General features: G+C 66.8%; 52 protein-coding genes, 1 tRNA gene and 1 riboswitch (1 of these 54 cut by a window edge). Of the genes, 29 read left to right on the plus strand and 24 right to left on the minus strand.

What is annotated here, in order from left to right:
• Window positions 1–8: 8 nt before the first annotated feature.
• Window positions 9–197 carry a hypothetical protein gene (locus tag DQ353_RS04695; protein ID WP_113761639.1) on the plus strand — a complete coding sequence of 63 codons (189 nt, stop codon included), beginning with the start codon at window positions 9–11 and terminating at the stop codon, window positions 195–197.
• Between the two features lie 67 nt (window positions 198–264).
• Here the strand turns inward: DQ353_RS04695 and DQ353_RS04700 are convergent, their stop codons facing one another.
• Window positions 265–912, minus strand: a complete 648-nt coding sequence (locus DQ353_RS04700; protein ID WP_113761640.1) for a DnaJ family domain-containing protein — start codon at window positions 910–912, stop codon at window positions 265–267.
• Window positions 913–1,064: 152 nt separating this feature from the next.
• Between DQ353_RS04700 and DQ353_RS04705 the strand changes: the two genes are divergently transcribed.
• The 11 genes from DQ353_RS04705 (at window position 1,065) to DQ353_RS04755 (ending at window position 13,520) form a co-directional block, all read left to right on the plus strand.
• Window positions 1,065–2,324, plus strand: a complete 1,260-nt coding sequence (locus tag DQ353_RS04705) for an SDR family NAD(P)-dependent oxidoreductase (protein WP_181578246.1) — start codon at window positions 1,065–1,067, stop codon at window positions 2,322–2,324.
• Between the two features lie 322 nt (window positions 2,325–2,646).
• Window positions 2,647–2,931 carry an HU family DNA-binding protein gene (locus DQ353_RS04710; RefSeq protein ID WP_071212675.1) on the plus strand — a complete coding sequence of 95 codons (285 nt, stop codon included), beginning with the start codon at window positions 2,647–2,649 and terminating at the stop codon, window positions 2,929–2,931.
• Between the two features lie 187 nt (window positions 2,932–3,118).
• Window positions 3,119–3,754, plus strand: a complete 636-nt coding sequence (locus tag DQ353_RS04715) for a hypothetical protein (protein WP_146755201.1) — start codon at window positions 3,119–3,121, stop codon at window positions 3,752–3,754.
• Window positions 3,755–3,812: 58 nt separating this feature from the next.
• On the plus strand, window positions 3,813–4,424 hold the full coding sequence (locus tag DQ353_RS04720; RefSeq protein WP_113761643.1) for a copper resistance CopC family protein: 612 nt from the start codon (window positions 3,813–3,815) through the stop codon (window positions 4,422–4,424).
• A gap of 214 nt (window positions 4,425–4,638) precedes the next feature.
• On the plus strand, window positions 4,639–5,217 hold the full coding sequence (locus DQ353_RS04725; RefSeq protein WP_113761644.1) for a copper chaperone PCu(A)C: 579 nt from the start codon (window positions 4,639–4,641) through the stop codon (window positions 5,215–5,217).
• Complete coding sequence (locus tag DQ353_RS04730; RefSeq protein ID WP_113761645.1) at window positions 5,204–6,436, plus strand: Dyp-type peroxidase; 1,233 nt, start codon at window positions 5,204–5,206, stop codon at window positions 6,434–6,436. The genes DQ353_RS04725 and DQ353_RS04730 overlap by 14 nt, the downstream gene beginning before the upstream one ends.
• Window positions 6,437–6,545: 109 nt before the next feature.
• Window positions 6,546–8,675, plus strand: coding sequence for a bifunctional copper resistance protein CopD/cytochrome c oxidase assembly protein (locus DQ353_RS04735; RefSeq protein WP_286166608.1), 2,130 nt, complete (start codon window positions 6,546–6,548; stop codon window positions 8,673–8,675).
• Window positions 8,665–9,435 (plus strand): hypothetical protein, encoded by a 771-nt coding sequence (locus DQ353_RS04740; RefSeq protein ID WP_113761646.1) that lies wholly within the window; start codon window positions 8,665–8,667, stop codon window positions 9,433–9,435. The genes DQ353_RS04735 and DQ353_RS04740 overlap by 11 nt, the downstream gene beginning before the upstream one ends.
• Window positions 9,436–9,541: 106 nt before the next feature.
• Window positions 9,542–11,497, plus strand: coding sequence for an NHL domain-containing thioredoxin family protein (locus DQ353_RS04745; protein ID WP_113761647.1), 1,956 nt, complete (start codon window positions 9,542–9,544; stop codon window positions 11,495–11,497).
• A gap of 248 nt (window positions 11,498–11,745) precedes the next feature.
• On the plus strand, window positions 11,746–12,225 hold the full coding sequence (locus tag DQ353_RS04750) for a MarR family winged helix-turn-helix transcriptional regulator (protein ID WP_286166609.1): 480 nt from the start codon (window positions 11,746–11,748) through the stop codon (window positions 12,223–12,225).
• Entirely contained in the window at window positions 12,222–13,520 is a 1,299-nt protein-coding gene (locus DQ353_RS04755; RefSeq protein WP_502696375.1) for an MFS transporter, read from the plus strand. The genes DQ353_RS04750 and DQ353_RS04755 overlap by 4 nt, the downstream gene beginning before the upstream one ends.
• 26 nt (window positions 13,521–13,546) lie before the next feature.
• Here the strand turns inward: DQ353_RS04755 and DQ353_RS04760 are convergent, their stop codons facing one another.
• The 10 genes from DQ353_RS04760 to DQ353_RS04805 form a co-directional block, all read right to left on the minus strand.
• The gene (locus tag DQ353_RS04760) at window positions 13,547–14,542 is read right to left on the minus strand and encodes a hypothetical protein (protein ID WP_146755202.1); all 996 of its coding nucleotides are present in this window, start codon (window positions 14,540–14,542) and stop codon (window positions 13,547–13,549) included.
• Window positions 14,543–14,589: 47 nt separating this feature from the next.
• Entirely contained in the window at window positions 14,590–16,293 is a 1,704-nt protein-coding gene (locus tag DQ353_RS04765; RefSeq protein ID WP_113761650.1) for a helicase HerA-like domain-containing protein, read from the minus strand.
• A gap of 74 nt (window positions 16,294–16,367) precedes the next feature.
• The gene (locus DQ353_RS04770; RefSeq protein WP_113761651.1) at window positions 16,368–17,147 is read right to left on the minus strand and encodes an amino acid ABC transporter ATP-binding protein; all 780 of its coding nucleotides are present in this window, start codon (window positions 17,145–17,147) and stop codon (window positions 16,368–16,370) included.
• The gene (locus DQ353_RS04775; RefSeq protein WP_113761652.1) at window positions 17,134–17,799 is read right to left on the minus strand and encodes an amino acid ABC transporter permease; all 666 of its coding nucleotides are present in this window, start codon (window positions 17,797–17,799) and stop codon (window positions 17,134–17,136) included. Before DQ353_RS04775 ends, DQ353_RS04770 begins: the two co-directional genes overlap by 14 nt.
• 66 nt (window positions 17,800–17,865) lie before the next feature.
• Entirely contained in the window at window positions 17,866–18,687 is an 822-nt protein-coding gene (locus DQ353_RS04780) for an amino acid ABC transporter substrate-binding protein (protein WP_113761653.1), read from the minus strand.
• Window positions 18,688–18,892: 205 nt separating this feature from the next.
• Window positions 18,893–19,819, minus strand: coding sequence for an AEC family transporter (locus DQ353_RS04785; protein WP_113761654.1), 927 nt, complete (start codon window positions 19,817–19,819; stop codon window positions 18,893–18,895).
• A 100-nt stretch (window positions 19,820–19,919) separates the two neighbouring features.
• Window positions 19,920–19,990, minus strand: a tRNA-Gly gene (locus DQ353_RS04790).
• Window positions 19,991–20,079: 89 nt separating this feature from the next.
• Entirely contained in the window at window positions 20,080–21,267 is a 1,188-nt protein-coding gene (locus DQ353_RS04795) for a cation:proton antiporter (protein ID WP_113761655.1), read from the minus strand.
• Window positions 21,268–21,285: 18 nt separating this feature from the next.
• On the minus strand, window positions 21,286–21,768 hold the full coding sequence (locus tag DQ353_RS04800) for a cation:proton antiporter regulatory subunit (protein WP_113761656.1): 483 nt from the start codon (window positions 21,766–21,768) through the stop codon (window positions 21,286–21,288).
• Window positions 21,769–21,842: 74 nt separating this feature from the next.
• Entirely contained in the window at window positions 21,843–22,334 is a 492-nt protein-coding gene (locus DQ353_RS04805; RefSeq protein ID WP_181578247.1) for an SseB family protein, read from the minus strand.
• Between the two features lie 109 nt (window positions 22,335–22,443).
• On the opposite strand from DQ353_RS04805, the gene DQ353_RS04810 reads away from it, so the two are divergent.
• A complete protein-coding gene (locus DQ353_RS04810) occupies window positions 22,444–24,150 on the plus strand; it encodes a fumarate hydratase (RefSeq protein ID WP_113761658.1) in 1,707 nt (568 codons plus the stop codon).
• 107 nt (window positions 24,151–24,257) lie between these two features.
• Here DQ353_RS04810 and DQ353_RS04815 read toward each other — a convergent pair whose 3' ends face one another.
• Both DQ353_RS04815 and DQ353_RS04820 read right to left on the minus strand, forming a co-directional pair.
• Complete coding sequence (locus DQ353_RS04815) at window positions 24,258–25,535, minus strand: Nramp family divalent metal transporter (RefSeq protein ID WP_113761659.1); 1,278 nt, start codon at window positions 25,533–25,535, stop codon at window positions 24,258–24,260.
• Between the two features lie 135 nt (window positions 25,536–25,670).
• Complete coding sequence (locus DQ353_RS04820) at window positions 25,671–26,504, minus strand: M15 family metallopeptidase (protein WP_146755203.1); 834 nt, start codon at window positions 26,502–26,504, stop codon at window positions 25,671–25,673.
• A gap of 179 nt (window positions 26,505–26,683) precedes the next feature.
• Here DQ353_RS04820 and dcd point away from each other — a divergent pair, with 179 nt between their 5' ends.
• Window positions 26,684–27,265: a dCTP deaminase gene (gene dcd / locus DQ353_RS04825; RefSeq protein ID WP_113761661.1), complete on the plus strand. Its 582-nt coding sequence runs from the start codon at window positions 26,684–26,686 to the stop codon at window positions 27,263–27,265.
• A gap of 90 nt (window positions 27,266–27,355) precedes the next feature.
• Here the strand turns inward: dcd and DQ353_RS04830 are convergent, their stop codons facing one another.
• From DQ353_RS04830 to DQ353_RS04840, 3 genes are read right to left on the minus strand one after another with little or no spacing between them, the layout of a single operon-like run.
• Window positions 27,356–27,841, minus strand: coding sequence for a GNAT family N-acetyltransferase (locus DQ353_RS04830; RefSeq protein ID WP_113761662.1), 486 nt, complete (start codon window positions 27,839–27,841; stop codon window positions 27,356–27,358).
• Complete coding sequence (locus DQ353_RS04835) at window positions 27,838–28,899, minus strand: malate dehydrogenase (RefSeq protein WP_113761663.1); 1,062 nt, start codon at window positions 28,897–28,899, stop codon at window positions 27,838–27,840. Before DQ353_RS04835 ends, DQ353_RS04830 begins: the two co-directional genes overlap by 4 nt.
• 51 nt (window positions 28,900–28,950) lie before the next feature.
• On the minus strand, window positions 28,951–30,273 hold the full coding sequence (locus tag DQ353_RS04840; RefSeq protein WP_113761664.1) for an MFS transporter: 1,323 nt from the start codon (window positions 30,271–30,273) through the stop codon (window positions 28,951–28,953).
• Between the two features lie 245 nt (window positions 30,274–30,518).
• Here DQ353_RS04840 and DQ353_RS04845 point away from each other — a divergent pair, with 245 nt between their 5' ends.
• Genes DQ353_RS04845 through mnhG form a run of 6 tightly spaced genes read left to right on the plus strand, consistent with a single transcriptional unit; the run spans window position 30,519 to window position 36,871 of the window.
• Entirely contained in the window at window positions 30,519–33,506 is a 2,988-nt protein-coding gene (locus DQ353_RS04845) for a Na+/H+ antiporter subunit A (protein WP_113761665.1), read from the plus strand.
• Window positions 33,503–33,967 carry a Na(+)/H(+) antiporter subunit C gene (locus DQ353_RS04850; RefSeq protein ID WP_113761666.1) on the plus strand — a complete coding sequence of 155 codons (465 nt, stop codon included), beginning with the start codon at window positions 33,503–33,505 and terminating at the stop codon, window positions 33,965–33,967. Before DQ353_RS04845 ends, DQ353_RS04850 begins: the two co-directional genes overlap by 4 nt.
• A complete protein-coding gene (locus tag DQ353_RS04855) occupies window positions 33,964–35,589 on the plus strand; it encodes a Na+/H+ antiporter subunit D (RefSeq protein WP_113761667.1) in 1,626 nt (541 codons plus the stop codon). Before DQ353_RS04850 ends, DQ353_RS04855 begins: the two co-directional genes overlap by 4 nt.
• Window positions 35,590–36,204: a Na+/H+ antiporter subunit E gene (locus DQ353_RS04860; RefSeq protein WP_113761668.1), complete on the plus strand. Its 615-nt coding sequence runs from the start codon at window positions 35,590–35,592 to the stop codon at window positions 36,202–36,204.
• Window positions 36,201–36,464, plus strand: coding sequence for an MrpF/PhaF family protein (locus DQ353_RS04865; protein ID WP_113761669.1), 264 nt, complete (start codon window positions 36,201–36,203; stop codon window positions 36,462–36,464). Before DQ353_RS04860 ends, DQ353_RS04865 begins: the two co-directional genes overlap by 4 nt.
• Entirely contained in the window at window positions 36,464–36,871 is a 408-nt protein-coding gene (mnhG, locus tag DQ353_RS04870) for a monovalent cation/H(+) antiporter subunit G (RefSeq protein ID WP_113761670.1), read from the plus strand. Before DQ353_RS04865 ends, mnhG begins: the two co-directional genes overlap by 1 nt.
• Before the next feature lie 113 nt (window positions 36,872–36,984).
• Here the strand turns inward: mnhG and DQ353_RS04875 are convergent, their stop codons facing one another.
• Window positions 36,985–37,245: a DUF4235 domain-containing protein gene (locus tag DQ353_RS04875; RefSeq protein ID WP_113761671.1), complete on the minus strand. Its 261-nt coding sequence runs from the start codon at window positions 37,243–37,245 to the stop codon at window positions 36,985–36,987.
• A 69-nt stretch (window positions 37,246–37,314) separates the two neighbouring features.
• A riboswitch (TPP riboswitch) is annotated at window positions 37,315–37,436 on the plus strand.
• 57 nt (window positions 37,437–37,493) lie between these two features.
• On the opposite strand from DQ353_RS04875, the gene DQ353_RS04880 reads away from it, so the two are divergent.
• The gene (locus DQ353_RS04880) at window positions 37,494–38,120 is read left to right on the plus strand and encodes an ECF transporter S component (RefSeq protein WP_113761672.1); all 627 of its coding nucleotides are present in this window, start codon (window positions 37,494–37,496) and stop codon (window positions 38,118–38,120) included.
• A gap of 32 nt (window positions 38,121–38,152) precedes the next feature.
• Window positions 38,153–40,507 carry an ATP-binding cassette domain-containing protein gene (locus tag DQ353_RS22530; protein ID WP_181578264.1) on the plus strand — a complete coding sequence of 785 codons (2,355 nt, stop codon included), beginning with the start codon at window positions 38,153–38,155 and terminating at the stop codon, window positions 40,505–40,507.
• 84 nt (window positions 40,508–40,591) lie between these two features.
• Here DQ353_RS22530 and DQ353_RS04890 read toward each other — a convergent pair whose 3' ends face one another.
• A complete protein-coding gene (locus DQ353_RS04890; protein WP_113761673.1) occupies window positions 40,592–41,053 on the minus strand; it encodes an NUDIX domain-containing protein in 462 nt (153 codons plus the stop codon).
• Window positions 41,054–41,111: 58 nt separating this feature from the next.
• Entirely contained in the window at window positions 41,112–41,987 is an 876-nt protein-coding gene (locus DQ353_RS04895) for an aminodeoxychorismate lyase (protein ID WP_113761674.1), read from the minus strand.
• 101 nt (window positions 41,988–42,088) lie between these two features.
• Between DQ353_RS04895 and cls the strand changes: the two genes are divergently transcribed.
• Window positions 42,089–43,579, plus strand: coding sequence for a cardiolipin synthase (cls, locus tag DQ353_RS04900; RefSeq protein ID WP_181578248.1), 1,491 nt, complete (start codon window positions 42,089–42,091; stop codon window positions 43,577–43,579).
• Window positions 43,580–43,876: 297 nt separating this feature from the next.
• Window positions 43,877–44,293 (plus strand): hypothetical protein, encoded by a 417-nt coding sequence (locus DQ353_RS04905; protein WP_113761675.1) that lies wholly within the window; start codon window positions 43,877–43,879, stop codon window positions 44,291–44,293.
• 56 nt (window positions 44,294–44,349) lie between these two features.
• Here the strand turns inward: DQ353_RS04905 and DQ353_RS04910 are convergent, their stop codons facing one another.
• From DQ353_RS04910 to DQ353_RS04930, 5 genes are all read right to left on the minus strand, one after another.
• Entirely contained in the window at window positions 44,350–46,446 is a 2,097-nt protein-coding gene (locus DQ353_RS04910; protein WP_113761676.1) for a chorismate-binding protein, read from the minus strand.
• A complete protein-coding gene (locus DQ353_RS04915) occupies window positions 46,382–46,891 on the minus strand; it encodes a low molecular weight protein-tyrosine-phosphatase (protein WP_113761677.1) in 510 nt (169 codons plus the stop codon). Before DQ353_RS04915 ends, DQ353_RS04910 begins: the two co-directional genes overlap by 65 nt.
• 115 nt (window positions 46,892–47,006) lie before the next feature.
• Window positions 47,007–47,627: a LysE family transporter gene (locus tag DQ353_RS04920; protein WP_113761678.1), complete on the minus strand. Its 621-nt coding sequence runs from the start codon at window positions 47,625–47,627 to the stop codon at window positions 47,007–47,009.
• 80 nt (window positions 47,628–47,707) lie between these two features.
• On the minus strand, window positions 47,708–49,198 hold the full coding sequence (locus DQ353_RS04925; protein ID WP_113761679.1) for a glycoside hydrolase family 1 protein: 1,491 nt from the start codon (window positions 49,196–49,198) through the stop codon (window positions 47,708–47,710).
• 103 nt (window positions 49,199–49,301) lie between these two features.
• Window positions 49,302–49,766, minus strand: a complete 465-nt coding sequence (locus DQ353_RS04930; protein ID WP_113761825.1) for a MarR family winged helix-turn-helix transcriptional regulator — start codon at window positions 49,764–49,766, stop codon at window positions 49,302–49,304.
• 134 nt (window positions 49,767–49,900) lie between these two features.
• Here DQ353_RS04930 and DQ353_RS04935 point away from each other — a divergent pair, with 134 nt between their 5' ends.
• The 5 genes from DQ353_RS04935 to DQ353_RS04955 all read left to right on the plus strand — a co-directional run.
• Window positions 49,901–52,021 (plus strand): MMPL family transporter, encoded by a 2,121-nt coding sequence (locus DQ353_RS04935; RefSeq protein WP_286166626.1) that lies wholly within the window; start codon window positions 49,901–49,903, stop codon window positions 52,019–52,021.
• A 256-nt stretch (window positions 52,022–52,277) separates the two neighbouring features.
• Window positions 52,278–54,065 carry a DEAD/DEAH box helicase gene (locus tag DQ353_RS04940; protein WP_113761681.1) on the plus strand — a complete coding sequence of 596 codons (1,788 nt, stop codon included), beginning with the start codon at window positions 52,278–52,280 and terminating at the stop codon, window positions 54,063–54,065.
• 298 nt (window positions 54,066–54,363) lie between these two features.
• Window positions 54,364–54,837, plus strand: a complete 474-nt coding sequence (locus DQ353_RS04945; protein WP_113761682.1) for a hypothetical protein — start codon at window positions 54,364–54,366, stop codon at window positions 54,835–54,837.
• Between the two features lie 235 nt (window positions 54,838–55,072).
• The gene (locus DQ353_RS04950) at window positions 55,073–55,696 is read left to right on the plus strand and encodes a restriction endonuclease subunit S (protein WP_113761683.1); all 624 of its coding nucleotides are present in this window, start codon (window positions 55,073–55,075) and stop codon (window positions 55,694–55,696) included.
• Window positions 55,693–56,812 carry the 5' portion of a type I restriction-modification system subunit M gene (locus tag DQ353_RS04955; RefSeq protein ID WP_113761684.1) on the plus strand. The gene runs 398 nt beyond the window's last position, so 1,120 of the gene's 1,518 nt are visible here — the first part of the coding sequence; it begins with the start codon at window positions 55,693–55,695; its stop codon lies beyond the right edge, outside the window. Before DQ353_RS04950 ends, DQ353_RS04955 begins: the two co-directional genes overlap by 4 nt.

The following is a 56,812-nucleotide window of genomic DNA, read 5'->3' on the forward strand; positions in this document are numbered from 1 at the left end:
CTCGCAGCATGGACATGCTTTCTATCGTGATCGTCGCGGGGATTCTCGTGCTGTGTCTGTTGTCAGTCGGAATCGGAATGCGCAGGACCCTGGACAAGCGAGCAGTCGACATTCAGCGGACTGATCCCGAGACCGCTCGCGCCCTGCGCGAAGCGCGACGCAACATCGATCAGGGCCGGGGCCTCTACCGCCGCTGATTGCCTCCGTCGCCCGCACCGGGCAGGGCGGGTGGCGCCGCCGACGGCCTGAACGGCCCACTGGCGGTTACCGCTTTCGTGCCGAGTCGAACAAGCGCCCGAACCACCCGGGACGATGCTCCTGCCGTGCCTGCTCTGCGGGTGCAGCGGCCACCGCGCGGGCGGTGCGACGTTCCCGCCAGGCGGCGACCTCGTCCTCGACCTCACGCAGCGCGGTGATCACCGGTGGGCCGCCCAACAGCTGGCGTCGGGCCTCGACGATCCGGGCGTTGAAATCTTCCAGCAATGCCCGCACCGCGGCGGGATCCACCATCCGGTCCAAGGTCTCTTCCAGTTCTTCGTCTTCCTTGCGCAGCAGCAGCGCCGGGGGACCGACACCGCTGATGTGTTCGCGCTGCATCAGCCCCTTGATCCACCAATCGGGATCCGCGGTGGATCCAAGGCCGGGTATCGGCTTGCCCGCATAGGCGAGGTTGTCGAAGTCGCCCCTGGCGAACGCGGCGTCCAGGGCGCTGTTGGCGACTTCCCAGACCTCGTCGTCGGCCTGGAAGCTGCGGACCTCGGCTGCCGGCTCCGACCCGTCGCCCAGCCTCCGCCCGGTCCTTTCGGCGTACTCATCGACGGGGAGCTGTTCTCCGTCGACATCGCGGGCCAAGCGGTAGCGGGCCGAGCGCAGTGCGGCCTCACGGTTCTCATCGAGGTTGCGTCGGGACATGTGCTGGGACCACCCTTCCGGGATGTTTCCTTAACCTTAACAACGCGCTGGTCCAGCATCAACAGGCGGGCACTGGCGGTTCCCGGGCGATGGGCCTCCAACGTCTCGCCCGATCTAAGCCCTGCTCTTGCTCGTTCGGTGGGCTGGGTCCCATGAAGGCACTTCGTGGCACCTCAACCGTTCTGTTCCTGATTACTGCCGCCATCGCCCTGAGCATCGACCCGCTCGAGGGATTGCCGGCGGCCGCCGCCGCGCTGCCATCGGGCATTGGCTATCTTCTATGCCGCAACCCAGCCAAGGACAGCAAGCTGGAGCGCGCAGGCAACGGCTGGCCGGGACGCGAGCCAACGAAAGCCGGGGGAGCACTGGCAGGCCAACCGCACGCATCGGGCACTGAGGTCGGGAAGACTGTAGCTTTGGACATCATGGACCAGTTCAAGACCACAGGCATCAACAAGACCCGAAGCTCCAGACAGGAAGACGAGTTGGTGGCACGTCGTCGAAATGGCGACGCCAGCGGCTTGCGCATCATGGTCACCGGAGCAAATGCAGGAATCGGATTCTGGACCAGTCTCCAATTGGCCCGACGCGGGGCCGAAGTCATCATGGCGTGCCGCGACAGCCGCAAGGCGGAAACCGCAGCCACGGCAATCCGTGCACGGGTCCCCGGGGCCCGGCTTCGCCTCACGACCCTCGATGTTGCCAGTCTCGGATCCGTCGCCGCAGCCGTTGCCGAACTTGAGCGGCTCGAGCACCTGGATGTGCTGATCGCCAACGCAGGCATGGTCCATGCCCCGTCCGCGCGGCAACGGAGCGTGGACGGGTTGGAACTGGTGGCAGCGACCAACTTCTTCGGGCACTTCGCGCTGGTCGCCGGGCTGCTGCCGGTCCTGGAACGGGCGCCGGCCGCCCGCCTGGTGACCCTGGGCTCGTTGTCCACCCTGTTGGTCCGCCCGCACCTGGACGATCCGCAATTGGAAGGCAACTATTCCTCTTGGCAGGCCTACGCCCAATCCAAGATCATGCTCCAATCCTTCGCTTTTGAACTCGACCGGCGGCTGCAGCGAACCACCTTCACGACCCGGGCGCTGAGCACCCATCCCGGCTATTCGCTCTCCGGGCGCACACCAAGGATCGCCGGCGTCAACGAGCCTGGTACGTTCAAACGTGTCGTGGATACGCTCCAAGCCCCCTTTACCCAGGGCAAGGACCACGGAGCCTGGCCGATAGTTCGGGCGGCCGTGGACCCCGACGCCTTCAGTGCTCCGGGACCGGTCTTTTACGGTCCTCGGGGGGTGGTCAAGGGCGGCCCGCGCAAGGCCACACCCGCGTCAATCACCACCGATCCGGAGGTCGCCGCAACCATTTGGAAGGCAGCCGAATCCGCCACCGGAATTTCCTTTTTGGGCTAGGAACCTGACCGCTTGCCGGAGAGCGGATGTCTGTGTCTGGGGTGCCTGAAACCGTTGGCCAGGAAGCCCCAAATGAACCTGGGAGCCGGTCTGCCGGATTGTGGCGACTTCGACCCCCAAGAGTGCTGTTCGTCTCTCTTTCGGAGTAAAACGGGCCGCTGAACGCGAAAAAACCTCCAAACTTCAAAAAATTCCCGGGAATTCGGCCCGTATCGGGCGTTTCGCGCAGGAACATTTGGTAAGTTCTCACACAGAAGTCCCCGCGAACGCGAGGCGACCCGGGCCGATTGCGTCCGGGAAGAGAAGTCCAGGAGGACATACTTTGGCTATGAACCGTAGTGAACTTGTTGCAGCTGTCGCCGAGAAGACCGGCAACTCCCAGGTAGCCGTCAACGGTGTTTTGGATGCAGTGTTCGACGTATTCGTTTCCCAGATTTCCAAGGGCGAGAAGGTCTCGATCCCGGGCTGGCTCGCAGTCGAGCGCACCGACCGTGCAGCACGCACCGGACGCAACCCGCAGACCGGCGAAGCCATCCAGATTCCGGCTGGCCACTCGGTCAAGCTGACCGCTGGCTCCAAGCTGAAGGCTGCCGTTACCGGCAAGTAGTCTGCGCCGCGCGCAACAGCTTTCAAGCCGCCCCCCGCTTGGTCCCCAGGACCGGATGCAGGGGGCGGCTTTGGCGTTAATGGGTACCATGGGCGTAATCAGAATTCTACGAGCCGTAGAATCGCGTAGAATGACTTGCTGGAACCATTAGGCACTACCTCTCAATCCCTTGGTGGAGGAAAACGGCATGAAGGATCACGGCCTGCGCATCTTGCGTGGCTGGATTGGTGCATTGATTTGCACCTGCCTTGCCGCTGCCTCCCACACCGCCGTGGACGGGGTCATGCCGCCGCCGGCCATCCTCGGGCTCCTGCTATGCATCAGCGCCGTCATTTGCACGGCCTTGGCTTCGGGCAAGAGCTCACTGATGCGCACCGGCCTGGCCGTGTTGCTGAGCCAGGGCGCCTACCATGGCGCATTTGTCCTGTTCGGCCACCAGCACCAGGGGGCCGGGCTCATCGGTGAAGCCGGGACCCATGCCGTGCACGCAGGACACGGCCTGGAACTGGGCCTTGATCCAACCGTGGCTGCCGCAACCGCCGCCGACTCGCCCGCGGGCTGGCTGATGACTGCCGCACACGTGGTTTCCGCAATCGTGACCATCGTGGCCATGCGCCGGGGTGAGATCGCAGCCCGCACATTTGCCGAGGCCATCTCCCTGTACGTACCGCGCCTGGTCCTCTTCGTGCGCGGGCTGCAGGCAAGTCGGGGCAAACAGCCATTGCTCGGGGTTGCCTATCGCATGCTGGTCCTGCGTGACGTGCTGCGTCCGGCCCTGCACCGCCGTGGTCCTCCGCGGGGACCTGCTTTCGCATACCCGTAAAGCAGCCCCCAACTTTCTGCGAGCCAACATCGCCGCGGAGAAAAGGACCACGTACACCATGAATGAAGCAATCCGAGCCCCACACGCCGCCACTCGAATCGGCGTACTCGTCGCCGCCGTGCTGTTGTGCCTGATGACCGTCTTCGGCGTATCAAGCGCCCAGGCACACGACGAACTTGTTTCCTCCACACCGGCCAGCGGAGAGGTGCTAAAGACGGCGCCCAAATCCCTGGTGCTGACCTTCAGCGGAGACATCAAGAAGATCGGCACGATCCTTGAACTCTCGGATGGCAAGGGAAACAGCGTCGATACCACCTTTGCGATCGACCGCCGGGAAGTCACCGTCACCCCGTCCACCACCTTGGCCAACGGAGACTACACCCTCATTGCCCGGGTGGTGTCCTCGGACGGGCACCCGATAGACAAGAAGATCGCCTTCGAGGTCAACGACCCGGCGGCCGTGGCCAGCAGCGCACCGGCAACCGCGAGCGCTCCGGCAGCGTCCGCTGCGCCGAGCGCCACGCAGTCGACACAGCCGAGCGCCGAGGCCAGCGACACCACCACACCGGTTGCCGGCATGCCCGCGGGCCTGGTCTGGGCCATCATCGGCGTTGCCGGGATCGGCATCATCGCCCTGGTGCTGCTGAAGGTCCGCCGCCAGACCAAGTAGCCGCCCGGCCACACCCCGCCAAGCCCGCCACAAGGGCACCGATGCCCGGGCACCAGCGCGTGCCGGGGCAACGGGAGACGCTTCGCGGCACGGTGGCGACACGACCTTCCCCCTGAACCGGCGTCGGCTTCCACCATCGGAAGCCGATGCCTTGCGGGCAACGCCCACGCTCAGTCTTGGCGTGCCCACAGCCCAGAATTTTGGAGAGTTTCCCATGAACTTCAATATCCTCACCCACCGCTTCACCGCACCCCTCGCTGCCGCATCCATGGCCGGCCTGCTGCTGAGCGGATGCGCAGTTTCCGGCGCATCCGATGCGGCCACCCGGAATGGAAACGCCACCGAAGCCGACTCGCTGCAGATTTCCGAATCCTGGATCAAGGCAGCCAGTGACGGGATGACCAGCGGATTTGCCGTGCTGGAAAACCCCACGGACCGTCCGGCAGCGCTCGTCAAGGTCGACTCGACCCTAGCCGGCAGCACCGAGCTGCACGACATGGAAGGCTCAGGCACCGCCATGAGCATGAAGGAGCTTGACGGTCCGCTGGAGATCCCCGCTCATTCAACCATCGAGCTTGCCCCGGGCGGCAAGCATGTGATGCTGATGGATCTGAAGCAGGAGCTCGAGGTCGGTCAAAGCCCGGCCCTGAGATTCACCTTCGGCGACGGCAGCACCCGCGAGGTCCCCTTCGAGATCAAGAGCTTCACCGGGGCCAAGGATTCCTATGCACCGGAGGCCGACGAATCGGGCCACGCAGGTCCCACGGAAGGGGACGAGCATGCCGGTCACTGACACGGCCCATGGGAAGGGCACCCGCGTCCCCTCGCGCCGCGGCCTGCTGCTCGGCTCGGCGGCAGCCGCTGTGGGTGCCGCGGCGGGATTCTCCGCCGCGGGCCTTCCACTCGGCGCGGCTGCCGCCGAGCCGGACAAGGCGCTGCACGGCTCGGACACCATTGCGTTTCACGGGCAGCACCAACCGGGAATCACCACCCCTGCCCCGGCATTTGCCACATTCCTGGCCCTGGACCTGATCCCGGAACCGGGGGCCCATGAGGCAGCAACGCGTGACGCGCTGGCCCGGACCTTGAAGATCATCAGTGACGACGCATCCCGCCTCATGGCCGGCCGTGGCATCCTTGCCGACACCGAACCGGAAATGGCGGCAAACCCGGCCAGACTCACCCTCACGGTGGGGCTGGGGCAGCACGCCGTGGCCATCCTGAACCCGGACCTGGTGCCCGGGTGGCTGAAGGACCTTCCCCGCTTCTCCGTTGACCGGCTGGAGAAGGCCTGGGGCCAAAGCGACGTGCTGGTGCAAGTCTGCGGGGACGACCAAATCTCGCTGCTGCACGCCCGCCGGGCCATCCAAAAGGACCTGCGCACCCTGGCCAAAACACGGTGGGTGCAGGACGGATTCCGACATTCGCGCGGCACCATGCCCGAGGGGGCCACCATGCGCAACCTGTTCGGGCAGAAGGACGGCACCGGGAACCCCGTCGATGCCATGCTTGAGCGAGCAGTGTTCGGCGACGAGGGGCTCGAGCCCTGGGTGGAGGGTGGAACCTCGCTGGTGCTGCGGCGCATCGAGATGGACCTGGAAGCCTGGGACGAGGTGGACCGCCCGGCCCGGGACTTCTCCCTGGGGCGCCGCCAGTCCGACGGCTCACCGCTGACCGGGGAGCACGAGTTCGACACCCCCGACCTGCGGGTGCGCGACGCCGCGGGGTTCCCGGTGATTTCGGCCGATTCGCATGTGGCCCGATCGCAGGCCCGCGAGGCGGACGAAAAAATCCTGCGCCGCGGCTACAACTACCTCGACGGCACCAAGGCGGGATTGCTCTTTGCCTCCTACCAATGCGACGTCGATCGCCAGTTCGTCCCCATCCAGCAACGCTTGGATGCGGCCGACCTGCTCAACGAGTGGACCACACCGATAGGGTCCGCGGTCTACGCGATCCTTCCGGGGTGCCGCGAAGGATCTTTCCTGGGCAAGGAACTGCTCGCCACCTGATCCCCGGGTGCCGGTCCCGAGGTGCCGGCAGGTGGCGTGAGCCACCTTGGCGCCTCGGGACCTGGCAATCGGTGGGAGAATGGATCGGCGAGGAAGCTGAGAGGACATTGTGAACAAGTCACGGAACACGCAGGCCACGGCCACCAAGGTCGAGGCATCGATGCCAGGCAAGAGGCTCTGGCTCCTGCTGACCCTTCCCGCACTCGTTGTCGGGGTGCTGGTGATCATTGCGGCCAGCTATTTTGCCGGTACCGCCCAGACCAGTGAGCTGGGGGACCCCGGGCCCTTCGTGCGTTGGGCGCTGCCCGCCGCCAAGGCGCTTCACCACTCCTCGATGGCCATCACGATCGCCGCCCTGGTTTTCGCCGCAACCATCCTGCCGCGTTCCACCCGGCCCAAGCGCCCGGAACCGGGCACGCACGACACCGACGGCGGCCAAACCCACCCCGTCTTTGCCCGCACCATGAACCTGGCCGCCGCTTCCGGAATGGTCTGGACTGTGTCTGCGGCCGCGGTGCTGGTCTTCACCTTCTGGGACCTGGTCGGCAAGCCGATGAGCGCCGACCCCAGCTACACCTCCGCCATGCTCGACTACGTCCTGAACATCTCCGTGGGCCGGGCCTGGGCCTGGATGATCGTGATTGCCGCGATCACCTCCTCCCTGGCCTTCGGCGTGCGCTCCCCGGCCTGGGTCGGGGCCACGACCGCCTTCTCCTTCGCCGGGATCCTGCCGATGTCGCTGATCGGCCACGCCGCCGGCGGAGACGACCACTGGGGTGCGGTCAACTCGATCATGTTGCACCTGGCCGGGGTGTGCCTGTGGTTCGGCGGCATCGTGGTGCTGGCCGCGCTGGCACCGCTGCTGGCAACCAAGGCCCCGGGACGCTTTACCGGCACCCGGCCGATCCTGGCCGGCACCGTGCTGCACCGATTCTCCGCGCTGGCCACCATCTCCATCATCCTGGTTGCCGGCTCCGGCGTCGTGAACGCGACCATCCGCATCACCGACTGGGACCAGTGGATGACCCCCTACGGATGGCTGGTGATCGCCAAGACCCTGGCCACCATCGCCCTGGGCGCGCTGGGCCTGGCCCACCGCCGCCGGGTCATCCCCGCGCTGGAAGCCGGAAAGCTTGCGGCAACCCGCGCGGCCTGGCTGGTCGTGGGAGCCGAAACCATCATCATGGCCACGGTCATGGCCCTGGCCACCGTGCTGGCCCGCACCGCGCCGCCCACCCCCGACACCGCCCCGGTGCTGCCCACCCCGGCACGACTGCTCACCGGGTACGAACTGCCCCCGGAGCTGACCAACTCCAGCTGGATGGAGGTCTGGCGCTTTGACTGGCTGTGGATCGCCATCGTGCTTTTCCTGGCGATCGCCTACCTGTGGGCCGTGGTGACGGTGCGCCGGCGCGGAGACAAATGGTCGATCCTGCTGACCATCTCCTGGCTCCTCGGACTGACGGCCCTGTTCTACTTCACCTCGGGCGCGCTGGCCGTCTACGGCAAGATCCTGTTCTCCGTGCACATGGTGGACCACATGGCCCTGACCATGGTGGCCCCGCTGCTCCTGGTGGTCGGATCGCCCGTCACCCTGGCGTTGAAGGCACTGGGCTCGCGCACCGACGGAACCCGTGGGCCCCGTGAATGGATCCTGGTGCTGGTGCACTCGAAGTTCTCTGCCGTCGTCACCAACCCGCTCTTTGCCGCGGCCAACTTCGCCGGTTCCATCATCATCTTCTACGAATCCTCGGCCTTCGGCTTCGCGCTGCGCAACCACATGGGCCACGAGCTGATGAACCTGCACTTCCTCATCACCGGGTACCTCTTTGCACTGTCCATGATCGGCACCGACCCCGTCCCGAAGCGGGCACCGTATCCGCTGCGCCTGGTGATCCTGCTGGCCACCATGGCCTTCCACGCCTTCTACGGCGTCTCCATCATGAGCTCCACCTCGCTCTACCAGGCCGACTGGTTCGGCAACATGGGCAGGACCTGGGGCGAGGGCGCGCTGGCCGACCAGCGGCTGGGTGCCGGGGCCATGTGGGGGATCGGGGAGATCCCGACGCTGCTGCTGGCGCTGGGCGTGATGGTGTCCTGGAACCGGGACGACACCAAGGAATCCAAGCGGAAGGACCGGCAGGCGGACCGCGACAACGACGCGGAACTGCACGCCTACAACGAGATGTTTGCCCAATTGAAGAAGCAGGACGAGGAGATTGTGCGCCGTGGCCGCTAGGACCAAGACGGGTGCCTTGCGCACCCTTGCCCTGACCCTTGCCCTGGGGCTGGCACTTGCCGGCTGCGCCGGGGCCCCGCAAGCCGTGGAACTGCCCGAGGGGCACGCGCCGCTGCCCGCTGACGCCTCCGCCGCAACGCCCAGTGCTGGGGCCGCGGAACTGAACGTCTCCGAACTCTCGGTGGCCTCGGGCATCTCCATGGCCGCACGGCTGGGATTCGACAAGGCCCGGGTGATATCCGGGACCGAACTCACCGACCTGAAGAAGGCCCCCGAGGACACCCTGGGCGGGGTTGCGGTGCTGCCCACCCAATGCGCGGATGTCATCGAGTCGCTGAACTGGTCCCCGGTGCAAATGGGTGCCGAGGGCGCGCGGACCGACTTCCTGACCGAGAAGATCCCAGCCACCGGATCGGTCGAGGTCGCGAAGATCACCGACAAATCGGCGCTGGAGGCCCACTACGCCACGGTCCTGGCGATGCTCACCGAATGCAAGAAAGTGACCCTGCACCAGGAAACCGAGACCGTTCCCTTCACCACCGAGAAGCCGGTGCTGAAGGACGGGGACGCGGATTCGGCAATCCTGTGGACCCGCGGCAGGCAGGGCCAGGGAATGCGCCAGCAGGCCCTGGTGTTGATCAAGGCCAAGGGGGATTACGTGGGAATGGTTTCGTTCATTGCCGCCGACGGCCTGAATGCACCGGAGTTCAGCCAAATGGCGGCCCAGGTGCTCGACGCCGCCCTGACCCAGGCCCGCTAGCCAAGCGTCCGGATCGTCGCATCATGTCATGATGTCTGCTCCGGTTGGCAAAAACGGGATAATTGAATACAGCACAACGTCAGCCGACAAGCCCAGGAGCAGATCCATGACAGCAACCCCCAGCACCGGAACCGAATCCGTACGCACCTCCTACAAGGTCCGTGCCTCAGAACTGGTTGGCCGCAACTGGCTGAACACCGGGGGGAAGCAGCTGGCCCTGGAAGACTTCCGCGGGAAGATCCTGATCCTGGATTTCTGGACTTTCTGCTGCATCAATTGCCTGCACGTGCTGGACGAGCTGCGCCCGCTCGAGGCCAAGTACTCCGATGTCCTGGTGACCGTGGGTGTGCACTCCCCGAAGTTCGAGTACGAGGCCGACCCGGTCGCGCTGGCCGCCGCCGTGGAACGCTACGAAATCGAGCACCCGGTGCTGGACGACCCGGAGCTGGTCACTTGGCAGGCCTACGCCGCCCGCGCCTGGCCCACCCTGGTGGTCGTGGACCCCGAGGGCTACATCGTGGCCCACCTCTCCGGCGAGGGCCACGCCGCCGGCCTGGAATCCCTGGTCGAGGAACTCATCGCCGAGCACGAGGCCAAGGGCACGCTGCACCGCGGCACCGGCCCCTACGTGGCGCCGCCCGCCCGTGAGGGCGACCTGCGCTTCCCGGGCAAGGCCGTGGCGCTTCAAAACGGGAACTTCCTCGTCGGGGACTCGGGCCACCACCGCATCGTGGAACTGGGCAACGACCTGTCCACCGTGGTGCGCACCTTCGGCTCCGGCGTGAAGGGCTTCGCCGACGGGGACGCGGAAACCGCGCAATTCAACGAGCCACAGGGCCTGGCGCTGCTCCCGGCCGAGCTCGCCGCCACGCTGGGCTACCACGCGGTCATCGCCGACACCGTGAACCACCGCCTGCGCGGGCTGAACCTGCAGACCGGGAACGTGACCACGCTGGCCGGCAACGGCATCCAGCGGCTGCTCGACGCCGACCAGGCCCGCGCCGCTGTCGACGAGAACAACGAGGAGGCCTGGATCAGCGAGTTGGGCAGCGACCCGCTGGGCACCTCGCTGTCCTCCCCGTGGGACGTGCTGTGGAGCCCCAAGACCGGCGCCGTGGTCATCGCGATGGCCGGAACCCACCAGATCTTTGCCTTCAATCCCGTGACCTTCGCCCTGTCGGTCTTCGCCGGCACCGGCCTGGAGGGCCTGGCCGACGGCGGCCCGGAGGCCAGCTGGTTCGCCCAGCCCTCGGGCCTGGCCCTGGACAAGGAAGGGAACATCTGGGTCGCCGACTCGGAGACCTCCGCGCTGCGCCGCCTGGTGCTGGCCGATGACGGTTCGGTTGCGACCGTGGAATCGGCCATCGGCGCCGGACTCTTCGACTTCGGCTTCCGCGACGGCGCCGCCGCCGAGGCACGCCTGCAGCACCCGCTGGGCGTCGCTGCGCTGCCGGACGGCTCGATCGCCGTCGCAGACACCTACAACGGCGCGGTGCGCCGCTACGACCCGGCCACCGCCACCGTCAGCACGCTGGCCCGCGGCCTGAACGAGCCCGCGGACGTGCAGCTGGATTCCTCGGTGGACGGCGAACCGGTGCTGCTGGTCGTGGAGACCAACAACCACCAGCTGGTGCGCCTGCCGCTTCCCGCCGAGGCACTTCTCGTCGACGAGGGTGCCTCCCAGACCCAGCGCCCCAAGACCAAGGTCGCGGCCGGGGAGCACGCACTGACCGTGCGCTTCTCCGCGCCCACCGGGCAGAAGCTCGATGACCGCTGGGGGGATCCGACCCAGCTGAAGATCTCATCGTCCCCGGAGGAACTGCTGCTCTCCGGCGGCGGAACCTCCACCGGGCTGACCCGGACCCTGGAACTGAACCCGGACATCGCCGAGGGCGTCCTGCACATCACCGCGCGTGCGGCCGCCTGCGACGGCGAGCCCGGCGGGGAGATCCCCATGCACGCCGCCTGCCACCTCTACCAGCAGGATTGGGGCATCCCGGTGCTGGTGGATGCCGAGGGCGAGACCGAGCTGGTCCTGGACCTGCGCGGCATGGACAACTAGGCGACACGACCACGCGCCGATGCGAGGCCCGTCCCCCGAATCCAGGGGACGGGCCTCGCTCGTGTTTGAACGCCGGGACCCGGCGTTAGGCATCTCACCCGTCGCCGAGGCACCCAAGGTGACTCCCGTCATGGCGGGAATATTTCGGTCCACGTATTGTTAGCAATGCTAAGTAACTAATGAGGTCGAAACCCAAGACGCCGGATAAGCGGCGCGATGAAGGAGGATCCGTGGCCAGCCCGGATCAAGTGAACGAAACCGATAACGCCCCGAACCCCGTAAGAATGGCCCCCACCCGGGTCAGCAATGCCACCAACACCGGCGACCTTGCCGCGGAACTGCGCGTGGCCGTGATGAAGACATCCCGCCGCCTGCGCCTTGAATCAAGCTCCGATACGCTGACCCCCGCCCAGTACTCCGTGCTCGCGGGCCTGCGGACCGAAGAACACACCATTGGGGAGCTGGCCGGCCGCGAACAGGTCGCCGCCCCGTCCATGACCCGAATCGTCAAGGGCCTGCTGGAAGCTGGCCTGGTCACCCGCACCAGCAGCGAGCACGATGGGCGCCTGGTGATGGTGGCACTGAGCCCGGAGGGGCGCCGGGCCTTCCACGCGGCCCGCAACCAGCGCACCGCCTGGCTGGCCGTGCGCCTGGAATCGCTCGATGCCAAGGACCGGGCAACCCTGGCGCGGGCCGCGGCCCTGCTGCAGGAAATGAGCGCCAAATGAGCAAGATGTTCAGTGCCCTGAAGATCCCGAACTACCGGCTCTGGACCGCCGGCGCCCTGGTCTCCAACATCGGCACCTGGATGCAGCGTGTCGCCCAGGACTGGCTGGTGCTCACCATCCTGACCAACCACGACGGAACCGCCACCGGCATCACCACCGGTCTGCAGTTCCTGCCCATCCTGTTCCTGGGCCCGTTCGCCGGAGTGCTCGCGGATCGCATGAACAAGCGCAAGCTGCTGCTGATCACCCAGTCGTCCATGGGCGTCTTCGCCACCATCCTGGGCGTGCTGGTGGCCACCGGCACCGCCGAGCTCTGGCACGTGTACCTGCTGGCCTTCGGCCTGGGCGTGGCTAGCGCCTTTGACGCCCCGGCACGCCAGGCCTTCGTCTCCGAGCTCGTCCCGGCACGCGAACTGCCCAACGCGGTTGCCCTGAACAGCGCCTCGTTCAACCTGGCCCGCCTGGCCGGCCCCGGCGTCGCCGGGCTGCTGATCGCCGCCTTCGGCACCGGACCGGCATTCCTCATCAACGCCGCAAGCTTCGGGGCAGTGATCTTCTCGCTGGCCAAGATGCGCAGCGAACAGTTCCAGCCCACCATGCTGGTGGCCCGCCAGAAGGGCCAGATCCGCGACGGGCTGGCCTATGTGCGCAAGCGCCCGGACCTGCTGCTGATCTTCGCGCTGGCCTTTGTCGTGGCCACCTTCGGGCTGAACTTCCAGCTCACCAACGCCATGATGGCCACCGACATCTTCCACGTGGGGGCAGGGGCCTTCGGCCTGCTGGGAACCATCATGGCCGTCGGCACGCTCGCCGGAGCCCTGTTGGCCGCGCGCCGCGGCAAGCCGCGGATGCGCTACCTGCTGGGCGGGGCCGTCGGATTCGGTGCCATGGCCCTGATCGCCAGCTTCATGCCCACCTTCTTCTGGTACGCGGTGATGATGGTTCCGGTGGGACTGGCCTCGCTGACGTTCCTGAACAGCGCCAACACCATGATCCAGCTCTCGGTCGACCCCGCCTACCGCGGGCGCGTTTTGGGCCTCTACATCATGGTGGTCCAGGGCGGAACTCCGCTGGGCGCCCCCCTGGTGGGCTGGCTCGGCACCGAGTTCGGTGCCCGCTGGTCGGTCGGCAGCGGCGCGGTGCTCTCCCTGGCGGCCGGTCTCATCGCCGTGGTCGTGGTGTTGCGCCGGGCGCGCCGCACCCCGAAGCCGGGCACCGGGACCCCGGCCCGGCACAAGGCCGCGACAAGATCCCGGTCCAAGGTCCGCGCCCTGGTTCCCTTGCTGGGCAGATAGGGGCATCGGGCCCGGGGCCGGGAATGCTACTCGCTGGAGACCGGGGTGACCCGGACCTTGGTGGTGCTGGCCTTGAGCACTGCGGTGAACCCGAAGCTGTCATCCACGGTCTGCTCGGTGTACCGCCCGGTGCGCAGGTCCTGTTCGGTGACGTCCAAACGTGCCTTCACCGTCAGGGGGCGCAGGGCCCAGGAACCGTCGTAGGCAACGATCTCGGGAGAAGGGTAGTCAACGATGCTCCAGTGGATGGAATCCGAACGCACCCTCGCCGACGTGGAATAACTCATCGGGCAGCCCGCCGGCATGAGGACCTGCTGCTGCGCACAGTCATCCAGGTACGCGGTGATCTGCTTGTTGACCTCGTCGAGCAGCTTCTTGGTGGGCTGCGTGCGGAGCTTCACCTCGGTGGCCTTCTTCGAGAACTCGGTGACCGCCAGGCCGCGGGAATCGGCGCGGAAATTCGGGGTGGCGAAGCTGGTGTCGATGACGGCCGGAACAAACACCGGGACCGTCGTCTTGCCCTTGACCAGCGGGGCGGGACGCGAATTCACGACCACCTCGTTGGTGGTGTTCGCGGAGATCGCCACGGTGGGCAGCGTCGTGGGGACAAAAGACCAGTTCTCGAAAAACAGCCAGCTGCGGCCCGCGCGTTCCAGCTGGTAGGTCGATTGCTGCTGCACCCCGTGGATGGAGTAGGTCGCCGTGACGGTTGCAAGGTCATCGGCGCCGGTGACCCGTTCGGGCTTGCCCACCGTGAAGTCCTTGATATCGGCGCTGGCGGCCTTCAGGCCCTCGCCGTCAAGCAGCAGGGCATTGCCCTTGGGAACCGTGGCCTGGAGCAGCCCCAGCGCCGCGGCGCCTTCGCCGCGGGTGAGATGCGCGTGCAGTTCCTTGACCTTCTGGGCGGGCCCGAAGGTGTTGTGGTTGACCAGGGCGATGGCAGCAAAGGCCAGGACGGCCAGCACCACAAGGGCCGCCGCCCATGTGGCGGCGACCCTTGTGGGAGATAAACGTTCGCTCATTGTGTTCAAGGCTACCGGGAATCCGGCGTGGTTCGCGCCGACCCTCCCTAGCGGCGGCGGCGCCGCTTGGTGCCGAACATGCCGCGAAACAGCTCTCTGCCGATCATGTTTGCGGCCTGCAAGGCCATGTCAAGCACGGGATTGTCGGGTTTCGGCGCGGGAACCGGGGTGCCTGGACCGCGCTTGGGCGGATTTTTTGTTGCCACTGGTGGGTCGGGCATGGCGTAATCCGTGGCACCGGGTTCCGGTGCGGAACGCGGGATCGAGGAGGGGCGGCCCAGGATCGATTCCTCGATTTCTCGGGCCGCGGCGTCGATGTCCGCCTGGCTTTGCCCCGGCCCCGGAACCCGCGCGGCGACCGATCCGCCCGTGGGGACCCGGGCAGCAGCCGGCGTCCGGGCACCCGCGGTGAGTTTCTCATACGCGGATTCGCGGTCCACGGCGGTGCCGTAGACCTGCATCAGGGCGGAGGTGCCAATGATCCCGGAAACGACCTCGGCGGAGGAAGGGCCCATGGTTGATTCCGGGCTCCACATCCGGGTCCAGGCCACAGGGGTCGGGGCGCCCTTCTCGTTCATCACGGTGACCACCGCTTCACCGGTACCGGCCTGCGTCAGCGCCGCGTCCAGGTCGTAGTCGCTGGTGGGGAACGTGGAGATGGTCGCCTTCAGCGCCTTGGCGTCATCCGGGGTGAAGGCGCGCAGCGCGTGTTGGACGCGGTTGGCGAGCTGCCCGAGCACGTCCGCGGGGACGTCCTTGGGTGTCTGGGTCACGAAGAACACCCCGACGCCCTTGGAGCGGATCAGCCGGACCGTGGCGGTGATCGAGGTCAGGAACGCCTTGGAAGCCCCGTTGAAGAGCAGGTGGGCCTCGTCGAGGAAGAACACCAGCTTCGGCTTTTCCGGGTTTCCGACCTCGGGCAGCTCCGAGAAGAGGTCGGCCAGCAGCCAGATCATGAAGGTGGAGAAGAGCACCGGCTTTTCCATCAGCGTGGGCAGTTCCAGGACACTGATGACCCCGCGGCCATCAGGTGCCTGCCGCAGCAACTCGGCGGTGTCGAACTCCGGTTCGCCGAAGAAGGACTCCATGCCCTGGGCCTGCAGGGTGACCAGCTCGCGCAGGATCACCCCGGCGGTGGCCTTGGAGACCCCGCCAAGTCCCTCCAGTTCGGTCTTGCCCTCGTCGCTGGTCAAATGAGTGATGACCGCGCGGAGATCCTTCAGGTCGTGGAGCTCGAGGTCCTTGGTGTCCGCGTAGTGGAAGATCAGCTGCAGGCAGGATTCCTGGGTCTCGTTCAAGTCCATGATCCGCGAGAGCAGCAGCGGGCCGAAGGAGGAGATCGTGGCCCGGATCGGGATCCCCTGCCCGTCCCCGCCCAAGGAGTAGTACTCCACGGGGAAGGACTTGGCTTCCCACGCCATGCCGACCGAGGCGGTTCGGGCGGCGAGTTTCTCGGTGGGTGTCCCGGGAGTGGACAACCCGGTGAGGTCCCCCTTGATGTCCGCCAGGAACACCGGGACCCCGTGGGAGGAGAGCTGCTCGGCCATCAATTGCAGGGTGATGGTCTTGCCCGTGCCGGTCGCGCCGGCCACCAGGCCGTGCCGGTTCATCATGCGCAGCGGCAAGCGGACCTGCGCCTCGGGGAAGAGCTGGTCATCGACCAGTGCAGCCCCCAGGATCACGGCCGGGCCCTCGAAGGCGTAACCGGCGGTTATGGTTTCCACGTGCTGGGATGTCGTCATCTTGGCCATGTCCATAGCCTACGGTCTGTAACGCGTCAGTGGTGGTGGGAGCTCCAATTCTTTTCCCGTAGCGGCGGCGGTCCCTAGAACGGGTTGAGCAGGCGGTGCACGAACTGCTTGGTGCGCTCGTTCCGCGGGTTGCGCAACACCACCTCGGGATGTCCGCGCTCGACGACCACGCCCTGGTCCATGAACACGACCTCGTCGGCGACCTCCCGGGCGAAGGCCAGCTCGTGGGTCACCAGCACCATGGTCCAGTCCTCGTCGGCGAGTTCCTTGATCACTTTCAGCACGTCTCCCACCAACTCCGGGTCCAGGGCCGAGGTCGGCTCGTCGAAGAGCAGCAGCGACGGCTTCAGCGCCAGCGCACGGACAATGCCCACGCGCTGCTGCTGGCCGCCGGAGAGCTGGTGTGGATACGCATCGCGTTTCTCGGCCAGCCCTACCCGCGCAAGCAGCGACTCGGCCTCGGCGATCGCCTCGGCGCGCTTGCGGCGCTGGACCTGGACGGGCCCCTCGATGACGTTTTCCAGCACCGTCATGTGCGGGAAGAGGTTGTAGTTCTGGAACACCATGGCGCTGCGGGTGCGCAGCACCTGCGCCTGCTTCTGCGTGGTGCCCGGGGCGAAGGCCACCGCCGGCCCGCCGTCGAAGGCCACCTCGCCGCCGTCGGGGATTTCCAGGCCGTTGAGGCAGCGCAGCACCGTGGTCTTGCCGGACCCGGACGGTCCGATCAGCGCCAGCACCTGCCCCTTGCCGATCAACAGGTCAATGGACTTGAGCACCTGGTGCTCGCCGAAGCTCTTTTGCAGGTCGGTGGCCCTCAGCAGGGGCCGGGCGTTGCCGTGGTCAGTGTGCGACATAGCGGTCAAACCTTCTTTCCAGTCGGGTCTGGCCGGCCGAAAGCACCAGGCAGAGCACCCAGTAGACCATTGCCGCCTCGATGTAGATGAGCATGAATTCCTGGCTGAAGGCCGCGATTTCCTGGGCCCTGCGGAACAGCTCGGTCACCAGGATCAACGAGGCCAGCGAGGTGTCCTTGACCAGCGAGATGAAGGTGTTGGACAACGGCGGCACCGAGACCCGTGCCGCCTGCGGCAGGATGACCCGGCGCAGCGTGGTGGTCCGTGACATGCCGATGGTGTAGCCGGCCTCCCACTGCCCCTTGGGGACCGAAAGGATCGCGGCACGGATGACTTCGGCCGCGTATCCGCCGACGTTCAGCGAAAAGGCGATGATTGCGCTGGGCCACGGGTTCAGCGTCAGCCCGATGGAGGGCAACCCGTAGAAGATCACGAACAGCTGGACCAACAGCGGGGTTCCGCGGATCACGGAGATGTAGGCCCGGGCCAGGAAGGAAACCACCGGGTTGCGGCTCAGCCGCATCAACGCCATCACCAGGGCGATGGCCAGCCCAATGGCAAAGCTTGCCAGGGACAGGGGAATGGTGCTGCTCAGCCCGCCCAAAACGATGGGCCAGAGTGAATCACCGAAGAGTTGCCAATCGATTTGCATGTGCCGGACTCCTTGGAAAGACGGGGTCGTGGACCGCTTGGCAGCGGCCCGCGGCCCCGCCGGGAACTACTTGGTGACGTCGGCCCCGAAATACTTCTCGGAGATCGTGGACAGGGTCCCGTCGCTCGAGAGCTCATCGAGCGCCTTGTCCACGGCCTTGACCAGGTCCTCGCTGCCCTGGCGGAAGGCCATGGCGCTGAGCGACTTCTCGGCGGTCTCGGCGGCGATCTTGATTCCGTCGTCCGGTTTGGTCTGCTGCGCGTCCAGGTAAGTGAGCTTGTCGTTGATGGTGGCATCCACGCGGCCCTGCTTCAGCAACGTGATCGCCTGCGCCCAGCCCTCGACTGCCTCGACGTTCGCCCCGGAGTCCTTGGCCAGCTGTTGCCAATTGCTGGTCAGGGACTGGGCGGTGGTCTTGCCCTTCAAATCCGCGAAGGAGGAAATGTCGGTATTGCCGGATTTGGTCACGATCACCCCGGTGCTCACGGTGTAGGGCTTGGAGAACTCGTACTTGGCCTCGCGCGCCGGGGTGATGGAGACCTGGTTGGCGATCACGTCGAAGCGCCCGGCTTCCAGCCCGGCAAAGATCGCGTCCCACTGGGTCTCCTCGAACTGCGGCTTCACACCCAGCTTCTGGGCCACGGCGGTGACAACCTCCACGTCGAAGCCGGTCAGCGCCCCGGTGCCTCCCTCGTGGAAGGAGAACGGCTTGTAGGTTCCCTCGGTGCCGATCTTCAGCACCCCGGCATCCTGGACCTGCTTGAGCGTCACGCCGGTCGCGGTGCCGCTGGCGGCAGGGGAACCCGATGGTTCGGTGGAGCCGCTGCAACCGCTGACCGACACGGCGAGCAATGCGGCGGTTGCCAGGGCGATGATGTGGCGCTTCATGGGAAACGGTCCTTTCGGTCACGGTCGTTCACCCGCCGACCGGCACCTGCCGTCTTGAAGGTAGCAAGGCGGGTATCTGATGCCGAACAAGTGAACCTTGCTCAGACGCTAACACGGAGGCCGGAATCGCATAAGCCTTTTGTTCCGAAGTGCGTCGCGACTTCGCCTCCTGGCCCGCAATCCGGGGTGGATCAGGGAGAACAGGTCAGGAAAGGAGCAGCGGAACGAGCATCATGGCAGGGACCGCCACGATGGTGGTGAGCAGGACGGTGTCCTTGGCCAGGACGATGCCGCGCTCGTAGCGCGAGGCGGTGACGAAGATGTTCTGGGCCGTGGGCAGCGCGGCCATGATGACCGAGACAAACACCGCGTAGCTGTCCAGACGGAACACCCACACGGCCAGCGCCCAGGCGACCACGGGCTGGAACACCAGCTTCATGCCGGTGGCCACCAGCGTGTCGGCCCTCCGGCCGCCGGCGGCCTCCAGGGGCTTGGAGCCCACCAGCGAAATGCCGAAGGCAATGAGCATGGCCGGGATCGAGGCCCCGGCGATCAGCTCGATGGGGTCGGCCAGCGGCTGGGGGAGCTTGATCTCGAACAACGCACACACCAGTCCGGCCAGCGAACCGACGATCATCGGGTTTTTCAGGGTCTGGACCATCATCGAAAACACCGTGGTGCGGTGCCGTGAGGTGCTGGCATCCAGGATGGCCAGGCAGACGGGGGAGTACAGGGCCAGCTGCCACAGGATCACCGGCGCCGCGTGCGCCATGTCGCCCAGCACGTACAAGGCAATGGGCAACCCGAGGTTGGCCGAGTTCACGGTGGAGGCACTCATGGCGCCGATGGTCGACTCGGTCAAGTCCCGCCGCAGCCACCAGCGGGTCACCAGCACGAAGGCGATGGCGGTGGCCAGCGAGGAAAGTGCTGCAACACCCAGGAACGGGCCAAGCACCGAGGCGGGGTCGGAGTCGGCCAGGGTGGTGAACAGCAGGGCGGGGCTGGCGACGAAGAAGGTCAGGCGGTTGAGCACATAGCGCGCGTCGTCCCCCAGCACACCGGTTCTCCCGACCAGGTACCCCACGGCAATGACGGTCCAGACCACGGCAAAACCAGAGAGTACTCCGCTCATGAGCTTTCAGGGCCCGCTTCCCGCTGTTGGTGGCCACGCACTGCGCGAATGCCTTAACGACGTGGGACCCGGCCACCGGCCGGGTCCCACGTCGTTTGCGAGCGGGCGACGGGAATCGAACCCGCGTGTCCAGCTTGGGAAGCTGGCGCTCTACCATTGAGCTACGCCCGCAGTGCTCCGGGGAGTCTATTGACCGCCCGGGCAAAAAACAGCATATCCCAAGGTGGGGTGCGAAAACCTAATCGGCGATCCCGGGCGCGTCAAAAAGCGGTGTCCGGGGCGGGGGCCGTCTTGGGCAGGAACGGACGGGACAGGGGCTCGGCCAGGCGGGCCGCCACGGGACCGAGGACCGCCAGCAGCAGAACGTAGGCGGTTGAGAGCGCGGCAAGCTCCCCGGTGATCGCCCCGGAGGCGACGGCCAGGCCTGCAATGACAATGGAGAATTCGCCGCGCGCAATCAACGCGAGACCGGCGCGGATGCGCCCGGGGACCCCGATTCCGACGCGCTTGGCGGCCCAGACGCCGGTGGCGACCTTGGTCAGCGAGGTGACCACGGCCAGCAGGATCGCCATGGGAAGCACCGCGGGAATCGTGGTGGGGTCGGTGTTCAACCCGAAGACCACGAAAAACGTGGCGGCGAACAGATCGCGCAGCGGCTCGAGGACCTTGGTCGCCGAGTGGGCGGTGGACCCGGAAATCGCGATGCCGAGCATGAATGCGCCCACCGCCGCGGAGACCTGCAGGGCCGAGGCGAGCCCCGACACCAGCAGGGCCGCACCGATGAGCTTGAGCAGGAAGTTTTCGCGGTCCGAGGAGTGGATAAGTCGGGAGATCTGCGGACCGAAGCGCAACGCCGCCAACAAGACCAGGGTGATGGTGCCCAACGCGATTCCCACGGCCCGCAACCCGCCCAGGAAGCTGAGCCCCGCCAGAGTCGCGGTGAGCACCGGCAGGTAGATGGCCATGGCCAGGTCCTCGAGCACCAGGATGGAGAGCACCACCGGTGTTTCCCTGTTGCCCAGCCGGCCCAGGTCCGAGAGGACCTTGGCAATGATGCCGGAGGAGGAGACATAGGTGACCCCGCCCAGGACCAGCGCCCCGGGAAAGCCCCAGCCCATGAGCAGGGCCAGTCCGGCGCCAGGGGTGAAATTCAGGACCAGGTCCACGACCCCGGCGAGCCAGGACCCCTTCAATCCGGTGACAAGTTCGCGGGCGGTGTATTCCAGCCCCAACATCAGCAGGAGCAGGATCACCCCGATCTCGCTGGCGATCTCCCCGAACTCGGTGATGCCCGCCAGATTGACCACCCCGCCGCTGCCAAAGAGCAACCCGCCGAGCAGGTACAACGGAACGGGGGACATGCCGACCCTGGCGGCCAGCCTCCCCAACAACCCAAGCCCCAAGAAAACGGCGCCAAGCTCAACCAATATCAGCGCAGTGCCGTCCATGCCCCGTGCACCTTTCCCTTATCCGTCGTTGATCAGGTGCGCTGCGTTTTCCAAACCTGCAGAGGTTCCGACAATGACCAGTACGTCCCCGGCGTTGAGCTCGAAGCCGGGGCTGGGGGAGGGGAAGACGCTGCCGCTGCGTGAGATCGCGACGACGGAGGCGCCCGTGCGGGTGCGCAGGTGCGTGTCACCGAGAGTCTGGTTCACGTACGGGCTTTCGTGGCTGAGCACGAATTGCTGCGTGTTGACCCCGGGCAGATCCCGGTGCTGGTCCGACAGCTGGGTGACCAGCTGCGGGGCACCGAGCATGGCGCCGATGGCCCCGGCCTCTTCGGTGCTCAACGGTATTGCCGCCGCACAGGCGTCCGGGTCCTCGCGCTGGGAAATGATCAGCTGCATGGTTCCGTCACGCAGGATCACCACGCCCACCCGGCGGCCGGACGCGAGGGTGATTTCGCGACGGACGCCGAGGCCGGGCAGCGACGTATCTTCAAAATTCATGCTCCCACTCTAGTCCGCGCTTCAGCCAAAATGCAGGAGCGCGGATCCGCGGGCGGGCGGGATGAACCCTGGGCCTACTTCGAGGGCTTCTTGAGGCTGCCGTCGAGGTTGAATTCCTGGCGGATGGTCTTGACCCCGGCGGCGTCGATCTCCAGGCAGAGCTCGTGGCCCGGGTTGATGACCAGCCCGGTGTCTTGCAGCGAGCGGATGATGGTGCCGCCCAGCAGCTGCACTCCGTAGGGCGCGACATCGATGTAGGCGCCCGGGATTCGGGCCAGGTGGGTGAACAGGGCGATGACAGGTTCGCCGGCGGCGTTCTGCAGCAGCATCGGCTGCGCGTTGGTGGTTTCGCCGGAGACCGCCTCGCGGCTGAGGAAATACACTTCCGAGTTCATGAAGCTGGCGATGACCTGTCCGTTCAGCGCCGGATCATTCTGAGCGGCACGGATCATCATCTCCAGGTGGGTGGCCGGCTCGTTGCCGACGGTCGTCGGTTCGATGCCCAAGGCCGCCTGGATGTCCTCGGCGTTGGTGCTGGTCTTGGCTTGCTCGTTCTCTTCGCTCATGTCCCCAAGCATGTCGACTAAGCGACCGGCGGCGCAACCCGATGTCTGGTTGGAGGGCCAACCGTTCTAGAGTGGAGGGACAAAATTGTTTCTGTTGCAAGGAAGCCTGATGCCCGAATTCCAGTACGAAGACCTCTTGCCCATCGGGGCGGACGAGACCACCTACCGCCAGATTTCCACCGAAGGCGTACGCACCATCGAGGGTCCGGGCGGCCGGACGTACCTCGAGGTCGACCCCGAGGCGCTCGAACTGCTGGCCTCCACCGCACTGCACGACATCTCGCACTACCTGCGTCCGGCGCACCTGCAGCAGCTTCGCAACATCCTCGATGACGAGGAAGCCAGCCCGAACGACAAGTTCGTCGCCCTGGACCTCTTGAAGAACGCGAACATCGCCGCCGGCGGCATCCTGCCCATGTGCCAGGACACCGGAACGGCAATCGTCATGGGCAAGCGCGGCCAGCAGGTGCTGACCCAGGGCCCGGATGAGAAGGACCTTTCCAAGGGCATCTACAACGCCTACACCACGCTGAACCTGCGCTACTCGCAGCTGGCCCCGCTGACCACCTGGGAAGAAAAGTCCACGGGCAACAACCTGCCGGCGCAGATCGAGCTGTACGCTGACACCACCCCGGGGCATGAGAACCAGTACAAGTTCCTCTTCATGGCCAAGGGCGGCGGCTCGGCGAACAAGTCCTTCCTGTACCAGGAGACCAAGGCCATCCTGAACCCGAACGCGATGCTGCGCTTCCTTGATGAGAAGCTGCGCTCGCTGGGCACCGCCGCGTGCCCCCCGTACCACCTGTCCATCGTCATCGGCGGAACCTCCGCAGAATTCGCGCTGAAGACCGCCAAGTACGGTTCGGCCAAGTACCTGGACAACCTGCCGACCACCGGTGCGATCACGGGCCGCGGTTTCCGCGACACCGAGCTGGAGGAGCAGGTCCTGGAGCTGACCCGCAACTTCGGCATCGGCGCCCAATTCGGCGGCAAGTACTTCTGCCACGACGTGCGCGTGGTGCGCCTGCCCCGCCACGGCGCCTCGCTGCCGGTCGCCATTGCCGTCTCGTGCTCGGCCGACCGCCAGATGCTGGCCAAGATCACCCCCGAGGGCGTGTTCGTGGAGCAGCTGGAAACCGATCCGGCCCGCTTCATGCCCGACGAGGACCACCCGGCCATCGCCGCGCACGACAACGAGACCGACGGGGTCACCGGCACCGGCGGCTCCTCGGTGGTGAAGATCGATCTGAACCAGCCCATGGAGCAGATCCTGGCCGAGCTGACCAAGCACCCGGTCAAGACCCGCCTGTCGCTGTCCGGACCGCTGGTGGTGGCCCGCGACATCGCGCACGCCAAGATCAAGGAACGCCTGGACGCCGGCGAAGACATGCCGCAGTATCTCAAGGACCACCCGGTCTACTACGCGGGCCCGGCCAAGACCCCCGAAGGCATGGCCTCGGGTTCCTTCGGCCCGACCACCGCCGGACGCATGGACTCCTACGTCGACCAGTTCCAGGCAGCCGGCGGCTCCATGGTGATGCTGGCCAAGGGCAACCGCTCCAAGGCGGTCACCGATGCCTGCAACACCCACGGCGGTTTCTACCTGGGCTCCATCGGCGGCCCGGCCGCCCGCCTGGCCCTGGATTGCATCAAGAAGGTCGAGGTCCTCGAGTACGAGGAGCTCGGCATGGAGGCAATCTGGAAGATCGAGGTCGAGGACTTCCCGGCCTTCATCGTCGTCGATGACAAGGGCAACGACTTCTTCTCCGAATCCTCCAAGCCGACGTTCACGGGCCTGCCGATCCGCAGCAAGTAGGCATCACGCATCGAACCCTCCGGGGTTCCACGGCACCTAGGCGGGGGTGCGGGCATCGCTGCCCGCACCCCCGCCGACGTCTTAAGGCCTTGCCTGTCCTTCGGATATCAGCCCCGGACGGTGAGCACGATCAGCAGCACGTTCAGCGACACCAGGAGCACGGAGATCAGGATCCCGGCCCCGGTCGTGAACCAGCGGTTGGCGTGCTCGCCCATGACGGCCTTGCGGGCAGTGAGGTTCACCAGCGGGATCAGCGCGAAGGGGATGCCGAAGGACAGGGCGACCTGGCTGATGATCAGCGCGAAGGTCGGCTCCACGCCGGAGGCCAGCAGGGCCAGGGCCGGGGCGAGGGTGATCAGGCGCCGGGCCAACAGGGAAATGCGCCGGTGCAGCAGCCCCGCCATGATCTCGGCACCGGCGTAGGCGCCCACCGCGGTGGAGGCCAGGCCGGAGGCCAGCAGGCCCACGGCGAAGAGCGTGGCGACCACGGGCCCCAGGGCAACCTCGAGCGCGGCGTGCGCCCCCTGAAGTGATTCGGTGCCCTCGACCCCGGCCAGGTTCACCGCCGCCAGCAGCAGCATTGCGACGTTGACCGACCCGGCGATGAGCATGGCGATCGAGACGTCCCAGCGCGTGGCCTTCAACAGCCGGGGGATGGAGCGGAGCAGCGGCTTGGAGCCGAAGCGGTCCCGCGCCAACGAGGAGTGGGCGTAGATCGCGTGCGGCATGATCGTGGCACCGAGGATGGACACGGCCAGCAGCACCGAGTTGGTGTCGGCGAAGCGGGGGACCAGCCCGCCGGCCAACCCGGCCGCCTCGGGCGGTGCGATGAACACCCCGGCGCAGAACCCCACGGCAATGACCAGCAGCAGGCCGATCACGATGCGTTCGAAGACCCAGGGGCCGCGGCGGGACTGGACCAGCAGAAGCCCCATGGAGACGACCCCGGTGATCAGGCCCCCGGCCAGCAGCGGCAAATCGAAGAGCAGGTAGAGGGCCACGGCCCCGCCGATGACCTCGGCGACATCGGTGGCCATGGCCACGGCCTCGGCCTGGAGCCAGTAGGCGATCCGGCCCGCCCGGCTGCCGAAGCGTTCGCGCAGCACCTCGGGCAGCGACTTTCCGGTCACCACTCCGAGTTTCGCCGAAAGGTACTGCACCAGCCATGCCATGATGTTGCCGCTGAGCACCACCCACACCAGCAGGTACCCGTATTGCGCCCCGGCGCTCATGTTGGCCGCGACGTTGCCCGGGTCCAGGTAGGCAACCCCGGCCACCAGGGCCGGGCCCAGCAGCCAGAGCAGGCGGCGGGTCGCCGGCAGGTGCGTGCCGGGGGTCGTGGATTGCCCCGTTGTTGCCGGGGCCTCGGGGGTGTCTTTCGCCATGGCTAAAGAATAGCTCGTTTTAGGCATGGCTAAAATACCTGGGTGGTTGGTGCGTGCCCGGCCTTGGCCGCCGCGGCAGGGACGGTTCACCCGGCGAAGCCTCGCCGGAAGGGAACGGGAAAGCCCCGTGGCGTGCTAGCGGGCGAAGTCGTAGCCGATCGACCAGTCGCGGTACGGCGGCAGGAACCGCAGCACCAGCAGGGACTCGCGCTGCTTCTTGATCTCGGCGGCCGTCCGCGGCTTGACCTTGGACGCCTTGACCAGGGACGCGTGGAATGCCTCGAAGGTGCCGGCCTTGGACTTTGCCATGGCCTTGGCCTGATCCACGCCGATGTAGCGCAGGTGCCACGGCTCGTACTTGTATCCGGTCACCTTTTCTCCGTCGGCCGGGTAGCGGACGATGAAGCCGAAGTCCGCGGCGTTGGCGGCCAGCCACTTCCCGCCGGCGGTGTCGCCAAAGCATGCCTTGAGGTTGCAATATCCGCTGGACAGGCCGATGTCCGCGGCCAGCCCGATCTGGTGTTCGCTGGTTCCGGCCGGTGCCGACAACCGCGTGGCGTAGTCGGTCCCGTAGCGGGCCTTGTACCCGTTGAACAAGGACAGCTGGCGGTCATAGGAGCGGTAGGCGCTGAGCACGGCCAGCGACTGGGAATCCTTGCGCGCCGCCTTGAGCATCGTCTCCAGTGCGGTGGCGGCATCCTTGCGCAATTCGTGCCCGCTGCCGGCCACGCCGCGCAGGTCCTTGGGCTTGTAGTTCACCGGATCCAGGGGGTGGTCCCGGCTCACCAGCGCGAGGTAGGACCCCTGGTCCTTGGTCAGCTCCTTGGTCGTCGGTGGTTTCGGCTGCTTTTCGACATGCACCTGCGCCGCAGCGGGTGCCGCGGGTGCGGCCTGTGCGGCGAGGGGGACTGCCAGCACCAGGCTGGCACCCAGCAACAGGGCGGGAATGCCGGCACGAAACAAAGACACGATGTCCCTTCGGGGAATGAAGCAAGATGGATCCCCTTCAGGATAGCCGCTGGGTTGGTGGTTCGCCCATGCCGGAGGGTGCACAGCACCCGGCCCACGACCCGATGCGGCACGGGTCGGCCGGCCCGGTGAGGTCACCAATGCCCGGTCCGCGTGCCCAATGGGATATTTTGGGTAGCGTGCTGATTTCTGATGGTGATATTCGACGCGAGCTGGCCTCCGAACGTATTAAGTTGGACCCCTACGACCCGGAGATGATCCAGCCGGCGAGCGTGGATGTGAGGCTTGATAGGTTCTTCCGGCTTTTCGACAACCACAAGTACGCCCACATCGACCCGGCCGCGGACCAGCCCGAGCTGACGCGCCTGGTGGAAGTCGCTCCCGACGAGGCCTTCATCCTGCACCCGGGAGAATTCGTGCTGGGCTCGACGTACGAAACCGTTACGCTGCCCACCGACATCGCCGCCCGGCTGGAGGGCAAGAGCTCACTGGGTCGCCTGGGCCTGTTGACCCACTCGACCGCCGGATTCATCGACCCGGGTTTCTCCGGGCACGTGACCCTGGAACTGTCGAACATGGCGACCCTGCCCATCAAGCTGTGGCCGGGATCGAAGATCGGGCAGCTGTGCTTCTTCAAGCTGTCCTCGCCGGCCGAGCACCCCTACGGGTCCGGTGCCTACGGGAACCGCTACCAGGGCCAGCGCGGACCCACCGCATCGCGCAGCCACCTGAACTTCCACCGCACGACGCTGGAAAACTAGCCACAACCATCTTGTGTTCGTGTGCGTGCGCAGGTCCGGGGGAACCGGGCCTGCGCACATGCTTAAGCGCCAGACCGGGACCGAACGTCCCTACAGCTGCAACTTCATGCCCTCGTGGCTCGCCTTGAATCCGAGCTCCGCGTAGAAGCGGTGCGCCTCGGCCCGGCTCTTGTCTGTCGTCAACTGCACCAACGAGCACCCCTGGGACCGCGCGTACCCGATGCACCACTGGAGGAATTTCTTCCCCAGTCCGCGCCCGCGGTAGTCCGCATGGGTGCGCACCGCCTCGAGCTGCACGCGCCGGGCCCCGCGGCGGGACAAACCAGGGATCAGCGAGAGCTGCAGCATGGCGATGACCTGCCCGGCAGCCCCGCACACCAGCAATCGGTGTGCCGGGTCCCGCTCGATGGCCTCGAAGGCCGCCAGGTACGGCGCCCAATCTTCTGTGGGTGCGTCCCGTGTTGCGCCACGTTGGTCATCGGCCAGCAGCTCCAGGAGCGTGGGCAGGTCGGCCCGCGCCGCGTCGCGAACTTCGATCTCCAACCCGGGGAGCTCCAAATAGGCCAGGTGCCTCATCGGCCGGTCCTTCCATGACCGCGTTCGATCAGCCCCATCGAGGCGACCATCTCGCGTTCCTCCGCCAGCTCGCTGACCGAGGCCGAGATCCGGGCACGCACCTCGGCTCCCGGCTCCAGCCCCTGCTGGATCTGCCAGGCACCGTCGCGCGAGTGCACGGGGAAGGAACTGACCAAGCCCCGGGGCACCCCGTAGGATCCGTCCGAGACCACCCCCGCCGACGTCCACGAATCGGTGGTTCCCGAGACCCAGTCGTGGACGTGGTCGATGGCGGCGGCCGCGGCCGAGGCCGAGGCCGCCGAGGAGGAGCCGCGCACGGCAATGATCTCCGCCCCGCGCTTGGCAACCCGGGGAATGAAGGTCTCCGCCAACCAGGACTCGAGACTGCAGGTGCCGCCCAGCGCCTCGGTCAGTGCCTGGGGCAGCGGGCGGCGGGTGCCCTCGGGGCCCTGGACCCAGCCGTGGGAGATGTCCGGGACCTGGGAGGCCGAGTGGTTGCCCCAGATGATGACGTTGCCGATGCCCGCCACGGGGACATCCAGGGTGCGCGCCAGCTGCGCCAGCGCCCGGTTGTGGTCCAGGCGGGTCATGGCGGAGAAGCGTTCGGGTGGAACGTCCGGGGCATGGGCCGCGGCGATCAACGCGTTGGTGTTGGCGGGGTTTCCCACCACCAGCACGCGCACGTCCTTAGCCGCATGGGCGTTGATGGCAGCACCCTGCGGGCCGAAGACCGCACCGTTGGCGGCCAGCAGGTCCCCGCGTTCCATCCCGGCCCCGCGCGGCCGGGAACCGACAAGCAGGGCCACGTTGGCGCCCTCGAAGCCGCGGGAAGGATCGCTCGTCACTTCCACCGAGGCCAGCGATCCGAACGCACAGTCCTGCAGTTCCAGGGCGGTGCCCTCGGCCGATTTCATGCCGGCGGGGATTTCCAGCAGCTGCAATCTCACCGGTGTGCCGGGGCCGAACATGGCTCCGGAAGCGATGCGGAACAGCAACGCATAGCCGATCTGCCCTCCGGCTCCGGTCACGGTGACGGTCACGGGGGTTGGTGTGCTCATGGTTTCATGCAACCACCATTGCGGGGCAAAAGCCACGGACCGCGAGGCAACCTACGTGGATGTGCGCGGGCCCCGAACCGGGATCAACAGCAGCAGCCCCAGCAGCAGCACCACCAGGATGCCCAGGATGCCGTAGCGCTGGGCCTCGGCCACATGCGGGGTGGCCAGGGCGATGGAGGCGGCAAAGAGCGCCGGGGCGAGGAAGCTGACGGCGCGGCCAGTGGTGGCATAGAGCCCGAACAGCTCGCCCTCCTGCCCGGCCGGGGCCAGCCGGGCCAGGAAGGCGCGGCTGGAGGCCTGGGCGGGACCGACGAACAGGCACAGCAGCAACCCGAAGATCCAGAAGCCCGAGGCCTCGGGGGAGAAGAACACGCCCAGGCCCGCAACAAGCAGCCCGACCAGGGAGATGACGATGACCCGCTTGGGCCCGATCCTGTCATCGAGCATGCCGCCGACCATGGCCCCGGCCGCGGCGACCACGTTGCCGACGATCGCGAAGATGATCACCTGCTGCAGCGGGAAGCCGAAGGTGCCCGCGGCAATGATCCCGCCGAAGGTGAACACCGCCGCCAGCCCGTCGCGGAAGACCGCGCTGGCGAACAGGAAGTAGACCGTGTGGCGATCCGCGTGCGCCAGGGCCACGACCCGGCGCCACAATTCCTTGTAGGACTGCAAGATGGTGAAGCGCGGACCCCCCGGATCCCCGGGGATCTCGGGCACGGCAAAGAGCACCGGCAGGCCGAAGCCCATGAACCACACGGCGGAGAACACCGCGACCAGGCGCAGGTTCAGTGAGTTGGCATCCGATGCCCCGGCCCAGTCGAAGATCGGGGTCACCAGGGTGAACAGCACGATCGCCAGTGCGAGGATGCCGCCGAGGTAGCCCATGCCCCAGCCGAAGCCGGAAACCTTGCCGATGGTGGAAGGGGTCGAAATCTGCGGCAGCATCGCGTTGTAGTTCACCGCGGCGAACTCCGAGAAGACCGAGGCCAACGCAATCAGGGTCACCCCGAGGACCAGGAAGCGCGGTTCGGGGAAAACAAAGAAGCAGGCGGCCGTGAGGAGGGCCACGATCACGGTGTTTACGCCCAGCCAGAATCGCCTCCGGCCCCCGGCATCCGAACGCAGCCCGGTGACCGGGGCCAGCAGCGCGATGGCCACCCCGGCGATCGCGAGGCCGTTGCCCAGGACCACCGAATTGGCGTCCTTGTTGCCGAAAAGGTCGCTGGTCAAATAGACGGTGAAGACGAAGGTCGTCATCACCGCGTTGATCGCGGCGGAACCCCAATCCCAGGAGGCCCATGCCAATACGGGTTTGGTGATTATCTTCCGCCGGTTGGTCGATGTCGAGGGTGCCGCAGGAATCTCGCTCATGGGTGCATCGTAACTCCCCGAAACAAACAACGGGGGATCACCGGTCAATTTCGTGTTCGTGCCGGAGAAATATTCTTTGTAAACCGGCGTCTTTAACAATCGGTAAACGCGTATTATTCCGCAAAATTTCATCATCTGAATCCCGTGCCAACAACGGATCAACACCGGTCGGCTGTTAGGCTGGGAGCTGCCTTTTGACCGTTTTTGTTGCCAGGGCACTGGCCTGCCGACCATGGGAGATAAGTGTGCTCCTTGTCCTGATTGCGCTTTTTGTTGTGGCGGCAATTGCGCCATTGATTTTTCGGCTGCTGGGCCGTTCAACCTTTTATGTTTTGGCGGCGGTTCCCGCCTTGGCCTTCGTCTGGCTCGTGGCCAACTTTCCCTCGTTCCTGGGTGCCGACCAGGCCGCTGCGAGCGGCGAGCCCAACGCCCCGCCCTCCGAGCTCTACAGCTGGATCGGACCGCTGAACGCGCATCTTGATTTCCGGATGGATGCCCTGGCCGCGGTGCTGTGCCTGCTGGTGCTCGGGGTCGGGTCCCTGGTGCTGTTTTACTGCGCACGCTACTTCAAGAACGAGGACCCGCACACCGGCGCGTTCGGCGCCCAGCTGCTGGCCTTTGCCGCCTCGATGTTTGGCCTGGTCACGGCCGACGACATGATCATGCTCTTCATCTTCTGGGAACTGACCACGATCCTGTCCTTCCTGTTGATCGGGTTCAACCGCACCAGAATGAGCGCGCGCCGTTCGGCACTGACCGCGCTGATGGTCACCACCTTTGGCGGCCTGACGATGCTCGCCGGGCTGGTCATGCTCGGCAACGCCGCCGGCACCTACCGCATCTCCGAGATCCTGGCCATGGCTCCGGAACTCACCGCCCTGGGAACCTACATCGACGTGGCCATCGCCCTGGTGCTCATCGGCGCGATCTCCAAATCCGCGCTGGTGCCCTTCCACTTCTGGCTTCCCGGCGCCATGGCCGCACCCACGCCTGTCTCGGCGTACCTGCACGCAGCTGCCATGGTCAAGGCCGGCATCTACCTGGTGGCACGTCTGTCCCCGGGATTCAACGAAACCGCATTCTGGCAACCCCTGCTGCTCTGGCTGGGACTGGCGACCCTGCTGATCGGCGGTTGGCGCGCGCTGAAGCAACACGACCTCAAATTGCTTCTGGCTTACGGCACGGTCTCCCAGCTCGGCTTCCTGATGCTGGTCATGGGCATGGGAAACCCCAACGCGGCACTCGCGGGCCTGGCCATGATGCTGGCCCACGGGTTCTTCAAGGCAACACTGTTCCTGGTCGTGGGAATCATCGACCACAAATCCGGCACCCGCGACCTGCACCAGCTGTCCGGGCTCTACAGGTCCTCACCGGTTCTCTTCGCCATCGCCGCCATCGCCGCCGCCTCGATGGCCGGGTTCCCGCCGCTCTACGGCTTCGTGGCCAAGGAAGCGGTCTACGAAGCGCTGCTTGAACACGCCCAGGGCAACGGCGCCACCGGTGTGGTGCTGCTGGTGGGCGTCCTGCTCGGCGCCATGATGACATTCGCCTACTCCGCACGTTTTTTGTGGGGCGGATTCGCCTCCAAGCGGGGCATGGAACCGACCCCGTTCCCGCGCGTCCCGGCACTGTTCCTGGCCCCGCTGGTGGTCCTCACCGGCGCCACAGTCGTGTTCGCCTGGATCCCGCAGGTGCTCGAGGGCGCCATCGCGCCCAACCTGGCACTGTTCGAATCCACCGAGACCCCCATCCACCTGGGCCTCTGGCACGGCTTGACCCCCGCGCTGGGGTTGAGCATCTTGACCATGGCCGTGGGCACGGGAATCTTCCTGGCACGGGAGAGGGTCTTCCACCTGCAGTCCCGGGTCCCGGCGCTGCTGGATGCCGAACGCGACTACAAGCTCCTGGTCACCGGCGTGGACAACCTGGCGATCTGGCTCACCGGACGCACCCAGCGCGGTTCGCTGTCCTTCTACCTCGTGGTGATCCTCATCGTGGCGCTGCTGCTGCCGGCCGGCACCGCGATCTGGCTCAGCACCCCGGCACCGGGGAACTTCATCGCCTTCGACCACCCCGCCCAGCTGGTCATCGGGCTCATCATGATCCTCGGCGCCCTGGGCGCGCTGCAGGCCAACCGCCGCTTCCTGGCGGTGCTGATGGTCTCGGTCAGCGGCTACGGCATGGCGGCGATCTTCGCGCTGCAGGGTGCACCGGACTTGGCCGTGACCCAGCTTTTGGTCGAAACCATCGTGCTGGTCGCCTTCGTGCTGGCGCTGCGCGCCCTGCCGGTGGAACTGTGGGCCAAGAATCCCACCGGGCACCGGCTGGGCCGGGCGCTGATCGGCATCGGGTTCGGCGCCTCCATGATCTACATCGCCGCGACCTCGATGGCCTCGCGCGTCGCGGAACCGATCTCCCTGGCCTACCCGGAGCTGGCCTACACCGGCGGGGCGGGCAAGAACATCGTCAACGTCACCCTGGTGGACATGCGCGCCTGGGACACCTTCGGGGAGATCACGGTGCTGGCCGCCGCCGCCACCGGCGTGGCCTCGCTGATCTTCGTGCGCGGGCGCGGGGACAAGCGGGTGCGCGCCTCGAACGTGCCGCGCGGATCGGTCGACCACGGCTCCGAGGCCATCGGCGGGGCCAGCCCCAGCCGCGCCGGGCTCGCCGTGGCCAGGACCTTTGCGATTTCCAAGAAGGATTCCTGGTTGGTCGCCGGGCACACCCTGGCCCCGGAGCGCCGTTCGATCACCTTCGAGGTGGTGACCCGGCTGCTCTTCCACACCATCCTGCTGGCCTCGGTGTACCTGTTGCTGGCCGGCCACAACACCCCCGGCGGCGGCTTTGCCGGCGGGCTGCTGGCCGGGTTGGCGCTGACCATCCGCTACCTGGCCGGCGGCCGCGTGGAACTGGCCGAGGCCACCCCGGTGAGCCCGGGCACGCTGATGGGCACCGGGCTGGGCCTGGCCGCCCTGACCGCCGCAGCGCCGCTGCTCCTGGGCGCCCAGATGTTCACCTCCGCGGCCATCGAATTCACCTGGCCGATCTTCGGTGAACAGAAGTTCGTGACCTCCACGGTCTTCGACATCGGGGTGTACCTGGTGGTGGTCGGGCTGGTCATCGACGTGCTGCGCTCCCTGGGTTCGGAGATCGATGACCGTTCCGAGGGCCGCAGCCCCACCGACTTGCATGACATGGTTTCCGACGCGGATACGGGAGTTGGACGATGAGCACCAATATCACCTTGCTGGTCGTGATGGGGGTGCTCTTCGCCGTGGGCATCTACCTCCTGCTCGAGCGCTCGCTGACCCGCGTGCTGCTGGGCATCGTGGTGCTGGGCAACGGGGTGAACCTGTTGATCCTCACCGCCGGCGGACGGCGCGGGCAGGCACCGCTGTACCAGGATGGGCTGGCCGCGGAGGCCTACACCGACCCGCTGCCGCAGGCGCTGATCCTCACGGCCATCGTGATCACCTTCGCGGTGACAGCGTTCATGCTGGGCATCATCTACCGCTCCTGGGTCATCTCCCGGGCCGACGTGGTCGCCGACGACGACGAGGACCTTCGCGTCTCGCAGCAATCGACCTTCGACTTCGAGGAAGACTCCCCGGTCCCCGAGGACACCACCGAATTCGAGGGCGAGGACTCCGCGCCCGCAGGGAACCACCCAGAGAAGGGGCCGCGCGCATGATCGATGCACCACTGACCGCCGTTTCATTCGCCCCGCTGGCCGTGGCCCTGCCGATCTTCGGTGCCGCGCTGGCCTTCATCCTGCGCCGCAAACGCCGCACCCAGCGACTGGTGACCATCGGGGTGCTGGTCATCACGCTGTGCCTGGAAGCCTGGATGCTGGCCACGGTCTGGGGCGGGGGGACCTACTCGGTGACCCTCGGCGGCTGGGCCCCGCCGTTTGGCATCTCCATGGTGGTGGACGGGTTCTCGGCCTTCATGCTGGTGGTCTCCTCCATCGTCTCCCTGGCCGTGCTGCTGTACGCCACCAGCCAGGGCATGGCCGACGGGGACGAGGACGGGCCCGTCTCGATCTTCCACCCCGCCTACCTGATCCTGGTTGCCGGGGTCTCCAACGCCTTTTTGGCTGGAGACTTGTTCAACCTCTACGTGGGCTTCGAGATCCTGCTGACGGCCTCCTACGTGCTGCTGACCCTGGGCGGGACCACTGCGCGGATCCGCGCCGGCACCACCTACGTGGTGGTCTCCGTCGCCTCCTCGATACTCTTCCTGATCGCCATCGGCATGATCTACGCGGCCGCCGGCACCGTGAACCTGGCGGATCTGGCCGTGAAGCTGCCGGACATCTCCGAAGGCACGCAGACCGTGCTGCACGTGATGCTGCTGGTCGCCTTCGGGATCAAGGCAGCGGTCTTCCCGCTGTCCTTCTGGCTCCCTGACTCCTACCCGACCGCCCCGGCCCCGGTGACCGCGGTGTTCGCCGGGCTGCTGACCAAGGTCGGGGTCTATGCGATCATCCGCACCGAGACGCTGCTGTTCCCCGGGAACCGGCTCTCCGAACCGCTGATGGTCGTCGCCGGACTGACCATGCTGGTGGGCATCCTGGGTGCGGTGGCGCAGACCGACATCAAGCGCATGCTCTCCTTCACCCTCACCAGCCACATCGGCTTTTTGATCTTCGGGGTGGCCGTGGGCAACCAGCTGGGGTTGGGGGCCACCGTCTACTACGTGGCCCACCACATCGTGGTGCAGACCTCGCTCTTCCTGGTCGCCGGGCTCATCGAGCGCCGGGCCGGGACCTCGAACATCGAGCGGCTCGGCTCGCTGGCCAAGCTCTCCCCGCTGCTGTCCCTGCTCTTCTTCATCCCGGCGATGAATCTGGGCGGCATCCCGCCGTTCTCCGGCTTCCTGGGCAAGCTCGGGCTGGTGCAGGGAGGCGCCGAACTGGGTTCGCCCGTGGCCTGGGTGCTGGTGGGAGTCTCCCTGTTGACCTCGCTGCTGACGCTGCTGGCCATCGCGCGTGTGTGGAACAAGGCGTTCTGGCGCAAGGCCGAGGACGCCACGGATCCGGACCCGCTGCTGCTGGTGGGCGTGGAAGCGGCGCGCGGGGCGACCTACGACATCGTGGCCGACGAGCCGGCCAGCCGCTATTCGGACCGCGGCAACACGGCGCTGCTGCCCAACGGCATGCTGGCCATGACCGCGGCCCTGGTGCTGGTGGGCGTGGCGCTGACGGTGTTCGCCGGGCCGCTGTTCGAATTCAGCGACCAGGTCGCCGGCCAGCTGCTGGAGCGGAACAACTACATCGAGGCGGTCCTCGGAACCGGGCAGGGGGTACGGTAAATGCCCATGGAACAACGGCTGAAAGACGCCACCGACGAGTCCGGGGCACGCCAACGCGCCACCCTGCGCCAGGAGCTGCCGCTGCTGGCGGGCATGATGCTGGTCTGGGGTGCGCTCTGGCAGGACTTCGCCATCGGCAACCTTGTCTTCGGGCTGCTGATCTCGCTGGTGTTGGTGCGGGTCTTCCGGCTGCCGCCGGTGATCCTCTCCGGGCGCTTCAATGTTTGGCGCGCCGCGGTGTTCGCCGGGGCGTTCCTGCGGGATGTGACCCTGGCCAGCTTCGAGGTCCTGTACCTGGCGGTGTTCCGCGGCCCGCGCACCACAAGCGCGATCATCACCGTCACGCTGCGCACGGAATCGGACTTGCTGGTCACCTTCGTGGGCCACGTGCTGACGCTGGTCCCCGGCTCCTACGTCGTGGAGGTGGACCGGCGGACCTCGACCCTCTACCTGCATGTGCTCAACGTCAACGACGAGGCCGGGGTGGAGAAGGCCCGGGCCGCGGTGATGATGATCGAGGAACGGTTGATCCGCATGATGGGAACCAAGGAAGAACTGGCCGGGTTGAATGCCGAGAAGTCGGCCCCGGGCAAGGAACACGGAGAAACACCATGAACATCGTCCTGTGGATCTGCGGGATCACGCTCTCGATCGCCGGCGCCCTGGCCATGGTCAGGCTGGCCAAGGGGCCCTCGATCCTTGAACGCGTCATCGCCACCGATGTGTTGCTGCTGATCGTCTCCGCGGCGCTGTGCGTCGACATGACGGTCAACAAGCACACCGACAATCTCATCTTCGTGCTGCTGGCCTGCCTGGTCGGGTTCGTCGGCTCGGTGACTGTCTCGCGCTTCGTCACGGACCGGAGGAACGCCTGATGCTTGACACCGTCATCGACATCGTGGCCGGGACGTTCATGATCGTCGGCTGCCTGATGTCCCTGGCCGCGGGCATCGGCATGCTGCGCTTCCCGGACCTGCTCTCGCGCCTGCACGCGGCAACCAAGCCGCAGGTGCTGGGGCTGTTCCTGCTGCTGGCTGCGCTCGGGCTGGAACTGCGGTCCTGGGCGGTGCTTCCGGTCCTGGCCCTGGCCTGGCTGCTGCAGTTGCTCACCGCCCCGGTCTCGGCGCACATGGTGGGACGGGCCGGCTACCGGACCCGGCACCTGAAGCGCGAGACCCTCATCGCGGACGAACTGGCAGCGGTGGTCGAGGCCGCCGAGCAGCGTGAGGAGGCCGAACACGGCCGGAACGGCAACCGGGACCGCGCCGACTTCATCGACTAGTTCATCGACATCGACCGGGTCATCACTCATTCGCCCACCGCCGCCAACCGGTGCCGGGCACACCCAAGTGATCCGGCCGAACGCATCCGGCCGGATCACTTGGGTGCGGAAGCTCAGGCCTTCTTGGAGAACTTCGCGATGGCCCGCTGGGTGCCGCGGTCGGTGAGCACCTGGATCAACGCGGCGGTGACGGCCGAAAGCACGGCGAACCCGATGGCCTGTCGCATCGACGCCTCGGCCTGGGCTTCCTTGTTGCCGTGCTTGGGCGGCTGCTGGCCGGTGAAGCCGATCCAGGCCTTGTCGACGATCTTCCCTCCCAGGAAACCCGCGGCGATGGAAATTGCTGGACCGATCAGTTTCATCAGGCTATTCATGGGGACTCCCAAATGTTGCGGCAAAGGTACTTGGCCCAGCCTAGCTGAGGTAGCATCATAGAACTGAAACAATCACGACAGGGGAGCGTCGTGCGGGGCAACCCGCACCCAGGCGCTGAGAGTGCGGATAACCGCAGACCCTCGAACCTGCCCCGGCTAGTACCGGCGAAGGAAGTCGAGTTCTCAGGGGTGCGCGCGGAATTTGCGGGCAATCCCTCCCCTCCTTGAATCCAAGGAGGATCAACACCATGGGCATCACCCACCAGCCCGCCGGGCACAAAACGGCAACCACATCCTGGCGAGTCGTCGACATCGTCATCGCGGCCGTCATCGCCGTGTCCTCGGGCGTCATCTTCTGGGCGTGGAACAGCACCCACCACCTGCTTGACGTCCTGTTCCTGGCCTTCCCGCCCTCGGCCGCACTGGTCTCGGGCATGTGGCTCTTCCCAGCGGTGCTCGGCGCACTGATCATCCGCAAGCCCGGCGCGGCGCTCTTCTGCGAACTGGTCGCCGCGATGGTCTCCGCGCTCATGGGCTCGGAATTCGGGCTGACGGTCCTGGCCTCGGGCCTGATCCAGGGCCTGGGCGCCGAAGTGGTCTTCGCCGCGTTCCGCTACCGCACCTTCAACCTGCCCGTGGCACTGCTGGCCGGGGCCGGGGCAGGACTATTCGGAAGCGTCAACGACACCTTCATCTTCCGCTGGTTCCCCGAATACACCACCGGCATGCTCTTGGCCTACATCGCCTTCATGACCATCTCGGGCATCGTCATTGCCGGGCTGCTCTCCTTCCTGGGAACCCGCGCGCTGGCCAAGACCGGTGCACTGGGAGCGCTTGCCAGCCGCAAGGCCGCCACCGAACCCATCCTCGGCTGATGGACACGGGCATGGCCATGTCTTCAGCCTCGATGCTGCACCGCGAAAACGACACCGCGGCCACCTTGCAACACCGCAGCGGCGCGGTGTCCGTCAGCGCCAGGAACTGGGGGTGGCGGCACGCCGACCGCGCCCACGCGGCGCTCTCTGGCCTGGACCTGGAGATCAGGGCCGGGGAACGGGTGCTGCTGGCAGGGCCCTCGGGCGCCGGGAAATCCACGCTGCTCTACGCGTTGGCCGGCGTTCTCGACGAGGACGACGAAACCTATTCCTCCGGCGAACTGCTGCTGGACGGGGCACCGGCGACCCAGGGCCGCGGACTGGTCGGGCTCATGCAACAGGACCCCGAGACCCAGGTCGTCCAGGCCCGGGTCGGGGACGACGTGGCCTTCGGAGCGGAGAACCTTTCGATTCCGCCCGCGCAGATCCAGCGACGGATCATCGAGGCACTCGACGCCGTGGGACTCGATGTCCCGCTGGACCACCCCACCTCCGCGCTCTCGGGCGGGCAGAAACAGCGCCTGGCCCTGGCCGGGATCCTGGCCATGGGCCCGGGACTGGTGCTGCTGGACGAGCCCACGGCAAACCTGGACCCCGACGGGGTGCTGGAGGTCCGCGACGCGGTGCTGGCCGCACTGGATTCCACCGGTGCGACCCTGTTGATCGTCGAACACCGGCTCGAGGCGTGGGCGCAGCACATGGACCGGGTCATCGTGCTGGAACCCGGTGGCGGCATCGCCCACGACGGCACACCCGGCGAGCTCTTTGCCCCCGGCCCGGTCCGCGGGAAACTGATTGCCGCCGGGGTGTGGGTGCCCGGGTACACCCCGGCATTCGACCCGCTGCCGCCCCCCGAACAACCCGGCGCGTTGCTGCTGGAAGCCACCGACCTTGCCGTCACGCGCAAGCGCGGCGCGAGACCGGCCGCCTCCGGCCTGGCCCTGCGCCTTGGCGCGGGCGAGGCCTGGTGCGTGCGCGGGGCCAACGGCTCGGGCAAGTCGACCTTCGCCCTGACCCTCGGCGGACTGCTGCCGCCGGGATCCGGCACGGTGCTGGCCACCGGCGAACTGGCGGCCGGCGCCGAGGCCCGGCCGTACCACTGGCGCGCCACCGAATTGGTGGGACGGATCGGCTCGGTCTTCCAGGAGCCCGAGCACCAATTCGTCACCAACACCGTGGCCGAGGAACTGGCCTACGGACCGCGGCACGCGGTCAAGCCAGGAACCCGGGAACCGCTGTTCACCGAGCAGGAGATCTCCTCGCGCGTCGAATCGCTGCTGTCCCGGCTGCGGCTGGGACACCTGGCGGAGGCGAACCCCTTCACCCTCTCGGGCGGGGAAAAGCGCCGGCTCTCGGTCGCCACGGTGCTGGCCGCGGGCCCGCAGGTCCTCATCCTTGACGAGCCGACCTTCGGACAGGACGCCAACACCTGGCGCGAATTGGCCCTGCTGCTGCGCGAGGAACTGGCCCGCGGAACCGCGATCATTGCAGTGACCCACGACGCCGACTTCGCCCGCGCCCTGGGCGCGCACGAATTCGTCCTGGCGTCTCCGGCCACCGCTGACGGCACCGCACCCACCGATGCACGGCCCGGATTGCTCGAGGCCGACGTGCGCGGAGGGACAAGCTTCCTGGGCAGGGCCAACCCGCTGGCCAAGCTGGCCGCTGTCGCGCTGGCCACGATCCCGCTTGTCGCGTCCATGGACTGGGTCAGCAGCGGAATCGTGGTGGCCGCGACGATCCTGGCGCTGCCGCTGGCCGGGCTATCGATCCCGCGCTTCCTGGCCCGCGGCTGGCCGCTGCTGCTCGCCGCGCTCTTCGGGGCCTGGGGCACCGCGCTGGTGGGCAACGACTCCGGGGCGGTGCTGCTGGATCTTGGCCTCTTCACCATCACCCAGGGCTCGCTTGCCGCCGGTGCGGCCACCGGGATGCGCGCCTTCGCGGTGGCGATCCCGGCGGTGCTGGTGCTGTTCACCACCGACCCGACCGACCTGGCCAATGCGCTGGCGCAAAAGGCGCGGCTGCCGCACCGCTTTGTGCTCGGCGCGCTGGCGGGCATGCGGCTGCTGGGTCTGTTGATCGAGGAATGGACCACGCTGGGCATGGCCCGGCGGGCCCGGGGCGTGGGCAGCCGCGGCTCGGCTGCCGCCCGGCTGCGGGCGAACCTGGGGCAGGTCTTCGGGCTGTTGGTCCAGGCCATCCGGCGGGCCTCGCGGCTGGCGGTGACCATGGAAGCCAAGGGCTTCGGCACCGCCGAACGGACCTGGCTGCGCGCCTCGAGCTATGGCCGGCGGGATGCGGGGATCGTTGCCGCCGGGCTGCTGCTGGGCGTCGCCGCAACGTGGGCCGCGCTGGCCCTGGGCACCTGGAACCTGGTCTGGAGCTAGGCGCAGAAGCACGGAAGGTCCCGGATCTCTGGCATCAATGGGCCAGGGATCCGGGGCCTTCCCGTTTCCGGTACGTGCCCCGGGCTACCGGGTGAAGCCCAGGGACGCGATGGCCGGCAGGGTGCCGGCGGCAAGGTTTTGCAGTACGTAGCGCTCGTGCTCCGGCATCGGGTCGGGCAGGTCATCGAGGTCGAACCACTGCATGGCGGCGCACTTTTCCGGTTCCATGATGCGGGCCTCGCCCCGCCACACCGTGGTGGCGAAGAAGAAATCCACGCGCTGGGCACGCGGCGAATCCCCGCCGTTGGTGCGGTGCAGGGTGGACAGCGGGACGAGGTCCGCCGGGTCCATCAGGACCCCGGTCTCCTCGGCGGCTTCGCGCACCGCCGCGGCGAGCACCGACTCGCCCGCCTCCACATGCCCGGCCGCGGCGCAGGCCCAGTGGCCGTCCATGAACCCGGTGTTCTGCCGCAATTGCAGCAGCACCTGCGAGTCGCGGCGAAACACCACGTAGGCGGCCGGAACCACTTGGAACAGCTCGTGCACGATGGAACCTCGAATCCGTTGCTTCGCCCCCGGCAGCGGGGGATTGCCGATGGGCAGCTTATTGGATGGCGTCGACCATGGCCGTGAGCTCGGCGTGCAGCTGCCCGTCGCGGGCGATGGCGGTGCCGTCGATGGAGTTCACCGGGGTGAGCAGACGGACGCTGGAGACCAGCCACACGCCCTCGGCATCCAGCAGGTTTTCCGGGGTCAGCGGCCCGTAGCCCAGCTCCCACCCGGCCTGGCGGGCGGCGGCGAAGATGGCGCCCTGGGTGGTTCCCGGCAGGATGCCGGTTTCCAGGGTCGGGGTGATCAGCCGCTTGGTGTCCCCGTCGCGGTGCGCGATCAGCACCGTGGAGGTGGGGCCCTCCAGCACGATTCCGTCGCTGGAGGTGAAGATGACGTCTTCGGCGCCCATCTTCTTGGCGTGCCGCAGCGCCGCCATGTTCACCGCGTAGGACAGGGTCTTGGCGCCCATCAACAGCCAGGGGGCGCGCTCGGCCACCCTCGAGTCGTAGCCGCGGTCCAGGAAGATCACCGAGATCCCGCTCTGGCGCTGCCGGCGACCCAGCTCGGGGGCGGGGGAGACCGTGACCCAGGAGGTGCCGTGGCCGGTGCCCTCGGTGCCGCGGGTGGCCACGAGCTTCACCACCGCTTCCTCGGCCGGGGTTGCGGCATCGAATGCCGCCACGGCGGTGGCGATCGCCGCACGCCACGCTTCCTCATGCGGAACCAACAGGTCGCAGGTCGAGGCCGAGACGCGTAGCCGTGCCAGGTGGGCGTCGAGCTTGCGCACGATCCCGTCGGTGTACAGCGCGGATTCGAAGATCCCGTCCCCGCGGGTCACGCCCTGGTCAAGGACCGAGAGCTGGGCGGTGGCGGCATCGGCGACGCGGCCGGCGGGAAAATCGGGATCGAGGAACACAAGAGCAGTCATGGATACCAGATTACCGCCGGGCACGCGGTTCCCTGGTGTTCCACGCACTGGCGGTAGTCTGGGACAAGGGCCGGGAACCACACTCTGGCAAGGAGGGATCCATGAACGAGGGCAACGACGCGCTGACGGTTGGCGCCGCCTTGTGGTCAGTGGCGGTGGGGATCGAGCTGACCATCCGCATCACCATGGTGGGCATCGTGCCTGGCAACCGCCGCCCCACCACCGCGATGGCGTGGCTGCTGGCGATCTTCTTCATCCCCGTGGTGGGCCTGCTGCTCTACCTGCTCTTTGCCAACATCAAGCTCTCGAGGCGCCGGATCGACCGGCAGCGAAACGTCAACGAATCGATCCTCGAAGCCACCCAGCACATGATCGGTGGAAACCGCTCGCCCGAGGCCCCGGACTGGGTGCTCTCGGCGGCCGAGCTGAACCGGACCCTGGGGGCGCTGCCGCTGCAGTCCGGGAACGCGGTGGAATTCATCACCGGGTACCGCGAATCCCTCGATGAGATGCGCCTGGAAATCGACAAGGCCCGTCGCTACGTGCACGTGCAGTTCTACATCATCGGCGAGGACGATGTATACGTCGGCCCGATCCTCGAGGCCCTGGAACGCGCGGTCGCCCGCGGGGTCAAGGTGCGGGTGCTCTTCGACCACCTGGGATCGCTGCGCGTGAAGGGCTACTTCGGGCTGGTTCGGCGGATGAGTGCGGCCGGGATCAACTGGCGGCGGATGCTTCCGCTGGCACCCTTCCAGCGGCGGTGGCGGCGCCCGGATCTGCGCAACCACCGCAAGATCGTGGTGGTGGACGGGCAGGTCGCCTTCACCGGTTCGCAGAACCTCATCGAGCCCGGATACAAGCGATCGTCCGCGCACAAGATCGGCCGCGAATGGGTCGAGCTGATGGCCAAGGTCCGCGGTCCGCTGGTGACCAGCCTGGACGTGGTCTTTGCCACCGACTGGTCGCAGGAATCCGACGAGGACCTGCTCCACGACCTGGCCGCGGTCGAGGATGCCATGCGCGAGGCGCCCGACGCGGGGGAGGACATCGGCCAGCTGGTGCCCAGTGGGCCGGGATTCGAGGCGGAGAACAACCTGCGGCTGTTCAACACGCTGATTTATTCGGCGACAGAGCGGCTTTCGATCACCAGCCCCTACTTCGTCCCGGACGATTCGCTGCTCTATGCGATCACCACCGCCGCCCAGCGGGGGGTGGCGGTGGAGCTGTTCGTCTGCGAGAAGGGCGACCAGGCACTGGTGCAGCATGCCCAGCAGTCCTACTACGAGGCGCTGCTGCGCGCCGGGGTGCGGATCTACCGGTACAAGGCGCCCACGGTGCTGCATTCAAAGTGCATGGCAGTGGACGACGAGGTGGTGGTCATGGGCTCCTCCAACATGGACATGCGTTCCTTCTCGCTGAACCTCGAGATCACCCTGATGCTCCTGGGCTCCGACCTGGTCAACGAGCTGATGAAGGTGCAGGACGGTTACCGGGCCAACTCCACCGAGCTGACCCTGGAACAATGGTCCAAACGCACCCCGGTGAGCCGTTGGATCGACAACGTCGCCCGGCTCTCGGCCACCCTGCAATAGGCGCCGGCACCCCGGACGGCGAACCGCCGGGCCTTGGTGCGGTGGCGCAGCGGGTCAAGGCACTGCCGTGCGCAGGACCAGTTCGAGCACCGGTTCCGGGTCCGGCCCCTTCAGCACCAAGCGGCCAGCATCGGGGGTGTGGCGACTCGAAGCAGAAGTCCGGGCCGGAGAGCACTCGGAGGACTGCCCGTCCGCATCCAACGCAGGACAGACAAGCCAAGCAGGATTCAAGAAGCGCTCCCCGTTGACTCCACCTAGAGTAAATGGCGTAACGCAGACGATTGAGAGGAACCAGCCATGAGCACGACCTTCAGCAAAGAGGAAAAGGCAGCGATGCGGGCCGCCGCAGCCGAGGCCAAGGCATCAAAGGCCGCGGCCGACCTGGAAGCGGCATGCCTTGCCGCGATCGGGGAGATGACCGGCACGGACCATGAACTGGCCGAGACCCTGCACGAGCTGGTCAAGAAGCACACTTCCCTGGGGGCGAAGACCTGGTACGGCATGCCCGCCTACATCAATGCGGAGGGCAAGGTGGTGGTGTTCTTCCAGAGCGCCGCCAAGTTCAAGGTGCGCTATGCAACGATCGGGTTCCAGCCGGATGCCAACCTCGACGAAGGCAACTTCTGGCCAAGCTCCTACGCCGTGACCAAACTGGCCGACGAGGACAAGAAGCAATTGGTTCAGCTGCTGAAGAAGGCCGTCGGCCAGGCATAGTCCCCATGGGCTGCCGCCGGTCCGCCACGGCACAACACCGCGGGCCGGCGTGCCTGTTAGCTGCCCGGGAAGGTTGTGCCCAGGGCCGAGAGCACGCCGAAGGCCTTGGTGCGGACCTCGTCCCATTCCTCCTCGGGGGAGGAATCCGCGGTGATCGCCCCGCCCACGCCCAGGGACAGGTCCCACGACCCGGCTTCGGCCCCGGGCAACCGGCTCATCACCAGGGTGCGGATCACCACCGACAGGTCCGCGGACCCGCTGGCGGAGAAGTACCCGACGGCCCCGGAATACAGGCCGCGGGCCGCCCCGTCCTCCAGGGAATCAAGGATGGCCATGGTGGAGACCTTTGGCGCCCCGGTCATGGAACCGGCGGGGAACGCTGCGGCGATGGCCTCGGCGCGCGGGGCGCCCGGGCGCAGCTTCGCATCGATGGTCGAGACCATCTGGTGCACCGTCGCATAGCTTTCAATGGCACAGAGCCGCGGCACCGATAGCGTGCCGGGCACTGCGAAGTGCGAGAGGTCGTTGCGCAGCAAGTCCACGATCATGATGTTCTCGGCACGGTCCTTGGGCGAGGATACCAGGTCCCGGTGAAGCTGCCGGTCGGCCTCCGGTGTTTGACCGCGCGGCCGGGTGCCCTTGATGGGCTCGGCCCGCATCCAGCCGTTGGCGCCGATGGACATGAACCGCTCGGGGGAGGTGCTGGCCGCTGCCATGTTCCCGAAGCGCAGGTAGTGGGCGAAGGGCGCGGGATTGGCCGCGCGCAGGCGCAGGTAGTTTTCCCATGGGTCGCACGGCACACCCGGGGCGGCCAGCGCCGTGGTCAGGCAGACCTCGTAGCTGTTGCCCTGGCGGATCTGCTCCTGGGCCGCACGGACCTTGTCCAGGTAGCCGTCGCGCTCGTCGCGCACCGTGAACCCGGGTGCCGGCTGCAGGGCCGCGGGAACCGCCGGCGACTTCACGGCTCCGGGCAACACCTTGCCGACCCGGGCATGGAATCCGGCCGCGTCGCTGGTGGCCAGCAGGTGCACGGTGGAGGTGTGGTGGTCAACGACCACGACTTGGGAGGGCCTGAGCAGGGCCGCGTCGGCCGGCCCGCCGGGAACCCGTGCCGCGGCCACGTTGTCGCTGCCGCCGGTCTCCCGCTTGAGCTCGTAGCCCAGGTAACCCAGCCAGCCGGGAAGGAAGGGCAGGCCGGTCTGGTCCGGCTGGAAGCTTCCGGCTTCCCAGACCCGGGAGAGCCAATCGAAGAAGCCGCCGGTGAGCCGTGCGGTGGCGGTTCCCTCGGTGAGGATCCCGATCCCGCCGCGTTGTTCGTAGATGGCGCACTCATCGGTGTTGGCCGCGGCCATGATGGAATAGCGGTTGCGTTGGCGCGGGTCGATGAAGCCGAGGTTGCTCGATTCGAGCAGCACGGCATGCTCGTCCCCGGAATAGAGCGCCGCGAAGAGCGCAGCGGCATCCGGGGCGGCATCCATCGCCAGGTGGACCGGTTCCAGCGCCGCGGACTCGGCGCGCTCGGGAGCGAGCACGCGGTGGCAGGCCGGCAATGCCCGCAGCACCCGCAACACGTGCCCCGGGGCACTGCCGTCGGCCCGGTTCTCCACGGTGACATCGGCGTGGTCCTGCACCGAATCGGCGGCCAGATAGGCATCCTCCTGGGCGGCCCAGGCGTCCCAATGCGCGGCGAAGACCTCCCCGTCGCGTTCCAGGGCACGGGTCTTGCGGGTGTCGTCGGGCACCTGGACCCAGAGGAGGGCATCGAGCAGCGGGCGGGCTGCGGCACAGCCGGCCCCGACACCCTCGATGATGATGACCGGGGCGGGATCCAATGCTGCCCGGGTGCCGGTGGCGCTCGAGCCCCAGTCCCAGGTGTCCCAGCCGGCGGCCCGGCCCTGGGCCAGCGGGGTCAGGACCTGCTCGACGTAGGCTGCGGTGCCGGCGGCCAAGCCGTCCCATCCGGGGTAGATGTCCTCGAGGTGGAAGACGGAGACCTCGCGGTGGCGGCGCAGGACGGTGGCCAGCTCCGCGGCAAGGGTGCTCTTCCCGGCGCCGGAGCGGCCGTCGATGCCAAGGAGCAGAACGGGGCTAGTTGCCACGTTGGGGCATGATGTGGGCGCGCACGTAGTCGAGCACTCCCGGGATGGCGGCATTGACCATTTGCCAGCACAGGCGGAAATCCGCCGAGTCGCCGAACCATGGATCGTAGATGCCCTGGTCCTCGAGCGGGGTCGCGGACAGGGCGGTGTCGAAGGAGCGCATCATGCGCAGTTCGGGTCGTGGAGCCGAGGCGTCGGTGGGCAGCAGCTTCGCCAGCGCCGCGTAGTGGTCCTGGTCCATGGCCAGCAGCAGGTCCACCCCGGGCAACGAATCCGGGTCAAGGACGCGGGCGACGTGTTCCTCGGCATCGATGCCGTGGGACTGCAGGACGGCCGCGGCCCGCGGGTCGATGCCGTGGCCTGCCTCGCCGTCGCTGGTGCCGGCGGACTCCACCGAGACGTCAGTGATCCCGGCATCGTTAAGTGCCGTGCGAAGCATGTACTCGGCCATGGGGGAGCGGCAGATGTTGCCCGTGCACACTGTCATTATCCGAAACATGGTTTTAGTCTAGGGCCCTTACGCACCTAGTGACAGGCCTAAACACGCTTCCACCCGATGGTTATCGGATTGTGCCCTTCCTCCGTGCCTGCCGACCGCGGTGCGGTGCGAGGCGTCAGTGGATGAAGACCAGCAGGGCGGCGACGAAAATGAACAGGGTGCCGAAGGTCAGGTTCAGGATCTTTTGCCCGCGCTCGGTGGCGGTGAAGCGGCTGAAGCTCTTGGCCGAGGCGGCAAAGAACAGCCACATCACCACGATGTCCACGGCCACGATGGTTCCGATGAAGACCAGGTACTGGGGCACTGCCGGGGCATCGAGGCGGATGAACTGCGGGGTGAAGGCCAGAAAGAACACGATGGCCTTGGGGTTGAGCAGGTTGACCCACAGTCCGCGGCGGAACATCGAAAGGGAAGATTCGCGCCCGCGCAGGTCGATTTCCTCGCTTCCCTGCGGCTTGGCCAGGATCAGCCGCACGCCCAGGTACACCAGGTAGGCGGCACCGGCGTAGCGGATGCCGGTGAAGACCAACGGGGAACGGGACACCAGCAGCCCCACGCCGGCGGCCACCACGATCACATGGATGAGCAGGGCGGCCTGCTGGCCCAGGATGCCCCACATGGATCGGCGGAATCCGGAGTTCAGCGAGTTGGTCATGGTGTTGATGGCCCCGGCGCCGGGGGTGAAGCTGATCAACGTGGAAGCGCCGAGCAGCGAGAGCCAAAGGGAAAGAGTCACCGGACAAGTTTAGGGGAGCGCGGGCCCGCGCCCGTACTCGCCCGTCCCGGCATCCCGGCAGGTGAGACGGCCGGCGAACGCTATTCCCAGGCCGGCACCCGGTGCGAGGAGGCAACCTGCGCATACCAGCGGGCCGAGGCCTTGGGGATGCGGGCCTGGGTGTCGTAGTCGACCCGGACGATCCCGAAGCGCTTGTCGTAGCCAAAGGCCCACTCGAAGTTGTCCAGCAGCGACCACACCAGGTACCCGCGCACCTCGGCCCCGTGTTCCATGGCCCGGTGCACGGCCCGCAGGTGCGCATCGATGAACGCCAGCCGCCCGGCACTGTCATCGACGAACCCGCTCTCGTCGGGATCATCGTCGTAGGCGGCGCCGTTCTCCGTGATGACCATGGGGATCCCGGCCGGCCCCGTGTATTCCTCCTGCAGGCGCAGCAGCAACCGTTCGAGCCCCTCTGGTTGGACCTCCCAGCCCATGGCGGTGCGCGGCAGGGGCCGGTCGATGTTTTGCACCCGCTCGCTGCCCACCGCGGGGCTCCGGCGCGGGAGTCCGCGCTCGGAGGTGGACACCAGCGACTGCTCGGATGCCTGCGGATCCCGGGGCGCGGCAACCAGCACCCCGTTGTAGTAGTTCACGCCCAGCACGTCGATGGGCGCGGCAATGGTTTCCAGGTCGTTGTCCCGGATGTGCCCGGCCAGGCCGGCGGCGGCCATGTCCTCAAGGACGTCTTCGGGGTATTGGCCGCGGAAGATCGGGTCAAGGAAGACCCTGTTGAAGGAGCCATCGATGCGCCGGGCTGCATCCACGTCCCGGGGGTTGGCCGGGTCGGCGGGATCGGCGACGGTGAAATTCAGCGTGATGCCCAGCCGGTGCTCCCTGCCCGCGGACTCCCGCATTGCCTCGGTGGCCAGTCCGTGGCCCAGCAACAGGTGGTGCGCGGCGGCCACCGCCTCGGCGGGGTCGGTGTGCCCGGGGGCATGCTCGCCGCCGGCATGGGAGAGGAAGGACGAACACCATGGCTCGTTCAGCGTCGTCCAGTCCGTGACCCGGTCCTTCAGGTGCTCGAACACCTCCAGCGCGTAGTCGGCAAAGCGGTATGCGGTGTCGCGGTTCGCCCAGCCGCCGCGCTCGCCCAGGGCCTGCGGCAGGTCCCAGTGGTAGAGCGTGAGCCACGGGGAGATCCCGTTGCCCAGCAGCTCGTCGACCAGCCGCGAGTAGAAGTCCAGTCCCCTGGGGTTCAGCTCCCGGTCCCCGGGCTTGATGCGCGCCCAGGAGGTGGAGAACCTGTAGGTGTCCAGGCCCAGCTCCGACATGAGCGCCACGTCCTGGGGCATCCGGTGGTAGTGGTCGGCGGAAACCGATCCGTCGTGGCCGGAAAACACCGCGCCGTCGACCCGGCAAAACGCATCCCAAATGGAGTCCTCCCGGCCGTCCTCGTGGCTTGCGCCCTCGATCTGGAAGGCGGCGGTTGCCGACCCGAAGCGGAATCCGGGGGGAAATTCCAGGGTGCGCGTGGAATCGAATCCGGCGGCAAGGGGGTGGGGCGTGCCCGTGGTGGGTAGTTCGGTCATGGCGGGGACTGGTCCTCAACGATCATGAACGCACCAGCGTTCGGCCGACGGTTGCCACGAGCCTAGTGCGGATCCCCGCTGCGGGCCAGGCCAGCGGTGGCGGCTACGCGTGTTCCGCGTCGTGCCTGGCCTTGTCCACGCCGGCCGTCGCGTCGGCCATGAAGCGGGACACCAGCTTCACTTCCTGATCGGTGTAGGTGGAAATGACCTCCATCATGCTCGCCGCCAGGGGTGCGAACATGGCGCGCCCGTCGGCCTGCGCCTTGGGGGTGAGCTTGACGCGGACCACACGGCGGTCCTTGTCGATGCGCAGGCGCTCGATGTGTCCGATGCGCTCGAGACGGTCCAGCATGGCGCTGGTGGCCGGTGAACTGAGTTGCAGGGTCCGAGAGAGGTCCCCCGGGGTCGGCGGGGTCCCTGCGCGTTCGAAGCGCATGATGGCGGCCAGCGCATTCATGTCCGTGCGGTGGGTCTTGTGCCGGGTGCCGGTGGACTCGACGTAGCGGTCCGATGCCTGCCCGAACTGCTGAAGCAGCAGGACGAGTTCGAAGGCGGCGGCGGGATCCATGGGGACCATTCTATGCCGAGGCTTGAAATGGTTCCATCATGGAAATACTATTTGATACAGGCATAGCGGAATGCGGGCCTAGAATCGACCGCACAACGAGGAGTTGGATCGTGGGAAATCAGGTCAAGGACGCAGTGGCGGGCACCGGCAGGCGGGGAAATAGGCGCCGGCCGGGCACCGGCAAGGCCGTCTTGCGCGCGGCGCTGGCCATCGTGCTCGTCGCGATCTGGCTCGGCGTCGCCGGAGTGGGCGGGCCGACCTTCGGCAAGCTCGGCGACGTGCAGACCAACGACCAGGCGGCGTTCCTGCCGACCAGCGCCGAGGCGACCCGGGCCCTGGAATGGCAGGCCAAGTTCCGCACCTCTGACGCCATTCCGGCCGTGGTGGTGATCGCCGGAGACTCGGCCCTTGACCAAGCAGCCATCAAGGAAGTGGTTGCATCGCTCACGGACCTGAAGGACCTTGACGGCGACATCGTCGGGCCCTTCGCTTCCGAAGACGGACTAGCCGCGCAGCTGCTCGTCCCGCTGGACGGCAACGTGGAAGTCGACGAAGCCGTCGGCTCCCTGCGGGCGGAACTCGCCGATCGGATCCCCGAGGGGACCCGCGCCTACGTCACCGGCCCCGCCGGGTTCAGCGCCGATCTGGTCGAGGCCTTCGGTGGCATCGACGGTGTGCTGCTCGGCGTGGCGCTCGGTGCCGTGTTCCTGATCCTGCTGCTGGTCTATCGCTCAGTCCTGTTGCCGGTCACCGTGTTGTTCACTTCGGTCGCCGCTCTCTGCGCGGCCATCCTGGCCGTGTACTTCATGGCCAAGGAAGGTTGGATCCGGCTGGACGGGCAAAGCCAGGGCATCCTCTCGATCCTTGTCATCGGCGCTGCAACCGACTACTCGCTGTTGCTGGTCGCCAGGCACAAGGAGGCGCTCGCCGGAGGGCAAGGCCGCTGGGAGGCCGCGGCCACCGCATGGAAGCGGTCCGTGGAACCCATCCTGGCCTCCGGCGGCACCGTGACCGCGGGCCTGCTGTGCCTGCTCTTCTCGGACCTGAACTCCAACAAGGCGCTGGGGCCCATCGGGGCCAGCGGCATCATCTTCTCCATCATCGCCGCCCTGACGTTTCTGCCGGCTGCCCTGGCGCTGCTGGGAAGGGCTGCCTACTGGCCGTTCCCGCCGAAGCCGCAGGCCCCGCTTGGGCCCGAGGAGCTTCCCGCGGGATTGTGGGGTCGCGTCGCGGGATTCGTCGGCCGCCACCCCCGGCCGATCTGGGTGCTCACCGCGCTGCTGCTGGCTGCCGGGGCCCTGGGCATGACCCAGCTCAAGGCCTCCGGTGTGCCGCAAAGCGAACTGGTCCTGGGCCAGACCGATTCCCGGGACGGGCAGATCGCGCTCGGCGAGCATTTCCCCGGCGGAACCGGCAGCCCGCTGTTCGCCGTCGTCGACGAAGCAAGGGCGGCCGACCTGGTGCCCCTGGTCGAGGACGTCGACGGGGTGGCTTCGGCCTACCTCCAGGCCGCGGACGGGGGACCGGCGCTGGCCCGGGCCGGTGGTGAACCTCAGGTCGTCGAGGGACGCTCCCTGATGTCGATCACGCTTGGTGACGCCGCCGACTCGGACGCCGCCAAGTCGACGCTGCTCGACCTGCGGAGGCTGCTGCACCACGAAGACCCCGGGTCGCTGGTGGGTGGAACCACCGCCACGCTCAGCGACACGGCGACCACCGCCCAGGCGGACCTGGTCAAGATCATTCCGCTGGTCCTGGGTGCCATCCTGGTCATCTTGATGTTGCTGCTGCGCTCGATCCTCGCACCGGTGCTCCTGGTGGCGACCACCCTGCTTTCCTACGGGACGGCGATGGGGGTTTCCGCCTGGGTCTTCAACGGCATCTTCAACTTCGTCGGGGCCGACCCGTCCGTTCCGCTATTCGGGTTCGTGTTCCTGGTGGCGTTGGGCGTGGACTACAACATCTTCCTGATGACCCGGGTCCGGGAGGAATCCCTGAAGCATGGCACGCGTGCGGGCGTCCTGCGAGGCCTGGCCGTCACCGGAGGCGTCATCACCTCGGCGGGCGTGGTGCTGGCGGCCACATTTGCCGCGCTGGGCATCATCCCCATCATGTTCCTTCTGCAGCTCGGATTCATCGTCGCCTTCGGCGTGCTGCTTGACACCCTGGTGGTCAGGTCGCTGCTGGTGCCGGCCCTGATCCATGATCTCGGCAGGAAGGCGTGGTGGCCGAGCAAGCTGGGACGCGCAAGGTAACGGATCTCTCGTTCGGTGAGGCCCCGGGTGCTGATAAGCTGGGTACTTGTAGATCGGTAAGGTGCGAGCACTCTGCTTGCAGTCCGAGGGTCTATGCGTCGACAGATTAGATTTCCCGATCCGCCGTATGCCTTGCTTCCTTTCAGGGGAGCGAACGCGGCCGGTCAATGTGCGCTTAGCGCCATCTTGGCTCTCTCTTTCTTCGGCGACCACGCGCGCCGAAACCGTCGTGCGAAGCTTTGAGAGAAAGTACCACGTGAGTCCTTCATTCACTTCCCTTGGCGTGCCCGCAATCTTCTCCGAGGTCCTCGCGGCCCAGGGAATCGAATCGGCATTCCCCATTCAGGAAGCCACGCTGCCCACCACCCTCAACGGCGGAGACGTCCTGGGTCGCGGCCAGACCGGCTCGGGCAAGACCCTGGCCTTCTCCCTTCCGGTGGTTGCCCGCCTGGCCGCCAACCCCAAGCCACGCAAGGCCCGCTTCCCGCGCGCCCTGATCATGGCACCCACCCGCGAACTGGCCACCCAGATCGCCAAGGTCGTAGAGCCGCTGGCCAAGGCCGTGGACCTGCGCACCGCCGTCGTCTTCGGCGGCGTCTCGCAGGTGCGCCAGGAAAAGGACCTCAACGCCGGCGTTGACATCCTCATTGCCTGCCCGGGCCGCCTCGAGGACCTGCTCAAGCAGCGCGTCGCCGATCTCTCCCGCGTGGAAATCTCCGTGCTGGACGAGGCCGACCACATGGCCGATCTCGGCTTCCTGCCGGTCGTCAAGCGCATCCTGGACCAGGCCCCGCGCGGCATCCAGCACATGCTCTTCTCCGCCACGCTGGACAACGGCGTGGACAAGCTGGTCCAGCGCTACCTGGAGAACCCGACCGTGCACTCGGTCGATGCACCTTCGGCTTCGGTGAACACCATGGAGCACCACGTGTTCCTGGTGTCCAACGACGACAAGAAGGAACTGGTGCGCACCCTGGCTTCCGGCTCCGGACGCCGCATCATGTTCATGCGCACCAAGCACCACGCCAAGAAGATGGCCGTCTGGCTGTCCAAGTGCGGGATCCCCACCGTGGACCTGCACGGCAACCTGAGCCAGAACGCCCGCGACCGCAACCTTGCCGCCTTCTCGGCCGGCGATGCCCGCGTGCTGGTGGCCACCGACGTTGCCGCCCGCGGCGTGCACGTCGACGGTGTCGAGCTCGTGGTCCACATCGACCCGCCGGCAGAGCATAAGGCCTACCTGCACCGCTCGGGCCGCACCGCCCGTGCCGGTTCCAGCGGAACCGTCGTCACCATCGCCACCCCGGACCAGCAGAGCGACGTCAAGTCGCTGCTGAAGGCCGCGGGCATCAAGGTGCCGATGGTCAAGGTCACCCCGAACGCCCAGGTCGTCTCCGACGTTGTCGGCGAGCGGGCCGAGCCCGTTGCCTATGTTGCCCCGCAGCTGCGCAGCACCGCCAGCGTCCGCAAGGACACCCTGAACGATTCCGACGCAGCAGGCGGCCGTGGCCGTCGCCGCGGCGGACGCGGCACCGCCAAGAGCGCCGGTGGCGAGGCACCTCGCACCCGCGACGAAAACCGCGGTGAGCGTCGCACCGAGAGCCGCGGCGGCAACGCCTCGGCAGGACGTGGCGGTGAGCGTCGCACCGAGAACCGCACGGAGAACCGTGGCGAAGGCCGCGGCTACGCCGCTGCCGGCGGTCGTGGTGGAGAACGCCGCAATGACAGCCGCGGTGCCTCGGCTTCGCGTGGCGGCGAACGTCGCACCGAGAACCGCGCCGACAACCGCGCCGACCGTCGTGTCGACGTGCGCCAGGACGACCGCGACGTAGCCCGTCGCAGCCCCGTTCCGAACCGCGGTTCGGCAGCTGCACGCAACAACTCCGGCCAGCGCCAGGGTTCGGGTGCCGGCTCCCGCCCGCGCGGCGGCAACACCATCGCCGAAGCACTGGGTGCCTCCAAGGTTGAAGCCGCAGCCGGTGCAGGTCGTGGACGAGGTCCGCGCCGCGCCTCGGCTCCGGCCTCGAACGGCCGCAACTTCTAGGATCGTTCCGGCCACCGCTGGTGGCCAGCCTGATCCGACAGGTGGGCCCGGGAATGCAACAATCGTTGCAATCCAGGGCCCACCTGTGTATTTAAGGGACCTCGGCGAGGCTTGCGGAATCATCCCTTTGGTTGAATCCGGGCTGGCCCGGGGCCCCGGGAGATCATCCTATGGATGCCCGGGGCGGGAGGGAAGAACCAATAATCTGGGGAAATGACACCGCGGCAAGCGCTCGAATCATTCGATCCGCAGGGAAACCGCGCAGCTGGCCACGACCTGACGACATTGGAGACCCACCTTGATTGAATCGCTGCAGCAGTTCACCGCCGAATTCCCGCCAGCACTTCAGTGGGTCGCCGTGATGCTGGCCGCGGCCATCCCCTTCATCGAGTCCTACTTCGGCTCGGCGCTCGGAGTGGTCATCGGGATCCACCCGGTGATTGCCGTGGGGGCCGCTGTCATTGGAAACGTCGCCTCGATGCTCCTGCTGGTCAACGGGGCCCACCTGGTGCGCCGGAAGGTTGCCAAGGAGAATGCCTCCCCGTCGGTGAAATACGCCAAGTTGCGTTCGGCCTTCGACAAGTACGGCATCGCCGGCGTCAGCCTGTTGGGGCAGACCATCCTGCCAAGCCAGATCACCTCGGCAGCACTGGTGTCCTTCGGCGCCGCCAAGGAAAAAGTGATCTTCTGGCAGGTCATTTCCATCATGCTGTGGGGAACCGTGTTCGCGGTGCTCGCCTCACTTGGGGTCAACACGGTGCTGGGCCGTTGATAGGCGCCCAGCTGCCTGAATGACAGCAAACTACTCAACAGTGAACGACCCGGCCCGGCTTCCAAGCCAGGCCGGGCCGTCTAGCTTTAACGCCGATGCCACAAGGGTCGAACCGTGGAGCGCCCTGGCCGGCAACGTAGCGAATGAAAGGTGGACTTGAGCAGCGAAGGTCAGGAAACTCTTGATTTTTATTTGCAGTATCACACTTACTGATCATGTGTGATATATTTTTATCATGAACAACCAGAAGGTCCAGCAGGTGCAGTTGGGAGAAGTCTGCGCAGTGCGATCGGGATTTACCAGTCGCACTCGTCTGGAAACGGCTGCACTTGACGGCACGCTGACTGTGCAGCAGGGCGACATCAACGCGGACGGGCAATACGCTAGCGAAACTGCACTGCGCACGATGACCCCGGCCGCATCCAAGCAGCACTACGTGGATCAGGGTGAACTGGTATTTCGTTCCCGTGGCCCGTTTTGGGGTGCATGCGCAATCACTGGCATCGACGAACCTGTGTTGGCTGTCGCGCCGCTGTTCATTCTCCATCCCGATCCCGACGTTTTGGATCATGGCTACCTGGCATGGTTCCTTGGACGCCCCTTGGCTCGCCACTATTTCGATAGTGAAGCGCAAGGCACCGGCGTGAAGATGGTGACAAAGCCTGCCCTCGAAGCCCTCCAAATAAGTCTTCCGTCCCTCGATATTCAGCATCGAATTGCTGCCGTCGCAGCCTTGTCCGCCGAGGAAACTCGCATACGCGATCGGGTCGCAAGTCTTCGACAGGCCGTTGTTGGGCACCACCTCGACCGGCTTGCCCTCCACTCAATATCAGCACTCGACTCCGAGGAGATCCGATGAACAACAACGTCACGCAAGACCGCATCAACAGGGCAGCCTGGGCGGCCTGCGATACCTTCCGCGGGGTCGTCGATGCAACCCAGTACAAGGACTACATCCTGGTGATGTTATTCCTGAAGTACATCTCGGACATCTGGAACGACCACAAGGAATCGTACGAGCAGGAGTACGAAGGCGATGAGCGCAAGATCGCGACCAAGCTAGGCCGGGAGCGCTTCCCGCTCCCGGAAGGTGCGAGCTTCTATACCTTGTACGAGCAGCGCAATGCTGAGGATATCGGTGACCAGATCAACCGGGCGCTCGAATCGATTGAAGACGCCAACCGCGCCAAGCTCGACGGGGTCTTCCGCAACATCGACTTCAATTCGGAAGCAAACCTGGGCCAGACCAAGGAGCGCAACCGGCGCCTCAAGCACCTTCTCGTGGATTTCAACAAGCCGGAATTGGATCTGCGCCCTTCGCGGGTCAGCGACGACATCATTGGCGAAACCTATATCTACCTGATCTCGCGATTCGCGTCCGACGCCGGCAAGAAAGCCGGGGAGTTCTATACCCCGCGTTCGGTCTCCGAGCTGTTGGCGAAGCTCGCTAAGCCGGAGCCCGGCGACACGATTTTTGACCCGGCTTGCGGATCCGGGTCCCTGCTGATCCAGGCCGCGGCCGAGGTCGGCACCAACAACTATGCGCTGTATGGTCAGGAAGTCAACGGTGCCACGTGGGCCCTGGCTCGCATGAACATGTTCATGCATGCCAACGATTCAGCGCGCATCGAATGGGGCAACACCCTCACGGCACCGACACTGCTCGAGAACGACCGTCTGCGGCAGTACGACGTCGTGGTTGCCAACCCACCGTTTTCGCTGGATAAATGGGGTGCCGAGGACGCCGAAGCTGATGAGCACAAGCGTTTCTGGCGCGGCGTTCCGCCGAAGAGTAAGGGCGACTATGCGTTTATCACCCACATGATCGAGGTTGCCAAGCGGCAGTCCGGGCGCGTTGCCGTGATCGTGCCGCACGGTGTGCTGTTTCGTGGTGCTTCCGAAGGACGTATCCGCAAGGCGCTGATCGAGGAGAACCTTCTCGATGCCGTAATCGGCCTGCCGGCAAACCTGTTCA

The sequence above is a fragment of the Arthrobacter sp. AQ5-05 genome, from assembly GCF_003287975.1.
GTDB lineage: Bacteria > Actinomycetota > Actinomycetes > Actinomycetales > Micrococcaceae > Paeniglutamicibacter.

What these genes read in the sequence shown, in the direction of transcription:
- DQ353_RS04695 (WP_113761639.1), top strand. Translation starts at nt 9, where the DNA reads ATGGACATGCTTTCTATCGTGATCGTCGCGGGGATTCTCGTGCTGTGT.
- DQ353_RS04700 (WP_113761640.1), bottom strand. Translation starts at nt 912, where the DNA reads ATGTCCCGACGCAACCTCGATGAGAACCGTGAGGCCGCACTGCGCTCG.
- DQ353_RS04705 (WP_181578246.1), top strand. Translation starts at nt 1,065, where the DNA reads ATGAAGGCACTTCGTGGCACCTCAACCGTTCTGTTCCTGATTACTGCC.
- DQ353_RS04715 (WP_146755201.1), top strand. Translation starts at nt 3,119, where the DNA reads ATGAAGGATCACGGCCTGCGCATCTTGCGTGGCTGGATTGGTGCATTG.
- DQ353_RS04720 (WP_113761643.1), top strand. Translation starts at nt 3,813, where the DNA reads ATGAATGAAGCAATCCGAGCCCCACACGCCGCCACTCGAATCGGCGTA.
- DQ353_RS04725 (WP_113761644.1), top strand. Translation starts at nt 4,639, where the DNA reads ATGAACTTCAATATCCTCACCCACCGCTTCACCGCACCCCTCGCTGCC.
- DQ353_RS04730 (WP_113761645.1), top strand. Translation starts at nt 5,204, where the DNA reads ATGCCGGTCACTGACACGGCCCATGGGAAGGGCACCCGCGTCCCCTCG.
- DQ353_RS04745 (WP_113761647.1), top strand. Translation starts at nt 9,542, where the DNA reads ATGACAGCAACCCCCAGCACCGGAACCGAATCCGTACGCACCTCCTAC.
- DQ353_RS04755 (WP_502696375.1), top strand. Translation starts at nt 12,222, where the DNA reads ATGAGCAAGATGTTCAGTGCCCTGAAGATCCCGAACTACCGGCTCTGG.
- DQ353_RS04760 (WP_146755202.1), bottom strand. Translation starts at nt 14,542, where the DNA reads ATGAGCGAACGTTTATCTCCCACAAGGGTCGCCGCCACATGGGCGGCG.
- DQ353_RS04765 (WP_113761650.1), bottom strand. Translation starts at nt 16,293, where the DNA reads ATGGCCAAGATGACGACATCCCAGCACGTGGAAACCATAACCGCCGGT.
- DQ353_RS04770 (WP_113761651.1), bottom strand. Translation starts at nt 17,147, where the DNA reads ATGTCGCACACTGACCACGGCAACGCCCGGCCCCTGCTGAGGGCCACC.
- DQ353_RS04775 (WP_113761652.1), bottom strand. Translation starts at nt 17,799, where the DNA reads ATGCAAATCGATTGGCAACTCTTCGGTGATTCACTCTGGCCCATCGTT.
- DQ353_RS04780 (WP_113761653.1), bottom strand. Translation starts at nt 18,687, where the DNA reads ATGAAGCGCCACATCATCGCCCTGGCAACCGCCGCATTGCTCGCCGTG.
- DQ353_RS04785 (WP_113761654.1), bottom strand. Translation starts at nt 19,819, where the DNA reads ATGAGCGGAGTACTCTCTGGTTTTGCCGTGGTCTGGACCGTCATTGCC.
- DQ353_RS04795 (WP_113761655.1), bottom strand. Translation starts at nt 21,267, where the DNA reads ATGGACGGCACTGCGCTGATATTGGTTGAGCTTGGCGCCGTTTTCTTG.
- DQ353_RS04800 (WP_113761656.1), bottom strand. Translation starts at nt 21,768, where the DNA reads ATGAATTTTGAAGATACGTCGCTGCCCGGCCTCGGCGTCCGTCGCGAA.
- DQ353_RS04805 (WP_181578247.1), bottom strand. Translation starts at nt 22,334, where the DNA reads ATGAGCGAAGAGAACGAGCAAGCCAAGACCAGCACCAACGCCGAGGAC.
- DQ353_RS04810 (WP_113761658.1), top strand. Translation starts at nt 22,444, where the DNA reads ATGCCCGAATTCCAGTACGAAGACCTCTTGCCCATCGGGGCGGACGAG.
- DQ353_RS04815 (WP_113761659.1), bottom strand. Translation starts at nt 25,535, where the DNA reads ATGGCGAAAGACACCCCCGAGGCCCCGGCAACAACGGGGCAATCCACG.
- DQ353_RS04830 (WP_113761662.1), bottom strand. Translation starts at nt 27,841, where the DNA reads ATGAGGCACCTGGCCTATTTGGAGCTCCCCGGGTTGGAGATCGAAGTT.
- DQ353_RS04835 (WP_113761663.1), bottom strand. Translation starts at nt 28,899, where the DNA reads ATGAGCACACCAACCCCCGTGACCGTCACCGTGACCGGAGCCGGAGGG.
- DQ353_RS04840 (WP_113761664.1), bottom strand. Translation starts at nt 30,273, where the DNA reads ATGAGCGAGATTCCTGCGGCACCCTCGACATCGACCAACCGGCGGAAG.
- DQ353_RS04850 (WP_113761666.1), top strand. Translation starts at nt 33,503, where the DNA reads ATGAGCACCAATATCACCTTGCTGGTCGTGATGGGGGTGCTCTTCGCC.
- DQ353_RS04855 (WP_113761667.1), top strand. Translation starts at nt 33,964, where the DNA reads ATGATCGATGCACCACTGACCGCCGTTTCATTCGCCCCGCTGGCCGTG.
- DQ353_RS04860 (WP_113761668.1), top strand. Translation starts at nt 35,590, where the DNA reads ATGCCCATGGAACAACGGCTGAAAGACGCCACCGACGAGTCCGGGGCA.
- DQ353_RS04865 (WP_113761669.1), top strand. Translation starts at nt 36,201, where the DNA reads ATGAACATCGTCCTGTGGATCTGCGGGATCACGCTCTCGATCGCCGGC.
- mnhG (WP_113761670.1), top strand. Translation starts at nt 36,464, where the DNA reads ATGCTTGACACCGTCATCGACATCGTGGCCGGGACGTTCATGATCGTC.
- DQ353_RS04875 (WP_113761671.1), bottom strand. Translation starts at nt 37,245, where the DNA reads ATGAATAGCCTGATGAAACTGATCGGTCCAGCAATTTCCATCGCCGCG.
- DQ353_RS04880 (WP_113761672.1), top strand. Translation starts at nt 37,494, where the DNA reads ATGGGCATCACCCACCAGCCCGCCGGGCACAAAACGGCAACCACATCC.
- DQ353_RS22530 (WP_181578264.1), top strand. Translation starts at nt 38,153, where the DNA reads ATGCTGCACCGCGAAAACGACACCGCGGCCACCTTGCAACACCGCAGC.
- DQ353_RS04895 (WP_113761674.1), bottom strand. Translation starts at nt 41,987, where the DNA reads ATGACTGCTCTTGTGTTCCTCGATCCCGATTTTCCCGCCGGCCGCGTC.
- cls (WP_181578248.1), top strand. Translation starts at nt 42,089, where the DNA reads ATGAACGAGGGCAACGACGCGCTGACGGTTGGCGCCGCCTTGTGGTCA.
- DQ353_RS04905 (WP_113761675.1), top strand. Translation starts at nt 43,877, where the DNA reads ATGAGCACGACCTTCAGCAAAGAGGAAAAGGCAGCGATGCGGGCCGCC.
- DQ353_RS04910 (WP_113761676.1), bottom strand. Translation starts at nt 46,446, where the DNA reads ATGCCGCCATCCCGGGAGTGCTCGACTACGTGCGCGCCCACATCATGC.
- DQ353_RS04915 (WP_113761677.1), bottom strand. Translation starts at nt 46,891, where the DNA reads ATGTTTCGGATAATGACAGTGTGCACGGGCAACATCTGCCGCTCCCCC.
- DQ353_RS04925 (WP_113761679.1), bottom strand. Translation starts at nt 49,198, where the DNA reads ATGACCGAACTACCCACCACGGGCACGCCCCACCCCCTTGCCGCCGGA.
- DQ353_RS04930 (WP_113761825.1), bottom strand. Translation starts at nt 49,766, where the DNA reads ATGGATCCCGCCGCCGCCTTCGAACTCGTCCTGCTGCTTCAGCAGTTC.
- DQ353_RS04950 (WP_113761683.1), top strand. Translation starts at nt 55,073, where the DNA reads ATGAACAACCAGAAGGTCCAGCAGGTGCAGTTGGGAGAAGTCTGCGCA.